The sequence below is a fragment of the Stenotrophomonas sp. AR029 genome (genome assembly GCF_047520695.2).
Lineage (GTDB): Bacteria > Pseudomonadota > Gammaproteobacteria > Xanthomonadales > Xanthomonadaceae > Stenotrophomonas > Stenotrophomonas sepilia.
This window is the reverse complement of sequence record NZ_JAXBQQ020000002.1, coordinates 980342-1038012: the sequence shown is the minus strand read 5'-3', so window position 1 is coordinate 1038012 and position 57671 is coordinate 980342. Positions and strand designations below refer to the sequence as shown.

General features: G+C 66.5%; 47 protein-coding genes (1 of these 47 cut by a window edge). 26 read left to right on the top strand and 21 right to left on the bottom strand.

What is annotated here, in order from left to right:
* The 3 genes from ACM0PB_RS11370 to ACM0PB_RS11360 form a co-directional block, all read left to right on the top strand.
* Positions 1-888: the 3' portion of a DNA-directed RNA polymerase subunit alpha gene (locus tag ACM0PB_RS11370; protein ID WP_005408216.1), read on the top strand. It extends 111 nt beyond the left edge of the window; 888 of the gene's 999 nt are visible here — the last part of the coding sequence; its start codon lies off the left edge, out of view; it ends in the stop codon at positions 886-888.
* Between the two features lie 190 nt (positions 889-1078).
* Positions 1079-1462: a 50S ribosomal protein L17 gene (gene rplQ, locus ACM0PB_RS11365; protein ID WP_005408217.1), complete on the top strand. Its 384-nt coding sequence runs from the start codon at positions 1079-1081 to the stop codon at positions 1460-1462.
* 161 nt (positions 1463-1623) lie between these two features.
* The gene (locus tag ACM0PB_RS11360) at positions 1624-2130 is read left to right on the top strand and encodes a disulfide bond formation protein B (RefSeq protein ID WP_065186362.1); all 507 of its coding nucleotides are present in this window, start codon (positions 1624-1626) and stop codon (positions 2128-2130) included.
* A gap of 96 nt (positions 2131-2226) precedes the next feature.
* On the opposite strand, the gene ACM0PB_RS11355 is transcribed toward ACM0PB_RS11360, so the two are convergent.
* Positions 2227-4353 (bottom strand): TonB-dependent receptor, encoded by a 2127-nt coding sequence (locus ACM0PB_RS11355; RefSeq protein WP_414604521.1) that lies wholly within the window; start codon positions 4351-4353, stop codon positions 2227-2229.
* A gap of 221 nt (positions 4354-4574) precedes the next feature.
* Between ACM0PB_RS11355 and ACM0PB_RS11350 the strand changes: the two genes are divergently transcribed.
* Positions 4575-5966, top strand: a complete 1392-nt coding sequence (locus ACM0PB_RS11350) for a class II 3-deoxy-7-phosphoheptulonate synthase (protein ID WP_414604522.1) — start codon at positions 4575-4577, stop codon at positions 5964-5966.
* Positions 5967-6641: 675 nt separating this feature from the next.
* The gene (locus ACM0PB_RS11345) at positions 6642-7829 is read left to right on the top strand and encodes a mechanosensitive ion channel family protein (RefSeq protein ID WP_329953150.1); all 1188 of its coding nucleotides are present in this window, start codon (positions 6642-6644) and stop codon (positions 7827-7829) included.
* A 27-nt stretch (positions 7830-7856) separates the two neighbouring features.
* Here ACM0PB_RS11345 and ACM0PB_RS11340 read toward each other — a convergent pair whose 3' ends face one another.
* The 3 genes from ACM0PB_RS11340 to typA are packed head-to-tail and all read right to left on the bottom strand — an operon-like array spanning position 7857 to position 11847.
* Complete coding sequence (locus ACM0PB_RS11340; protein WP_069138926.1) at positions 7857-9479, bottom strand: amidase; 1623 nt, start codon at positions 9477-9479, stop codon at positions 7857-7859.
* A gap of 41 nt (positions 9480-9520) precedes the next feature.
* Entirely contained in the window at positions 9521-9988 is a 468-nt protein-coding gene (locus ACM0PB_RS11335) for a DUF2127 domain-containing protein (protein ID WP_049414692.1), read from the bottom strand.
* 11 nt (positions 9989-9999) lie between these two features.
* Positions 10000-11847, bottom strand: a complete 1848-nt coding sequence (typA, locus tag ACM0PB_RS11330) for a translational GTPase TypA (RefSeq protein WP_005415427.1) — start codon at positions 11845-11847, stop codon at positions 10000-10002.
* A gap of 272 nt (positions 11848-12119) precedes the next feature.
* On the opposite strand from typA, the gene ACM0PB_RS11325 reads away from it, so the two are divergent.
* The 6 genes from ACM0PB_RS11325 (at position 12120) to ACM0PB_RS11300 (ending at position 18751) form a co-directional block, all read left to right on the top strand.
* Complete coding sequence (locus ACM0PB_RS11325; protein ID WP_005408225.1) at positions 12120-12611, top strand: peptidylprolyl isomerase; 492 nt, start codon at positions 12120-12122, stop codon at positions 12609-12611.
* A gap of 117 nt (positions 12612-12728) precedes the next feature.
* Positions 12729-13715 carry a malate dehydrogenase gene (locus ACM0PB_RS11320; protein WP_065178953.1) on the top strand — a complete coding sequence of 329 codons (987 nt, stop codon included), beginning with the start codon at positions 12729-12731 and terminating at the stop codon, positions 13713-13715.
* An 85-nt stretch (positions 13716-13800) separates the two neighbouring features.
* On the top strand, positions 13801-14415 hold the full coding sequence (locus ACM0PB_RS11315; protein ID WP_065178952.1) for an RluA family pseudouridine synthase: 615 nt from the start codon (positions 13801-13803) through the stop codon (positions 14413-14415).
* A 635-nt stretch (positions 14416-15050) separates the two neighbouring features.
* Positions 15051-16931 carry a propionate--CoA ligase gene (prpE, locus tag ACM0PB_RS11310; RefSeq protein ID WP_005415430.1) on the top strand — a complete coding sequence of 627 codons (1881 nt, stop codon included), beginning with the start codon at positions 15051-15053 and terminating at the stop codon, positions 16929-16931.
* A 214-nt stretch (positions 16932-17145) separates the two neighbouring features.
* Positions 17146-17649 (top strand): hypothetical protein, encoded by a 504-nt coding sequence (locus ACM0PB_RS11305; protein WP_005415431.1) that lies wholly within the window; start codon positions 17146-17148, stop codon positions 17647-17649.
* A gap of 46 nt (positions 17650-17695) precedes the next feature.
* On the top strand, positions 17696-18751 hold the full coding sequence (locus ACM0PB_RS11300; RefSeq protein WP_065178951.1) for a suppressor of fused domain protein: 1056 nt from the start codon (positions 17696-17698) through the stop codon (positions 18749-18751).
* A gap of 93 nt (positions 18752-18844) precedes the next feature.
* Here the strand turns inward: ACM0PB_RS11300 and ACM0PB_RS11295 are convergent, their stop codons facing one another.
* The 5 genes from ACM0PB_RS11295 to ACM0PB_RS11275 all read right to left on the bottom strand — a co-directional run bounded on the left by ACM0PB_RS11295 (position 18845) and on the right by ACM0PB_RS11275 (position 24274).
* The gene (locus ACM0PB_RS11295) at positions 18845-19456 is read right to left on the bottom strand and encodes a glutathione S-transferase N-terminal domain-containing protein (protein WP_053501065.1); all 612 of its coding nucleotides are present in this window, start codon (positions 19454-19456) and stop codon (positions 18845-18847) included.
* A gap of 84 nt (positions 19457-19540) precedes the next feature.
* Positions 19541-19999, bottom strand: a complete 459-nt coding sequence (locus ACM0PB_RS11290) for a cell wall hydrolase (RefSeq protein WP_004154513.1) — start codon at positions 19997-19999, stop codon at positions 19541-19543.
* 297 nt (positions 20000-20296) lie between these two features.
* On the bottom strand, positions 20297-22327 hold the full coding sequence (locus ACM0PB_RS11285; protein ID WP_005415434.1) for an NADPH-dependent 2,4-dienoyl-CoA reductase: 2031 nt from the start codon (positions 22325-22327) through the stop codon (positions 20297-20299).
* Between the two features lie 134 nt (positions 22328-22461).
* On the bottom strand, positions 22462-23094 hold the full coding sequence (gene yczE / locus ACM0PB_RS11280) for a membrane protein YczE (protein WP_414604523.1): 633 nt from the start codon (positions 23092-23094) through the stop codon (positions 22462-22464).
* A gap of 160 nt (positions 23095-23254) precedes the next feature.
* Positions 23255-24274: a zinc-binding alcohol dehydrogenase family protein gene (locus tag ACM0PB_RS11275; RefSeq protein ID WP_005415436.1), complete on the bottom strand. Its 1020-nt coding sequence runs from the start codon at positions 24272-24274 to the stop codon at positions 23255-23257.
* A 357-nt stretch (positions 24275-24631) separates the two neighbouring features.
* On the opposite strand from ACM0PB_RS11275, the gene ACM0PB_RS11270 reads away from it, so the two are divergent.
* From ACM0PB_RS11270 to ACM0PB_RS11255, 4 genes are all read left to right on the top strand, one after another.
* Positions 24632-25723 (top strand): OmpA family protein, encoded by a 1092-nt coding sequence (locus ACM0PB_RS11270; RefSeq protein ID WP_005415437.1) that lies wholly within the window; start codon positions 24632-24634, stop codon positions 25721-25723.
* Positions 25724-25941: 218 nt separating this feature from the next.
* Complete coding sequence (locus ACM0PB_RS11265; protein ID WP_005408235.1) at positions 25942-26448, top strand: hypothetical protein; 507 nt, start codon at positions 25942-25944, stop codon at positions 26446-26448.
* Positions 26449-26468: 20 nt separating this feature from the next.
* On the top strand, positions 26469-27275 hold the full coding sequence (locus tag ACM0PB_RS11260) for a pseudouridine synthase (protein ID WP_414604524.1): 807 nt from the start codon (positions 26469-26471) through the stop codon (positions 27273-27275).
* A gap of 84 nt (positions 27276-27359) precedes the next feature.
* Positions 27360-27695: a hypothetical protein gene (locus tag ACM0PB_RS11255; RefSeq protein WP_005415439.1), complete on the top strand. Its 336-nt coding sequence runs from the start codon at positions 27360-27362 to the stop codon at positions 27693-27695.
* Positions 27696-27784: 89 nt separating this feature from the next.
* Here ACM0PB_RS11255 and kbl read toward each other — a convergent pair whose 3' ends face one another.
* Positions 27785-28993 (bottom strand): glycine C-acetyltransferase, encoded by a 1209-nt coding sequence (kbl, locus tag ACM0PB_RS11250; protein WP_005415440.1) that lies wholly within the window; start codon positions 28991-28993, stop codon positions 27785-27787.
* Between the two features lie 205 nt (positions 28994-29198).
* On the opposite strand from kbl, the gene ACM0PB_RS11245 reads away from it, so the two are divergent.
* Positions 29199-29894: a TorF family putative porin gene (locus tag ACM0PB_RS11245; RefSeq protein ID WP_414604525.1), complete on the top strand. Its 696-nt coding sequence runs from the start codon at positions 29199-29201 to the stop codon at positions 29892-29894.
* Between the two features lie 180 nt (positions 29895-30074).
* On the opposite strand, the gene tdh is transcribed toward ACM0PB_RS11245, so the two are convergent.
* The gene (gene tdh / locus ACM0PB_RS11240; protein ID WP_005415442.1) at positions 30075-31097 is read right to left on the bottom strand and encodes an L-threonine 3-dehydrogenase; all 1023 of its coding nucleotides are present in this window, start codon (positions 31095-31097) and stop codon (positions 30075-30077) included.
* Positions 31098-31496: 399 nt separating this feature from the next.
* On the opposite strand from tdh, the gene ACM0PB_RS11235 reads away from it, so the two are divergent.
* The 7 genes from ACM0PB_RS11235 (at position 31497) to ACM0PB_RS11205 (ending at position 40099) form a co-directional block, all read left to right on the top strand.
* Positions 31497-33659 (top strand): S46 family peptidase, encoded by a 2163-nt coding sequence (locus ACM0PB_RS11235; protein WP_134972564.1) that lies wholly within the window; start codon positions 31497-31499, stop codon positions 33657-33659.
* Positions 33660-33860: 201 nt separating this feature from the next.
* On the top strand, positions 33861-34505 hold the full coding sequence (locus ACM0PB_RS11230; RefSeq protein ID WP_005415444.1) for a histidine phosphatase family protein: 645 nt from the start codon (positions 33861-33863) through the stop codon (positions 34503-34505).
* A gap of 41 nt (positions 34506-34546) precedes the next feature.
* Positions 34547-35818: a bifunctional tetrahydrofolate synthase/dihydrofolate synthase gene (gene folC, locus ACM0PB_RS11225; RefSeq protein WP_065197176.1), complete on the top strand. Its 1272-nt coding sequence runs from the start codon at positions 34547-34549 to the stop codon at positions 35816-35818.
* 80 nt (positions 35819-35898) lie between these two features.
* Positions 35899-36942, top strand: coding sequence for an SPOR domain-containing protein (locus ACM0PB_RS11220; RefSeq protein WP_065197177.1), 1044 nt, complete (start codon positions 35899-35901; stop codon positions 36940-36942).
* A 46-nt stretch (positions 36943-36988) separates the two neighbouring features.
* A complete protein-coding gene (locus ACM0PB_RS11215) occupies positions 36989-37768 on the top strand; it encodes a CvpA family protein (protein WP_065185784.1) in 780 nt (259 codons plus the stop codon).
* A gap of 30 nt (positions 37769-37798) precedes the next feature.
* Positions 37799-39265 (top strand): amidophosphoribosyltransferase, encoded by a 1467-nt coding sequence (gene purF, locus ACM0PB_RS11210; protein ID WP_065185785.1) that lies wholly within the window; start codon positions 37799-37801, stop codon positions 39263-39265.
* Positions 39266-39274: 9 nt separating this feature from the next.
* Complete coding sequence (locus tag ACM0PB_RS11205) at positions 39275-40099, top strand: ferritin-like domain-containing protein (protein ID WP_065179519.1); 825 nt, start codon at positions 39275-39277, stop codon at positions 40097-40099.
* A 64-nt stretch (positions 40100-40163) separates the two neighbouring features.
* Here ACM0PB_RS11205 and ACM0PB_RS11200 read toward each other — a convergent pair whose 3' ends face one another.
* Positions 40164-41621 carry a T6SS phospholipase effector Tle1-like catalytic domain-containing protein gene (locus ACM0PB_RS11200; RefSeq protein ID WP_414604526.1) on the bottom strand — a complete coding sequence of 486 codons (1458 nt, stop codon included), beginning with the start codon at positions 41619-41621 and terminating at the stop codon, positions 40164-40166.
* Between the two features lie 225 nt (positions 41622-41846).
* Here ACM0PB_RS11200 and ACM0PB_RS11195 point away from each other — a divergent pair, with 225 nt between their 5' ends.
* Positions 41847-43100, top strand: a complete 1254-nt coding sequence (locus ACM0PB_RS11195; RefSeq protein WP_005415453.1) for a M12 family metallo-peptidase — start codon at positions 41847-41849, stop codon at positions 43098-43100.
* Positions 43101-43188: 88 nt separating this feature from the next.
* Here the strand turns inward: ACM0PB_RS11195 and lpxH are convergent, their stop codons facing one another.
* The 9 genes from lpxH to ACM0PB_RS11150 form a co-directional block, all read right to left on the bottom strand.
* A complete protein-coding gene (lpxH, locus tag ACM0PB_RS11190) occupies positions 43189-43935 on the bottom strand; it encodes a UDP-2,3-diacylglucosamine diphosphatase (protein ID WP_005415454.1) in 747 nt (248 codons plus the stop codon).
* A gap of 93 nt (positions 43936-44028) precedes the next feature.
* Positions 44029-44568: a phosphatase PAP2 family protein gene (locus ACM0PB_RS11185; protein WP_065185789.1), complete on the bottom strand. Its 540-nt coding sequence runs from the start codon at positions 44566-44568 to the stop codon at positions 44029-44031.
* Positions 44549-45694: a glycosyltransferase family 4 protein gene (locus ACM0PB_RS11180; RefSeq protein ID WP_065185790.1), complete on the bottom strand. Its 1146-nt coding sequence runs from the start codon at positions 45692-45694 to the stop codon at positions 44549-44551. Before ACM0PB_RS11180 ends, ACM0PB_RS11185 begins: the two co-directional genes overlap by 20 nt.
* 170 nt (positions 45695-45864) lie before the next feature.
* On the bottom strand, positions 45865-48789 hold the full coding sequence (locus ACM0PB_RS11175; RefSeq protein WP_005415457.1) for a TonB-dependent receptor domain-containing protein: 2925 nt from the start codon (positions 48787-48789) through the stop codon (positions 45865-45867).
* Between the two features lie 317 nt (positions 48790-49106).
* Positions 49107-50633 carry an exopolyphosphatase gene (gene ppx / locus ACM0PB_RS11170; protein ID WP_005415458.1) on the bottom strand — a complete coding sequence of 509 codons (1527 nt, stop codon included), beginning with the start codon at positions 50631-50633 and terminating at the stop codon, positions 49107-49109.
* 169 nt (positions 50634-50802) lie between these two features.
* Entirely contained in the window at positions 50803-52890 is a 2088-nt protein-coding gene (gene ppk1 / locus ACM0PB_RS11165) for a polyphosphate kinase 1 (RefSeq protein WP_065197178.1), read from the bottom strand.
* A gap of 4 nt (positions 52891-52894) precedes the next feature.
* Positions 52895-54226: a phosphate regulon sensor histidine kinase PhoR gene (gene phoR / locus ACM0PB_RS11160; RefSeq protein WP_061479944.1), complete on the bottom strand. Its 1332-nt coding sequence runs from the start codon at positions 54224-54226 to the stop codon at positions 52895-52897.
* Positions 54227-54332: 106 nt separating this feature from the next.
* Positions 54333-55022: a phosphate regulon transcriptional regulator PhoB gene (gene phoB / locus ACM0PB_RS11155; protein WP_005408258.1), complete on the bottom strand. Its 690-nt coding sequence runs from the start codon at positions 55020-55022 to the stop codon at positions 54333-54335.
* 116 nt (positions 55023-55138) lie between these two features.
* On the bottom strand, positions 55139-56785 hold the full coding sequence (locus ACM0PB_RS11150; protein WP_065197179.1) for a M48 family metalloprotease: 1647 nt from the start codon (positions 56783-56785) through the stop codon (positions 55139-55141).
* Between the two features lie 142 nt (positions 56786-56927).
* Between ACM0PB_RS11150 and grxC the strand changes: the two genes are divergently transcribed.
* Positions 56928-57218: a glutaredoxin 3 gene (gene grxC, locus ACM0PB_RS11145; protein ID WP_004154541.1), complete on the top strand. Its 291-nt coding sequence runs from the start codon at positions 56928-56930 to the stop codon at positions 57216-57218.
* Positions 57215-57607 (top strand): carboxymuconolactone decarboxylase family protein, encoded by a 393-nt coding sequence (locus ACM0PB_RS11140; protein ID WP_004154542.1) that lies wholly within the window; start codon positions 57215-57217, stop codon positions 57605-57607. The genes grxC and ACM0PB_RS11140 overlap by 4 nt, the downstream gene beginning before the upstream one ends.
* Positions 57608-57671: the final 64 nt, after the last annotated feature.

The window sequence follows — 57671 nt, the reverse complement described above, 5'->3', positions numbered from 1 at the left end:
ACGCTGGGCAACGCCCTGCGTCGCGTGCTGCTGTCGTCCATCCCGGGCTTCGCCATCACGGAAGTCGAAATCGACGGCGTGTTGCATGAGTACACCACGGTCGAAGGTCTGCAGGAGGACGTCCTCGAAGTCCTGCTCAACCTGAAGGATGTGGCCATCCGTATGCACTCCGGCGACAGCGCCACCCTGTCCCTGTCCAAGCAGGGCCCGGGCGTTGTCACCGCTGCCGACATCAAGGTCGACCACAATGTGGAGATCCTGAACGGCGACCATGTGATCTGCCACCTGACCAAGGACACGGCAATCAACATGCGTCTGAAGATCGAACGTGGTTTCGGCTACCAGCCGGCTGCCGCGCGTCGTCGTCCGGACGAAGAAACCCGTGCCATCGGCCGTCTGGTCCTGGATGCCTCGTTCTCGCCGGTTCGCCGTGTCGCCTATGCCGTGGAAGCGGCGCGTGTCGAACAGCGCACCGACCTGGACAAGCTGGTCATCGATATCGAGACCAACGGCACCATCGATGCCGAGGAAGCCGTGCGCACCGCCGCCGACATCCTCAGCGACCAGCTGTCGGTGTTCGGTGACTTCACCCACCGCGACCGCGGTGCGGCCAAGCCGGCCAACAACGGCGTGGATCCGGTGCTGCTGCGCCCGATCGACGATCTGGAGCTGACCGTGCGTTCGGCCAACTGCCTGAAGGCTGAAAGCATCTACTACATCGGCGATCTGATCCAGAAGACCGAAGTGGAGCTGCTGAAGACCCCGAACCTGGGCAAGAAGTCGCTCACCGAGATCAAGGAAGTGCTGGCTCAGCGCGGCCTGTCGCTCGGCATGAAGCTGGAGAACTGGCCGCCGGCCGGCGTCGCCAGCCACGGCATGCTGGGCTGATATCGGTAATACCTGAAGGCTCCACCGTTCGCGGTGGGGCCTTCAACGCACCACACCATGCCACGGCGAACCGCAGGTTCGCGGGCAGGTCGTCCAGGACGGGCGGCCAGGACCATCCGCAGTCCGCGCAGCAACGCCAGGATGGCGACAACGATCCACACAGCCTCATCATTAACCAAGGAATATCACCATGCGTCACCAGAAGTCTGGCCGTAAGTTCAGCCGTACCAGCGCCCACCGCGAAGCGATGTTCAAGAACATGGCCGCCTCGCTGTTCAAGCACGAGCTGATCAAGACCACCCTGCCGAAGGCCAAGGAACTGCGCCGCGTTGCCGAGCCGCTGATCACCCTGGCCAAGGTCGACTCCGTCGCCAACCGCCGTCTGGCTTTCGCCCGCCTGCGCGACAACGAAGCCGTGGGCAACCTGTTCACCATCCTGGGCCCGCGCTACGCGAACCGTCCGGGCGGCTACCTGCGCCTGCTGAAGTGCGGCTTCCGCGCTGGCGACAACGCGCCGATGGCCTACGTCGAGCTGGTTGACCGTCCGGTCGTGGCCGAGGAAGTGGCCGAGTAATCGGACCGCTCCAATGCGACACAGCGAAAGCCCGGCCTCTGCCGGGCTTTTGCGTTTCTGCGGGATTTGACCCGCACCGTTCCGACAGGCGTCACCTGTGGCGGTTCGAATGGCATGCACTCTCGGTTACGCTTGGCGCCTGATCCATTCGAGCGTTGACGATGAATCCACTGCGCTGGCCCTTCCGCGCCCAGTTCTTCCTGGGCTTCCTGATCTGCGCCGGCCTGCTGGGCTACGCGATCTTCCTGCAGCTGAAGATGGGCCTGGAGCCGTGCCCGCTGTGCATCTTCCAGCGGCTGGCGTTCGCCGCGCTGGGCCTGCTGTTCCTGATCGGTGCACTGCACGGGCCCTCCAACCGTTCTGGCCGGGCAACCTACGGCGTGCTCGCCTTCATTGCCGCCGCGGTCGGCGTAGGCATCGCTGCGCGCCACGTCTACGTGCAGATGCTGCCACCGGAGATGGGGGCGACCTGCGGCCCGCCGCTGAGCTTCCTGCGCGAGACCATGGGGCCGCTGGAAGTGTTCCGCACGGTGCTGACCGGTACCGGCAACTGCGGCAATATCGACTGGACGTTCCTGGGCCTGACAATGCCGATGTGGTCGGGCGTGTGGTTCGTGCTGCTGGCGCTGTGGGCGCTGGTGGTGTCGCTGCGCAAGGTCAAGCGCTGAACGCAGGGTAGTGCCGGCCGCTGGCCGGCAACCGCATGAACGATGGCAGCGTTCCCGTAGATGCCGGCCAGCGGCCGGCACTACCACGGTCCGTTCTCAGAAATCCTGCTGCAGGCTCAGGTAGGCGCCACGGCGCGGCCCCCACTGCGGCGCGAACACGCCAACACCGCCGCCATCGCGCAGCTGGTAGCTGCGATCCAATGCGTTGATCACGGCCAGCTGCACATGCAGCGGATGGCCACTGTCGGCATTGAAGTCATGCCCGGCGCTGAGGTTCACCTGCAGGTAGGATGGCAGCTCGCCGCCGTTGGGCACGCCCTCGATGTCCGAACGCAGGCCGCTACCGAACACGTAGTTGGCGCCGACCCGGTTGTGGCCGGCGAAGGCGTAGCTGAAGCCGCCCGATGAGGTCAGCTTCTGGTCGTGGTCGAGGTGGATCCAGTGGTTGGCCACATAGGCCAGCGCTTCTGGATCGAGGTTGTACTGGCTGGTGATGACCTGGGTGCCGATGGCCTTGTTGTACGCCGCGTTGACGTAAGCGCTGAACGGACCGTTGCTGTAGTCGGCACTGAACTCCAGGCCACGGATATGGCCGCGGCGGTAGTTGAACGTCGAATAGATGTAGGCGGCACCAAACTGGCCTTCGTCCTGCAGGCGCGCAACACGGCGGTCGTACGCGTCCAAGCCCAGGGTCAGGTGTTCGCCCAGCTGATGCGATACGCCGATGTCGTAGTAGTCACTGCGCTCGGCCAGTGGCGTGTTGTTGCCGCCGCTCGGCTGCTGGTTGGTGGTGCCGTCGTACAGCGCGATATCGCTGCTGGCGATCAGCTCACTGGCCGGCGGCGTGAAGTAACGCGAATAGCCGGCATGCACGGTGGTGCTGTCGCTGGCATTCCAGGCCACGCCCAGGCGGGGGCTGAGCTGGCCCTCGGTGTGGCCAAAGGCCTTGTAGCGATCGCCGCGCAGGCCGTAGTTGACGGTCCAGTCGTCGCCGATCTTCCATTCATCCTGCACGTACAACGCCAGCGTGCTGGCATGGAAGGCACTGCGGTCAGGTATCAGCAGCGGCGTGGTGCTGGACTGCTGGCCGGCGTCATCGACCGGGAACACCCAGCTGCTGTTGCTGGCCCGCGCGTTCTCGTAGTTGCCGTACAGGCCATAGCGCAGCGTGTGGTCGTTGCCCAGCGGGGTGGAGAAATCGGCCTGCAGCGTGTTGGCGCGGTTGCTGCGCTGCACCTGCGAGGCGACGCCACTGAATACCAGGTCGCCGATGACATCCGGGTTGAACGCCACATCGCTGTAGCGCTGCCCGGCGGACAGCTGGTAGGCGGTGCTGCCCAGCGCGCCCTGCAGCACCAGCATGCCGAAGCGGGTGGTTTCGCGCTGGGTTTCATCCAGCTGGCTGGAGTCGAAGGTGGTGGTGTCCAGGTAACCGAACTGCGGGGTCTGCCCGGGGTTGACCGGGATCTGGAAGCGGTTGTTGGCGAAGCCGGCGAACACGCTCAGGCGGGTGTTCTCGTTGACCAGGTAGGTGAGGTCAGCGAACGCTTTGCCCTGGTGGGTGTCGTCGTGCAGCGGCTTGCGCGAGCGGGTCGGGTTTTCCAGGCCAACCTCGTTCTGGTCGTAGTTGCCAGTCAGGAACCAGCTCCATCGCCCCTGGTTGCCCCACCACGAGGCGTTCGGATTGATCTTGCCGAACGAGCCTGCGGTCAGACCGGCGCTGCCGCCATTGCCGAGCTCGGCACCATTGCGGGTGGTGATGTCGACCACTGCAGCGGTGCGCTCGCCGAACTGCGCCGGCAGCGCGCCATCCATCAGGCGGATGCTCTTGACGGTGCGGGCATCCAGTGTCTGGCCGAAGCCGGAGATCGATTCGGGCAGCAGTACGCCATTGATGCGGTACTGCAGATTGGCGTGGTCGCCGCGCACGTGCACGCCGCCATAGGAATCCTGGACCACGCCCGGGGCCTGCAGCAGTACCTGGCTGAGCGGCGCGGAGGCACCCAGCGGCTGCTTCTGGATGTCCTCGGCGGTGATCTGGTACTGGCTGCTGCCGATGTCCGGCGACAGCGCGTTGCGGGCCTGGTCGAGCTGGGCGTGGACAGTGACTGCGTCCAGATCCTTGACGGAGGAAGAGGTGTCGTCGGTCGTTGCGGCGAAGGCGGGCAGGCTGGCCAAGGCCAGGGCGAAGGTAATACCGGTAGCGAGGGGCGAGGGCTTCATGGTGAGAGAGGGGGCGGCTGGGCGTGGAAGGGGCCGGTCCATGACGTGCAAGTGTTACTCCGTAACAAATCATGCGCCTGTCCCGTGCGGCTGGCCATGCCGGATCTGGCTGCTGGCGTTGGCCTTTCCCTGCCGTTCAGGTGGCCGGGGCGGTGGGGGTGGGCCTTTGCGTCAGCGGCTGGCTCTGCGACCATGGCCGCCCCCCACCCCGGAAGTCTGCAATGAGCCTGTCCGCCGTTCCGCCCGCCTCCGATTCCGACGCGACCACCGCTGGCGCTGCCTGGTCGCCGGAGAGCTGGCGTGGCAAGACCGCGCTGCAGATGCCGACCTACCCGGACCCGGTGGCGTTGGACGCCGCTCTGCACGAGCTGAAGCGGCTGCCGCCGCTGGTCACCTCGTGGGAGATCCTGGCGTTGAAGCAGCAGCTGGCCGAGGCCCAGGAAGGCAAGCGCTTCCTGCTGCAGGGCGGCGACTGTGCCGAGAATTTCAGCGACTGCGAATCGGGCACCATTTCCAACCGATTGAAGGTGTTGCTGCAGATGAGCCTGGTGCTGGTGCACGGCCTGCGCCAGCCGGTGATCCGCGTGGGCCGCTTCGCCGGCCAGTACGCCAAGCCGCGCTCGGCCGACACCGAGACCCGCGACGGCGTGACCCTGCCCAGCTACCGCGGCGATGTGATCAACGCGCCGGCCTTCACCGAGGCAGCACGCCTGCCGGACCCGAAGCGGATGCTGCAGGCCCACGCGCATTCGGCGATGACGATGAACTTCGTGCGTGCGCTGATCGACGGCGGTTTCGCCGACCTGCACCACCCCGAATACTGGAACCTGGAGTGGGTAAGCCACTCGCCGCTGGCGGCCGAGTACCAGAAGATGGTGGCCTCGATCGGCGATGCGGTGCACTTCATGGAGACCCTGGCCGGGGCCCGCGTGCACAACCTCAACCGCATCGACTTCTACACTTCGCACGAAGCCCTGCTGCTGCACTACGAGCAGGCGTTGACCCGCCAGGTGCCGCGCCAGCAGGGCTGGTTGAACCTGAGCACGCATTACCCGTGGATCGGCATGCGCACGGCCGCGCTCGATGGCGCGCACGTGGAGTACCTGCGTGGCGTGCGCAATCCGATTGCGATCAAGGTGGGCCCGTCGGTGACGCCGGACCAGCTGCTGCGCCTGATCGATGTGCTCAACCCACATGACGAGCCGGGCCGCCTGAGCTTCATCCATCGGATGGGCGCGACGCAGATCGCCGAGAAACTGCCGCCGCTGCTGGACGCGGTCAAGCGTGATGGTCGCCGCGTGCTGTGGGTGTGCGATGCGATGCATGGCAATACCGAAAGCACCGCCAACGGTTTCAAGACACGCCGCTTCGACAACGTGCGTGGCGAGGTGGAGATGTCGTTCGATCTGCATGCGGCCGCCGGTACGCGCCTGGGCGGTGTGCACCTGGAACTGACCGGCGAGGACGTGACCGAGTGCATCGGCGGCGCGCGCGAACTGACCGAGCGCGACCTGGAGCGTGCGTATCGTTCGACGGTGGACCCGCGGTTGAACTACGAGCAGTCGCTGGAGATCGCGATGGCGATCGTGCGCAAGCAGGAGCAAGTGCGGTAAGGATTTTTCGGCAGGGCTTTGCAGCCCTGCACCTGCTACGAGCCAGAGCAACGTCAACGTCAACGTCAAAAGCGGGCTATCCGTGGGTTGGCGGGACGGTGTCGGAGTGCGGGGACACCGCAAGTACGTCCTTGTAGGCTTGGCAGCCGCATCCATGCGGCTGACACCCCGCACCCCGACACCGCCCCACCTTCGACAGGTTCACTCGGCTGCTGGTAGGTGTCGACCTTGGTCGACACGGTAGATCCACGCCATGCGTGGATGCTTTTGGAATCCAATTCGAAATATTCGATTCCGATGGAGATTCATCCACGCATGGCGTGGATCTACTGCAGATCGCGGAGATCTGTCGTAGGCGGGGTGGGTCCGGTTGCGGGGGCGTGAGCCGCATGGATGCGGCGACCGAGCTTACATGGGTGAGGGCGCTTTGCTTGCGAAGCACTGCTTCGCAAGCGCCCGAACGCACAGCCGCCAGCGGCTGGGCCGGGCCCCGGAGGTGTACTTGCAGCGCCCCCCGCAACCGGACCCACCCCGCCATCCCACAGCAAACCCGCTTCTGCTTCGGCTGTTGCTGTTGAGGTTGCCGGCCAGCGGCCGGCACTACCGCAGGTGCAGGCTGCAAGCCCTGCCGACCAACACCCTTCTTACGAACGGCTGACGTGACGCTCATGTGCCATGCGCGAGGCTGTCCACTTGGCGGTTCGACTGGAGGTGACAAGGGTGCACTGGCAGAGCGCACAGGCCTACGCATGGCCGTTGGGATTGGCCGTGGTGGTGGGCGGTATCGGCGCGTGGCTGATCCTGTGGATCTATCATCGGCTGAAAGGGCGTGATCGGCGGCGCGCGCGCATCGGGCGTGTGCTCGGGCTGCCAATGGCCACCGCATGGCCGCTGCTGCTGTTGATTCCTGCGTTGCAGGCCACGCCGCTGCAGGATCCCCTTCTGGGCAGCCTGCAACGGGTGCTGCATATCGCACTGACCGCCTGCTTCATCTGGTTGCTGGTACGCGCAGTGGCAGCGGGTGAGCGGGCCATCCTGCGCAGCCATCCCATCGATGTCTCCGATAATCTGGAAGCGCGCCGCATCCAGACCCAGACGCGGGTACTCAGCCGCGTGCTGATGGGCGGCATCATCGTGCTGGGCACTTCGCTGGTGCTGCTGACCTTCCCCATGGTGCAGAAGATCGGCACCGCGCTGCTGGCCTCGGCGGGCCTCATCGGCCTGGTGGCCGGTATCGCCGCAAAGCCAGTGTTCGGCAACCTGATCGCTGGCCTGCAGATTGCAGTGACCCAGCCGATCCGGCTGGACGATGTGGTGATCGTCGAGGGCGAGTGGGGACGCATCGAGGAGATCGGCAGCAGCTACGTGGTGGTACGCATCTGGGACGAGCGGAGGATGGTGGTGCCGTTGACCTGGTTCATCGAGAACCCCTTCCAGAACTGGACGCGGCGTAGCGCTGACCTGCTCGGCACAGCCTTCCTGTGGCTGGATTATCGTGCCCCGATTGCGGCGATCCGTGCTGAACTGGAGCGCATCTGCCGGGGCGAAGCGTTGTGGGATGGCCGGGTCTGCGTGACCCAGGTGACCGAAACCAGCGAGCGCGCGATCCAGGTGCGCCTGCTGGTGAGTGCGCGCAGCTCCGGCGACGCGTTCGACCTGCGTTGCCTGGTACGCGAGCGCATGCTCGATTTCCTCGCGCGTGAGCATCCGCACTCGCTGCCGCAGCTGCGTGCGCGGCTGCAGCATGCTGACGAGCTGGACATGCCGCGTGGTCCACGCGCACGTACTGCAGATGTGCGTTCGCCGGGGGCTGAAGACGGTGAGGCGGCAATCGTGCCGATGGAGCCGGAACCCGAACGGTAGCGCCGGCCAGCGGCCGGCACTACCGGATCAAGGCTCGCCGGCGTCGATCAGCGTGTCGGTGCCGAAGTGCGGTGGCCGCCGCGCGCGGGTGCGCTGTTCGTAGGCGTACGCCATTTCGATCAGCTTCGGTTCGCTCCAGGCGGTGCCCATGAACAGCAGGCCGACCGGCAGGCCATCGATCTGGCCCATCGGCACGCTGAGGCTGGGATAGCCGGCGACGGCGGCGGCACTGTAGCTCTCGCCGGGGAAGTCGTCGCCTTCGCTGCGGATCGGCCACGCAACGCCGGTGGTCGGCGCGACCAGGGCGTCGAGCTGGTGGGCGGCGAGGGCCGCATCGATGCCTTCCGGGCCCGCCAACCGGCGCGCATCGCTGCGTGCGCGGATGTAGGCGGGGTCAGCCAGGCCGGCGGTGGCGTCGGCCTCTACCAGCAGTTCCTGGCCGAACAGGCCAAGCTCCTGCTTGCTGTGCGCCTGGTTGAAGGCGATCAATTCGGCCAGGCTGTGCAGGGGAGCGCGGTGGGTGCTGAAGTAACGCTCCAGCCCGGCCTTGAACTCGTACAACAGTACCTTGCGTTCGGCGTCGGCCCAGGCGCCCTGGTTGGGCAGCTCCACCGGCACCACGACGGCACCGGCCCGACGCAGCTCGGTGGCGGCGTGTTCGATCAGTGGCGGCATGCCGCGGTACTTCAGCAGCGGCGTCTGCAGCAGGCCGATGCGCTTGCCACGCAGTCCCTGCGGATCCAGCCGCGCGGTGTAGTCGTACACCGCACGGCCGGGCATGGTTGCGGTGGCCGGGTCGGCATCATCGCGGCCGGCAATTGCGGTCAGTACGGCCGCAGCGTCGGCGACGCTGCGTGTCATCGGTCCCGCAGTGTCCTGGCTGAAGGAAATCGGGATGATGCCATCGCGGCTGACCAGGCCGACGGTCGGCTTGAGGCCGACGATGCCATTGATCGCCGCAGGGCAGACGATGCTGCCGTCGGTTTCGGTGCCGATCGCCACGCTGGCCAGGTTGGCGGCCACCGCTACCGCGCTGCCGCTGCTGGAGCCGCAAGGCGAGTGGCTGAGGCGATAGGGATTGCGGGTCTGGCCACCGCGCGCGCTCCAGCCGGACACCGAATCGTTGCCGCGGAAATTGGCCCATTCGCTGAGATTGGTCTTGCCCAGCACCACGGCCCCGGCCTCGCGCAGGCGCCGCACCAGATACGCATCGTCAGGGCGGAACCCCTGCAGGGCCAGCGAGCCGGCACTGGTGGCCATCGGTGCGGCGTTGATGTTGTCCTTCAGCAGTACCGGGATGCCATGGAGCGGTCCGCGCAGGTGCCCATCGCGGCGCTCGCGGTCACGTTCGGCGGCTTCCTTCAGGGCATCGGGGTTGAGCTCGATCACCGCGCGCAGGCGGGGGCCGGCCCGATCCAGGGCGGCGATCCGCTGCAGGTAGGCCTGGACCAGGGTGGCGCTGTCCAGCTCGCCGGCGGTCATCTGCGCCTGCAGGTCGGTGACATCGGTTTCGGCGTACGGGAAGGGCACGTTGCGGCTCGCGGGTTCGGCCGCATGCGCGCTGGGCGTGGCCGGGCTGCAGCCAGCCGAAAGCAGCACAGGCAGCGTGGCAAGCAGGCAGGTCAGCAGAGGCGGCAAGGACGGGCGCATGGGGCGGCTTGGTCGGCTCCAATCCCCAGTGTAGCCGCTGCTCAGCGGTGGCGCTTGCGCAGATCGCGGGCGAGGACGTAGACCACGATCAGGTTGATCGCCAGGATCGTCCACGACGGCCAGCCGGGGTGGCGGATGATCGCAAAGATGTCGAAGGGCAGGTACAGCGAGGCAGTCAGGCAGCCCAGCCAGGAGGCCCAGGCCTTGGCCCGCCACAGGCCCCAGGCTTCGACCAGGTGCAGCAGGCCGTAGCCGATCATCCCCGCCGCGGCCAGGTGGACCGCGTCGGGGCTGATCATATGCAGCAGCGAGGGCAGGGTGCCATGGTCCGGATCCAGGCTGAAACGCCGGATCAGGACCATGATGCCGTGCCGAAGCGGCTGCGGTCCGAGCACTTCCAGCCCGGTGGCGGCCAACAGCGCCAGTAACGCCTTGCTCGCTTCGAGCAGGGCGATGACGTGCAGGCCCGGATGCCGGTGTGGATCCGGGTTGTAGCCGCTCTGGTTCACGGGGTGCAGGCTCAGCCGCCGCGCGAAGCCTTCTTGCGATCGCTTTCGGTCAGGAACTTCTTGCGCAGGCGGATCTCCTTCGGGGTGATCTCGACCAGCTCATCGTCTTCGATGAAGTCCAGGGCCTGTTCCAGCGAGTACTTGATCGCCGGGGTCAGCTGGATCGCATCGTCCTTGCCCGAAGCGCGCATGTTGGTCAGCGGCTTGGTCTTGATCGCGTTGACGGTCAGGTCGTTGTCCTTGGAGTGGATGCCGACCAGCTGACCTTCATACACGTTGTCGCCTTCGGCAGCGAAGAGCTTGCCGCGTTCCTGCAGCGGACCCAGCGAGTAGGCCGGGGTGACGCCCGGCGCATTGGCGATCATCACGCCGTTGATGCGCTTGGCGATGGCGCCCTGTTCCTTCGGGCCGTAGTGGTCGAACACGTGGAACAGCAGGCCCGAACCCTGGGTCAGGGTCTTGAACTCGTTCTGGAAGCCGATCAGGCCACGGGCCGGGATCTGGTACTCCAGGCGCACGCGGCCCTTGCCGTCCGATTCCATGTTCTTCAACTGGCCCTTGCGGGTGCCCAGCTTTTCCATCACGCCGCCCTGGTGGATTTCTTCGATGTCCACCACCAGCTGCTCGATCGGCTCCATCAGCTGGCCGTCGATTTCCTTGATGATCACTTCCGGGCGCGACACAGCCAGCTCGTAGCCTTCACGGCGCATGTTCTCGATCAGCACCGACAGGTGCAGTTCGCCACGGCCGGAGACCAGGAACTTGTCGGCGTCTTCCAGCTGCTCGACCTTCAGGGCCACGTTGTGGACCTTTTCACGGTCCAGGCGGTCCTTGATCTGGCGGCTGGTCAGGAACTTGCCACCGGACAGGTCCTTGTTGCCGGCGAACGGCGAATTGTTCACCTGGAAGGTCATCGAGATGGTCGGCTCGTCGACGGTCAGCGCAGGCAGAGCTTCCGGGAAGTCCGGTGCGCAGATGGTGTCGGAGATGGTCAGCTCCTGGATGCCGGAGATGGCCACGATGTCGCCGGCCTCGGCCGAATCCTGCTCGATGCGCTCCAGGCCCATGAAGCCCAGCACCTGCAGCACCTTGCCGTTGCGCTTCTTGCCTTCACGGTCAATGACCGCGACCTGCATGTTCTTCTTCAGGGTGCCGCGCTGGATGCGGCCGATGCCGATCACGCCCACGAAGTTGTTGTAGTCCAGCTGGCTGATGCGCATCTGGAACGGGCCTTCCGGGTCCACTTCCGGCTTCGGCGCGTGCTGCATGATCGCTTCGTACAGCGGGGTCATGTCGCCGTCGCGCACGGTGTCTTCCAGGCCCGCGTAGCCGTTCAGGCCCGAGGCGTAGACGATCGGGAAATCCAGCTGCTCGTTGGTGGCACCGAGCTTGTCGAACAGGTCGAAGACCTGGTCGATCACCCACTCCGGACGGGCGCCCGGACGGTCGACCTTGTTGACCACGACGATCGGCTTGAAGCCCATCGCGAAGGCCTTCTGGGTCACGAAGCGGGTCTGCGGCATCGGGCCGTCCATCGCATCAACCAGGATCAGCACGGTGTCGACCATCGACAGCACGCGCTCGACCTCACCGCCGAAGTCGGCGTGGCCGGGGGTATCGACGATGTTGATCCGGTTCTTGATGCCGGTCTTCTTGTCTTCCCAGGTGATGGCGGTGTTCTTGGCCAGGATGGTGATGCCGCGTTCCTTTTCCTGGTCGTTGCTGTCCATCACGCGCTCGGCGAGGACGGTGCGCTCGGACAGGGTGCCGGACTGCTTCAGCAGCTGGTCGACCAGGGTGGTCTTGCCATGGTCGACGTGGGCGACGATGGCGATGTTGCGAAGATTTTCGATGGACATACGAAAGGGGGCCAGTCGGCGCCGGATTTGGAAAAAGAAGTCCAACATTATACGTCGAACTTGACGATTCGCGAAAAGGTGGATTTCACACCGGCCCAGCGGCCCATTCAGCTGGCTGTCCGCCGCTTCGACCGAGGTCGCCAGGACGGGGCCCCCGGCTCACCTTCCGCTGGCTGAAGGCGGGGGCTCCACCGATGGTCGAAGGCACCGCCGCCACGAGGCAGGTGTAAACTAGGTGGCTAGACGCATTCCCCTTTGCACCAAGGATCTTCATGTCCCTCATCGCCACTTTCGACACCACCCAGGGCCCGATCAAGGTCGAGCTGTTCGCCGACAAGGCGCCGCTGACCGTGGCCAACTTCGTGAACCTGGTCAAGCACGGCTTCTATGACGGCCTGATCTTCCACCGCGTGATCGCCGACTTCATGATCCAGGGCGGCTGCCCGCAGGGTCGTGGCACCGGCGGCCCGGGCTACAAGTTCGAAGACGAGAAGAATGGCGTGAAGCACGAGGTCGGCTCGCTGTCGATGGCCAACGCCGGCCCGAACACCAACGGCAGCCAGTTCTTCATCACCCACATCAAGACCGATTGGCTGGACGGCCGCCACACCGTCTTCGGCAAGGTCCTGGAAGGCCAGGCCATCGTCGATTCGGTCAAGCAGGGCGACGTGATCCATTCGATCACCCTTGAAGGCGACGTCGACGCTGTGCTGGCCGCCCAGGCCGACCGCGTCGCGGAGTGGAACAAGCACCTCGCCGCCTGACCCCCTTCGAAACGGCCACCCACGGGTGGCCGTTTCCCTGTTCCCCGCCGCCTGCCCGGCCTGCGTGGCCATGCCCGCGGCGTCCCATCAAACGCTTGCAAGCAAGAGGAAACCCCCATGAAAGCACCCGTTCGTGTTGCCGTGACCGGCGCCGCCGGCCAGATCGGTTATGCCCTGCTGTTCCGCATCGCCTCCGGCGAAATGCTGGGCAAGGACCAGCCGGTCATCCTGCAGCTGCTGGAACTGCCGGTCGACAAGGCCCAGGCCGCCCTGAAGGGCGTGATGATGGAGCTGGAAGACTGCGCGTTCCCGCTGCTGGCCGGCATGGTTGGCACCGATGACGCCGAAGTCGCGTTCAAGGACGCCGACATCGCTCTGCTGGTCGGCGCACGTCCGCGTGGCCCGGGCATGGAGCGCAAGGACCTGCTGCTGGAAAACGCCAAGATCTTCACCGCCCAGGGCGCGGCGCTGAACAAGGTCGCCAGCCGCGACGTGAAGGTGCTGGTGGTCGGCAACCCGGCCAACACCAACGCCTACATCGCGATGAAGTCGGCCCCGGACCTGAAGCCGGAAAACTTCACCGCCATGCTGCGCCTGGACCACAACCGCGCGCTGAGCCAGCTGTCGGCCAAGCTCGGCAAGCCGGTCGGTGGCATGGAGAAGCTGGTCGTGTGGGGCAACCACAGCCCGACCATGTACCCGGACTACCGTTTCGCCACCGTCGACGGCGCCTCGATCGCCGATGCGATCAACGACCAGGAGTGGAACGCCAACACGTTCATCCCGACCGTCGGCAAGCGCGGCGCGGCGATCATCGAAGCCCGTGGCTCGTCCTCGGCCGCTTCGGCCGCCAATGCCGCCATCGACCACGTGCGTGACTGGGTGCTGGGCAGCAACGGCAAGTGGGTCACGATGGGCGTGCCGTCCGACGGTTCCTACGGCATTCCGGAAGGCGTGATCTTCGGTTTCGCGGTGACCACCGAGAACGGCAAGTACACCCTGGTCAAGGATCTGCCGATCGACGACTTCAGCCAGAAGTACATCGACAAGACCCTGGCCGAGCTGGAAGAAGAGCGCGCCGGCGTCGCCCACCTGCTGGGCTGATGCAGGCGGTACCGGCTCCGGTCGGTACGCAGAAAGCGGGGAAGCTTCGGCTTCCCCGTTTCTGTTTGGACGGATACAGAGCCGGATGATCCATCTGCACTACATCGACGACGCGCTGCTGGTGGCTGAAAAGCCCCCCGGCCTGCTGTCCGTGCCCGGCCGCAGCGCCGAGAACCAGGACTGCGTCGTCGCGCGCCTGCAGGCGCTGTACCCGGATGCGTTGACCGTGCACCGCCTGGACCAGGTGACTTCCGGGCTGCTGCTGCATGCGCGTGGCAAGGACATGCAGGCGGCGTTGTCGATGCAGTTCGAGCAGCGCCGGGTTGGCAAGCGCTATGAAGCGGTCGTCGAGGGGCTGCTTGAAGGCGATGCCGGCGACGTGGATCTGCCGCTGATCGTGGACTGGCCGAACCGGCCGAAGCAGATGATCGACCATGAGCGCGGCAAGCCGGCGCTGACGCGTTGGCGCGTGCTGGTGCGCGATGTTGAAGCGCGGCGCACGCGCGTGGCGTTGGAACCGATCACCGGCCGCAGCCATCAGTTGCGGTTGCACATGGCCAGTATTGGCCATCCGATTGTTGGCGACGTGCTGTATGACGCGGCACCGGCGCACCGCGTGCATCTGCATGCACGCAGCCTGCGGTTCACGCATCCGCTGACGGGCGAGGCGCTCGCGTTCGAGTCCGCGACTCCGTTCTAGGGATTCGGCAGGGCTTGCAGCCCTGCACCCGCAGAATCAACGTCAATGTCAAAAGCCGGCTATACGTGGGTTGGCGGGACGGTGTCGGAGTGCGGGGCCGCCGCAAGTACGTCCGTGTAGGCTTGGCAGCCGCATCCATGCGGCTGACACCCCGCACTCCGACACCGCCCCACCTTCGACAGGTTCACTCGGCTGTTGGTAACGGTGGCCGTTGTTCCGCGCAGCTGTTGGTAGGTGTCGACCTTGGTCGACACGCTTTTTCTGTCAGATATCGAATGAATCATTCACGCATGGCGTGGATCTATCGTGTCGACCAAGGTCGACACCTACCAGAACAATATGCCGTTCCGACAGATCGCGGAATCTGTCGAAGGCGGGGTGGGTCCGGTGGCGGGAGTGTCCGCGGCATGGATGCCGCGGCCAAGCCCCCATGGACGGGTTTACGGCGTCTCCCGCCACCGGACCCACCCCGCCATCCCCAAGTAAGCCAGCTTCTGCTGTTGCTTCGGCTTCGGCTTCTGCAGGTGCAGGGCGCAGCCCTGCATGAAAAACCCACCCCCTACCAAGGTAGGGCGGCCCGCGCGCCAGCGCCGGACTATCCTCGAACCCATGACTTTGTCTGGGAGGGCTGCGTCATGAACTACGAGGAAACCTACCGTCGCTCGATCGACGAGCCGGAGGCCTTCTGGGGCGAGGAAGCCAAGCGCATCCATTGGCACAAACCGCCGCAGCAGGTGCTCGACTACAGCAACCCGCCGTTCCGGCGCTGGTTCGTCGGCGGCGAAACCAATCTCTGCTACAACGCCGTCGACCGCCACCTGGCAACGCGCGCCGACCAGCTCGCGCTGGTTGCGATTTCCACCGAAACCAACAGCACCCGCGAGATCACCTATCGCCAGCTGTATCGCGAAGTGAACGACTTCGCCGCCGTGCTCAAGCATCTCGGCGTCGGCCACGGTGACCGCGTGGTGATCTACATGCCGAACATGGCCGAAGCCGTGTTCGCGATGCTGGCCTGCGCGCGCATCGGTGCGGTGCACTCGGTGGTGTTCGGTGGCTTCGCCGCGCACAACCTGGCGCTGCGCATCGACGATGCGAAGCCGAAGTTGCTGATCGCAGCGGACGCCGGCATGCGCGGTGGCAAGCTGATTCCGTACAAGCCGATGGTCGACGCGGCCTGCGCCGAAGCGGCGTCGCCGCCACCGCACGTGCTGATCGTGTCGCGCGGGCTGGATGCCGCCGAACCCCGCGTGCCGGGTCGCGACGTGGACTACGCCGCGCTGCGTGCACAGGTTGGTGAGGTCGATGTGCCGGTACAGTGGCTGGAAGCGAGCGAGCCGAGCTACCTGCTGTACACCTCCGGTACTACCGGCAAGCCGAAGGGCGTGCAGCGCGATGTCGGTGGTTACGCGGTGGCGATGGCGCAGTCGATGGAGACCGTGTTCGACTGCAAGCCGGGCCAGGTGATGTTCTCCACTTCCGACGTCGGCTGGGCGGTAGGCCACTCGTACAACGTGTACGGCCCGCTGATCGGTGGCTGCACCTCGTTGCTGTACGAGGGGCTGCCGACGAATCCGGACCCGGGTATCTGGTGGGCGCTGTGCGAACAGTACAACGTGCGCACCATGTTCTCCTCACCCACCGCCATCCGCGTGCTGAAGAAGCATGACGCGGACTTCATCCATCGCCACGACCTGCGCGCCCTGAAGTATCTGTTCCTGGCCGGAGAGCCGCTGGACGAGCCCACCGCGCACTGGATCAGCGAAGCGCTGGGGAAGCCGATCATCGACAACTACTGGCAGACCGAAACCGGCTGGCCGGCACTGACCCTGCTGCCGGGCCTGGAGATGAAGCCGGTGCGCTTCGGTTCACCGGGCTTCCCCAATCTCGGCTACCGGATGAAGGTGATCGACGAGAACACCGGCGAGGAAGTGGCACCGGGGCAGAAGGGCGTGCTGGTGGTGTCGCCGCCCTTGCCGCCGGGTTGCATGAGCACGGTGTGGAACGACGACAGCCGTTTCCTGCAGAGCTACTTCAGCCACTTCAAGGAACTGCTGTACAGCTCGCTGGACTGGGCGATCCGCGATGACGATGGCTATACCTTCATCCTCGGCCGTACCGACGATGTGATCAACGTGGCCGGGCATCGTCTGGGCACGCGCGAGATCGAGGAGGCCATCTCCAGCCATCCGCGCGTGGCCGAGGCTGCCGTGATCGGGGTCAAGGACGAGCTGAAGGGGCAGGTGCCGCTGGTGTTCGTCACCCTCAAGCAGGGGCTTGAAGGCGAGGATCCGGCGCCGGTGGTGGCCGAGATGATGGCGACGGTGACGACTTCGCTTGGTGCGGTCGCGCGCCCGGCGCATGTGCACGTGGTCAACGCGCTGCCCAAGACCCGTTCGGGCAAGCTGCTGCGGCGCTCATTGCAGGCGTTGGCCGAGCAGCGTGACCCGGGCGACCTGTCGACGCTGGACGACCCCAGCGCGCTGGAGGAGATCCGCCGCGCGCTGGGCCGTTGATCCGGTGGTGCCGGCCGCTGGCCGGCCCCCCATCAATCCCGAGGTTGCCGGCCAGCGGCCGGCACTACCCGCTGCACTTGCGCTAAGCTCGCCCTGTCATCGACCTGCAACACGCGGTGCGCGCCGGGGAATGCGCGCGCCGCCCAGGGGTGGCACACAGGGGGGCGTGCCCGTGAGGGTGCGCCGGCATGGCGCATCAAGGGAGGGGGATGCAATGGCATTGCTGCACGCCAAGACGGCTGCTGGCCGTCAGGAAATCGAAGACCGTGGCCGGCGCCTGCCGGCGGCACTGCGTTCAATCCTGCTGATGGTCGATGGCCATCGCGATGACACCGAACTGCGCGGCTTGTTCGATGGCCTGCGCGCACCTCCGGATGCACTGGAGCAGCTGGCCGCACAGGGACTGATCGAGGTGATCGGCGGGAGCGTAGAGGCCGCTCCGGCGCGTGGCATCAGCACCGGCCGCGAACAGGACCCGGCGCTGTACCAGCAGTTGTACGACGCGATGAGCGAGGCGGTGCGGCGCCATCTGGGGCTGAAGGGCTACTTCATGCAGTTGAAGATCGAACGCTGCACCGATGCGCTGGCGTTGGAACGCCTTTGCCCGGAACTGCTGGCGGCGGTGGGCAAGGCGCGCAGCCCGGCGCTGGCCCAGCGCTGGTGGCAGGAAACCCAGTCCGCCGTAGTAAACGCTGGCAAAGAGGTCGTGCAGGCCTGAGCCACCGCGTAAAGTGATCGGTTCACTTCCCCACAAGGAGTTCCGCGTGCAGGACGACCACGATGACACCGACACCCCCGGCTGGGACGCGATCAATGCGGCGCTTTCGCCGCTGTATGCCGGGCAGGAGCCGCGACACTACGGCACCGCGCTTCCCTACACGCTCGGCGGCCAGGATCCGCTGGATGGCATCAGCGTGTACTGGGCGGATGCGCCGGTTCCGCATTGGCACTACATCACCTACGGTTTCTCCGAGCTGTATGCCAAGGAGAGCAGTGATGCTGCCGCCAGCGGCTATGGTTTCGAGCTGACGTTCCGTCTCGCTGCCGAAGCCGCTGAGAACGCCGACAGCACGCCGCCGGTGTGGCCGATGAACCTGCTGCAGAACCTGGCGCGCTATGTGTTCGGCAGCGGCAACGTGTTCGAGGATGGCCACCATCTGAATGCCAACGGCCCGATCGCACTGGAGACCGACACGCGGTTGTGCCACCTGGCCTTCATTGCCGACCCGCAGTTGCCGGCACGCGACACCGCCAATGGCCACCTGCAGTTCCTGCAGCTGGTCGGATTGACCGATGAGGAAATGGAGGCAGTCAAGCGCTGGTCTACGCGCGGCGTGCTGCAGGCGCTGCAGCCGGCAATGCCGCTGTGGGTCAGCGACCTGCACCGCGGCAACCTGCTGGAGGACCCTGCGCTGGCGGCAGAGGTGCGGGCCGGCAGCGAGCGCGAAGGCTCCAGCACCGGCATGTTGTTCATCGAGACACTGGACTGGCGCCAGGAGGCGGGCATGATCACGCTGGTGCTTGGCGCCGGCCAGGTGGCGAGCGTGTGCGAACTGCTGCCGCTGCGCCTGCGCCACGGCAGATCGCTGGAACTGGTCAGCCGCGAGCGGCAGTGGGAGTTCATCGCCGACGGGGGCGGTGAAGTGGCGGACGTATCCGCCGACAGCGCGCGCTGGTCACTGGACGAGGCGGGCCTGCAGGCCCTGGCAGGGGTGCACGCCGAGCGCGGGGTCTACCCGCTGGCAGGAAGGTTGCGTATCGAGGTGGTGCCGACCTACCTGCGCGATGCCAAGGGGGAAGTGATCCGCCAGATCGGCTGATCGCGCCAATGAAATCGAGGGGGGCGGAGCCGCCTGGTAGCCGATGGGGTCAGATCCGTTCGCCACGCGAACGGATCTGACCCCTGACCAAGGTCAGGCCAGGCCTTCGGCCTTCAGCGCGGCCTGCACGCCGGCATCGGCGTCCATGCGTGCCTTGTAGGCGGCCAGGTTGTCCAGGCCGGACAGATCAACCTTGGTACCGGCGGCCCAGCGCAGGGTGATGTAGAAGTACGGGTCGGCGAAGCTGCGGAAGCCGGCCAGCCAGGGCTTGTCGGCCAGCTGCTTGTCAGCGGTCTCGAACAGGCCACGCAGGCGCTTGTGCGCGGCGGCGCGGATCGCGTCGTACTGGCTCTCGTCGGCGATGAACTTGCCCGGCGCGAACAGCGGCGAGAAGGCCGGGTGCACGTCGGAATTGACGAAGGCCAGCCAGCGGGTGGCTTCGGCGCGCTGGCGCGGGCTGCCATCACCGGCGAGGCCGGCCTGCGGGAAGCTGTCGGCGATGTAGCCCATGATCGCGGCGTTCTGCAGCAGCACGAAGTCGCCGTCGACCAGTGCGGGAACGGCACCGGCCGGATTGATCTTCAGGAATTCCGGACCCTTCAGGGTGTCCTTGTTCAGCAGTTCAACCTCGAACGGCTGGCCGGTCCACTGCAGGGCGATGTGGTCGGCGGTGGAACAGGCACCGGGCTTGCTGTACAGCTTCATGGGAACTCCAGGTGATGCGGGCGGGAAACGCCCACTATCCCAGAGCCCGGCGGCGGCCGGCAACGCTGCCGCCAGCACGGATCGTTACGATTGCCGTGGCTTGAGGTTCTGCACCTTGTAGAAGGTGTGATCGCCGATGGTCGCCACCTGGTAGGCGTTGCGCCAGTTCGGGCTGGCGATGGACAGCGCGGCGAAGTGGCTGGCACCGGGCACGATCTCGCGGCGTTCGCCGGCCGGCAGCGCCCAGTTGCGCTCGGCGTCGAAGGCCACGTTCATCGCTTCGCTCCACGCCGCGTCATTGCCCAGCTGGGTGCCGGGGGAGACGATGGTCGGTGCGAACTGCTTGCGCGCGGTGACCACCTGGCACATCGAGTCGCCCCACAGGCCACTGTCGAGACGGCGCAGGGCGACCTCGGCAACAGCCTGCTGGCCGCGCAGGGTCTGGTCGCGGGCTTCCAGGTAGACGGTGGTGCTCAAACACAGTGAATCAGCGGCCGGCTGAGGCAACAACTGCGACAGCCAGAGAATCCAGGCCAGTTTCATATAACTCCTTGCTCCGTATGGGCCGCACCCTCCGGTTCCGGCCGCGGGGCGACAGGAGGTGGGGGACGACTTGGCGTCATGGGGAGGCGGCCATCGGGGCCGCCCCGTGGGCAGCCCCAAAAGAAACGATCAGTACCGATCGTGGGGACTGCGCCGGCTCACCGGAAACTGGCTGGTGAGCGGAAAGATGGCGCAAGGTAGGGGGGCATAGCCGAACGCATCGTGAACCGCTCGGCTTGACATTCAGGTTCAACCGGGGTGACGGAAATCACATTCCGTCCCCCATTCAGGCGCTCATCAGAGCGCGGCGGCGACCCGGCTGCCCTGGTCGATGGCGCGTTTCGCATCGAGTTCGGCGGCCACGTCGGCACCGCCGATCAGCTGCGCGTTGATGCCGGCCGCCTGCAGTTCGGCCTGCAGCGTGCGGTTCGGTTCCTGCCCGGCGCAGATCACCACATGGTCGACCGGCAGCAGCTGTTCGCTGCCGTCCACGCGGATGCGCAGGCCCTCGTCGTCCACCCCTAGGTACTCGACGCCACCGAGCATGCGCACGCCCTTGGCCTTCAGCGTGGCGCGATGGATCCAGCCGGTGGTCTTGCCCAGCCGCGCGCCCGGCTTGCCCGGGCTGCGCTGCAGCAGCCACAAGCGTCGCGGTGACGGCTCGACCTCGGGCCGACCCAGCGAGCCGCGTGCCTCGAAGCTGGGGTCCACGCCCCATTCGGCCATCCAGCGCTGCGGATCCAGCGAGGGGGATTCACCGGCGTGGCTGAGGAATTCGCCGACATCGAAGCCGATGCCGCCGGCGCCGATGATCGCCGCATTGGCGCCCACTTCGACCCGTCCCAGCAGCACGTCCAGGTAGCTCACCACCTTGGCGTGATCGGCACCGGGGAAATCGACCTTGCGCGGGGTGATGCCGGTGGCCAGCACCACCTCGTCGAAGCCAGCCAGTTGGGAAGCGTCGACGCGGGTGCCCAGGCGCAGCTGTACGCCGGTCTCCTGCAGCGCGTGGCGGAAGTAGCGCAGGGTCTCGTGGAACTCTTCCTTGCCGGGGATGCGCTTGGCCACGTTGAACTGGCCGCCGATCTCATCATTGGCATCGAACAGGGTGACCTGGTGGCCACGCTGGGCAGCGACAGTGGCGCAGGCCAGGCCGGCGGGGCCGGCGCCGACCACCGCAACCGTCTTCGGCGTAGCAGTGGGACGATAGACCAGCTCGGTCTCGTGGGCGGCGCGCGGATTGACCAGGCAGCTGGCCAGCTTGTTCTCGAACACGTGGTCCAGGCAGGCCTGGTTGCAGGCGATGCAGGTGTTGATCGCCTCCGCGCGGCCGGCACGGGCCTTGTTCGGCCACTGCGGGTCGGCCAGCAGCGGGCGTGCCAGCGACACCATGTCGGCGCCGCCACCGGCCAGGATGCGTTCGGCAACGTCGGGCATGTTGATGCGGTTGGTCGCCACCAGCGGTACCTTCACATGCGGCTTGAGCTTGGCGGTGACGCCGGCAAAGGCCGCGCGCGGCACCGAGGTGGCGATGGTCGGAATGCGCGCTTCGTGCCAGCCGATGCCGGAATTGATGATCGTTGCGCCAGCCGCCTCGATCGCCTGCGCCTGTTGAACGATCTCGTCCCAGTCGCTGCCGTCGTCGACCAGATCCACCAGTGACAGGCGGTAGATGATGATGAAGTCCGGGCCACAGGCCTCGCGGATGCGGCGCACGATCTCGACCGCGAAGCGCATGCGCTGGCGCGCGTCGCCGCCCCAGGCATCGGCGCGCTTGTTGGTGCGCGGGGCGATGAACTCGTTGATGAGGTAGCCCTCCGAGCCCATCACTTCCACGCCGTCGTAGCCGGCCTCGCGGGCCAGCTTCGCGCTGCGAGCGTAGTCGGCGATATGGCGCTCTACGCCGCTGGCCGACAATGCGCGCGGGGTGAACGGGTTGATCGGTGCCTTCAGCTTCGACGGTGCCACCGACAACGGGTGGTAGGCATAGCGGCCGGCATGCAGCAACTGCAGGCAGATCTTCGCGCCGTGCTGGTGCGCGGCGGCGGTGAGCTGGCGGTGCGGCCGCACTTCCCAGGGCCAGGACAGCTTGCCACCGAATGGCTTCAGCCAACCGACCACATTGGGCGCGAAGCCGCCGGTGACGATCAGGCCGACGCCGCCCTCGGCGCGCTCGGCGAAGTAGGCCGCCAGCCGTGGGAAGTCGCGGGCGCGATCTTCCAGGCCGGTGTGCATCGAACCCATCAGGACGCGGTTGCGCAGCTGGGTGAAGCCCAGATCCAGCGGGGCGAACAGGTGGGGATAGGCGCTTTCGTTGGCTGGCGACATGGTCGATACGCTTGCGTACGGAAGCGCGAAGCGTGCCGCGAAACGGCGGCCGGGGCAAGGGCCGCTTCTTTGGAAGGGCTGGCCGCTGTCTGACGGTTTGGTAGTGCCGGCCGCTGGCCGGCATTCCGGTCAACTCAGGGCGATTGCGGTTGCCGGCCAGCGGCCGGCACTACCGGAGCAGGCCGACCGATCCCGAACCAGCCCAGCGTCACTCCGCACAGCGGCCCGATCAGCAGGGCGAAGGCGAGGGTGCCGAGGCCGACATTGCCGCCCAGGCACCAGCCCAGCAGTAGTACGCTGCCTTCGATCAGGCTGCGCACCTTCCAGATCGGCCAGCCGGTACGGGCATGCAGACCGGTCATCAGGCCATCGCGTGGCCCCGGGCCAAGGCGGGCACCGATGTACAGGCCGGTGGCCAGCGCCACCAGCAGCATGCCGGCACAGAACATCGCCACCTGCCAGCCAAGGCCGACGGCCGGCGGCAGCAGCCACAGCCCGAACTGTGCGGAGGGGCCGATCAGCATCACGTTGAGCACGGTGCCGAGGCCCGGCTTCTGCCGCAGGGGCCACCACAGCAGCAGCACCAATGCACCGATGGCATTGGTTGCCAGGCCGAATGACAGCGGCGTCTGCGCGGCGATGCCCTGCGACAGAACATCCCAGGGTGCCACGCCGATGGCGGCGCGGACCATCAGCGAGGCGCCGAAGCCGTACAGGAACAGGCCGGTGATCAATTGCAGCAGGCGCAAGGGCAGGGCGGCGGGCATGGCGGTCCGGGGGGGGGGCGGGGATCTGTTTCCACCGTATCGCCGTTTCTGCGTCATTCATAGATACAGATGCCGGCCAATCCGCCGCTACAGGTAGCGTCGATCCCGCGTAGAGGCTGTGGTGTAGAGCCGAGCCCCTGATCGGCTCCGCACTGCGGCGTCAGTCGTCCCAGCCGACCAGCGCCAGCTTGCCCACCGTGCGCCCGCTGGCCAGGCGCTGATGCGCGATGTCCAGGTTGGCCGCATTGATCGTGCCCAGCGTCTCATTGAGCGTACCGCGCAGCTGGCCGGCATCGATCATGCTGGCCGCACGGCTGAGGATGCGGTGCTGTTCGATGCAGTCGGCGGTGGCGAAGCGCGAACGCGCGAACATGAATTCCCAGTGGATGCCGATGCATTTGGCCTTGTAGGGATCGCCGATGCGCAGTGCACCCCGCGGCTCGACGATCAGGCCGACGTGGCCCTGCGGTGCCAGCAGCTGGCCCAGTTCATCCCAGTAGTGGTCGGTGTCGGCCAGATTGAGCGCGACCTGCACCGCATCGATGCCCAGCGCCTGCAACTGGGGCTGCAGTGGCTGCCGATGGTCGATCATATGCGCGGCCCCCATCTGTCGGCACCAGTCGATCGAGGCCTCGCGCGAGGCGGTGGCGATCACCTCGAAACCGGCATGGCGTGCCAGCTGGATCGCCATCGAGCCGACGCCGCCGGCGCCGCCGATCACCAGCAGGTGCTGGCCCACGTGGCGGCGGCCATCGAGCTGCAGCGGCATGCGCTGGAACAGCAGTTCCCAGGCTGTGAGAGTGGTCAGCGGCAGCGCGGCCGCTTCAGCGAAATCGAGCGTGGTCGGCTTGCGCGCGACCAGGCGCTCATCAACCCACTGGTACTGGGCGTTGCAGCCCGGTCGGGTCACGTCACCGGCGAAGTAGACCTCGTCACCGGAGGCGAACAGGCTGGCCTCGTCACCGATGGCTTCGACCACGCCGGCTGCGTCCCAGCCGAGCACCCGGGGAACCTCAAGGGTGGCTGGATCGGTGGCGGCCCGCTGCTTGCCATCGACGGGGTTGACCGAAACCGCTTCGATCCGCACCAGCAGATCGCGGCCGCGAGGAGGCAGCGGCGGTGGCAGGAGGACATCACGCAGGGCGGGCGCGTATTCACGACTCAGGGCGACGGCTTTCATCACGGCTCCGGCTGGGTTCGTGATCCCATCATAAGGTTCCTCACGTTTCCTCAGACGCGCTGAACCGTGTGATGCAGCACGTTGCGCAATATGTTGCTTCTCGCACCTAAACCCCGTCAAACCCTTGCAGCGTGTGGGTCTTGCGGATTTTCATCATCCTGTATAGGGTTTCAACGTCGGACCGGTGGACGGTCGGGCGCAACACTTCACATGTTACGGGACTGTTAACATGGCCTTCACCCGCCTGAGCATAATGTTCGCGGCGGTGGCGTGCTGAATCGGCTGTCGAACATCGACGCACTAGTGCTGGCCCATGCCTCTACCGGTTTCATACCCCCGAAATAGGAGCTGTATTCAATGAACAAGAAGATCCTTACTGCCGCGCTGCTGGGCGGCCTGGCTTTCGCCCAGGCAGCTTCTGCGCAGGAGTTCGATGACCGCTGGTACCTGACCGGTTCGGCCGGCTTCAACTTCCAGGACAGCGACCGTCTGACCAATGACGCTCCGTTCGTGACCCTGGGCCTGGGTAAGTTCATCAGCCCGAACTGGTCGCTGGACGGTGAGCTGAACTACCAGAACCCGAACTTCGACAGCAACCAGGACCTGAACTGGTCGCAGTACGGCATCTCGCTGGACCTGCGTCGCCACTTCATCAAGGAAGGCCGCGGCTGGAACCCGTACATCGTCGGTGGCCTGGGCTACCAGAAGTCGGAAGAAGAGTACGCTGCGCTCGACAACAACGGCCCGCGCCAGCGTAAGGACGGCAATGTTGCTGCCAAGCTGGGCGTCGGCCTGCAGACCACCTTCGACAAGCGCGTTGCTGTCCGCGCCGAAGTGGCCTACCGCGCTGACTTCGACGACCAGAGCATCGCCGCACGTGACGAAAGCTGGTTCGGCGACGTGCTGGCTTCGGTCGGCGTCGTGATCCCGCTGGGCCCGGCTCCGGTCGCGGCTGCTCCGGCTCCGGCTCCGGTTGCCCCGAGCTGCGCCGACCTGGACGACGACGGTGACGGCGTCAACAACTGCGACGACAAGTGCCCGAACTCGCAGCCGGGTCAGACCATCGGTCCGGACGGTTGCCCGGTTCCGGTCTCCATCGACCTGAAGGGCGTCAACTTCGACTTCGACAAGTCGAACCTGCGTCCGGACGCCGTGGCGATCCTGAGCGAAGCCACCGAGATCCTGAAGCGTTACCCGGATCTGCGCGTTGAAGTTGCCGGTCACACCGACTCGAAGGGTACCGACGCTTACAACCAGAAGCTGTCGGAGCGTCGTGCTACCGCCGTGTACAACTACCTGACCAAGAACGGCGTTGACGCCGGTCGCCTGGTCGGCCCGATCGGCTACGGCGAGAGCCGTCCGATTGCTCCGAACACCAACCCGGATGGTTCGGACAACCCGGAAGGTCGCGCCAAGAACCGTCGTACCGAGCTGAACGTCCAGAACTAAGTTCTGACGCTCTGCCCGTAGGACACAGCAGGACCCGGCTTCGGCCGGGTCTTGTTGTTTCTGCGGGCAGGACGCTCGCCTGTGACGGGGCAAGGCAACCGTTCGTCGGTCTTTTGTCCGTAAAACCAATAAGTTGTCGTATTCATTGAAAGTGGCGCTTGAAAGCTGACGCGGCATTGCTAAACTCGCCGCGTCACTTCCTTCCGTGGATGCCCCTCATGCTGCGCTCTGCATCGGCCGCCGTCCTGGCGCTGGCCCTGGTTCCCGCCGCCCACGCTGCGGTCGATTGCTCGGTCAACACCAGCGCCTCGCCGCTGCCGTTGCCGGCCACGACCATCGCGCCAGTGGCCGACGAGCTGTACATCCGTGGCAACCAGCTGGGCATGCCGGCCGGTGTGCTGAGCAGCAACTACGATCCGTCGCAGTCGCTGGACCAGGTGCTGCAGCGCCTGCGCATCGACGGCTGCCAGAACATCGCCAAGGCCATTCCGAGCGCACCGGCGGTGAAGCCGAACGATCCGGCGGCCTACAAGCCGCAGACCGAATTCGACAACACGCCCTGGCGCTTCGACATGAGCCAGAACGGCAAGCGCATGACCGCCGAAGAGTTCGACGCCTGGATGAAGGCGCGCGGCGTTCGCGTGGTCAAGGCGCGTCCGGCTCCGGCCGCCACTCCGGCCCCGGCCGAAGCACCGGCTGAGACCAAGCCGGTCGACAAGAAGTAAGCGCCGCGGGGAGCAGAGGCTTGCGCACGCGCCGCCCACCTGCCGCCCCCGCCTCCCGCTCCCGCGCACCGCGTGGGCGTGCGACTCCGGATGTCTCCAGTGGCGTGCGCCATGGCCTGGCGCGCGTGCTGTCCAAGGCGGGTGTGTGCTCGCGCAGCGAGGCCGCGCGCTGGATTGCCGAGGGCCGCGTACGCGTGTCCGGCCGCATCGTTCGTGATCCCGAGTTCCCGATTGCCAGTCCGCCCCCGCCGATCGAGGTCGACGGCCAGCCGATGGGGGCGCCGCAGCGCCTGTACCTAATGCTCAACAAGCCGCGCGGGGTGGTCACCACGGCGCAGGACGAGCGTGGTCGCGACACCGTGTATCGCTGCTTCGATGGTGCCGGCCTGCCGTGGATCGCGCCGGTCGGGCGCCTGGACAAGGCCAGCGAAGGCTTGCTGTTGTTCAGCAATGATCCGCAGTGGGCGGCGCACCTGACCGATCCGGAGACCGGCCCGCAGAAGACCTATCACGTGCAGGTGGATCGTCTGCCCGATGAGGACACCCTGGCCGCGCTGCGCGCCGGTGTCGAAGACGCGGGCGAGCTCCTCGCCGCCCGTGCCGTGCGCGTACTGCGCAGTGGCGACAAGACCGCATGGCTGGAGGTGGTCCTCGACGAGGGCCGCAACCGCCATATCCGCCGCCTGTTGGCGGCCTTCGACCTGCAGGTGCTGCGCCTGGTCCGGGTCGCGATCGGTGGGCTGGTGCTCGGCGATCTCGGCAAGGGCCAGTGGCGGGTTCTGCAGGTCAGCGACCAGCAGCGGCTGGGGGCCGCTGCATCGGGCTGATCATCGCCCGTGGCCGGCATTTGCCGGCCGCCGTTCCAGGCGTAGGGGGCGCCTGGCTGTCGACATTCCCGAACGGAGCCTGCCATGTACCACCCGACCCTCAATCAAACCCTGCGCTGTGCAGGCCTGCTGCTGCCGATGGTGCTGCTGGCCGCCTGCGGCGGCCACAAGAAGGTGGCCAAGGCGGAAACGCCTGCCGAGACCCCGGTGGTGGAAGTGAAGACCCCGGAGCTGGATGGTCGCGGCAGTTACCGCTTCCTGATGAGCAACGGCGACAAGAAGATGACCGCCGATGAGTTCGATGCCTGGATGAAGGCCAACGGCATCCGCGTTGCCAAGGGCAATGGCCAGGACGCTGCCGCCAAGCCGGTAGTGGTGGCCAGCAAGGAAGAGCCGAAGGGCAAGAAGAAAAAGAAGTGACGCCAGTGGGTGCCGACCTCGGTCGGCACGCTTTGACCGTGCGGGGTCAGAGCCCTTTCCTGCGGAAAGGGATCCGACCCCGGCCGTGATCAGCCCTTGACCACGCCCAGTTCGACACCGATGCGGGTGAACGCATCAATCGCCCGGTCCAGGTGCTCGCGGCTGTGCGCGGCGCTGATCTGGGTACGGATGCGGGCCTGGCCCTTGGGCACCACCGGGAAGAAGAAGCCGATCGCGTAGATGCCTTCTTCCAGCAGGCGCTCGGCGAACTTCTGCGCCAACGGTGCGTCATACAGCATCACCGGGCTGATCGGATGCACGCCCGGCTTCACGTCGAAACCGGCGGCGGTCATCTTCTCGCGGAAGTAGGCGGTGTTCTCGGCCAGGGTGCTGCGCAGGTCGTCAGCGGCAGCCAGCATTTCGAACGCCTTGATGCCGGCGGCCACCACGTGCGGCGGCAGCGAGTTGGAGAACAGGTACGGGCGCGAGCGCTGGCGCAGCAGTTCGATCACCTCGGCGCTGGCGCAGGTGAAGCCGCCCAGTGCGCCGCCCATGGCCTTGCCCAGAGTGCCGGTGATGATGTCGATCTTCTCCAGCACCCCCTTCACTTCGGCCGAGCCGCGGCCGGTGGCGCCAAGGAAGCCGGTGGCGTGGCATTCGTCGATGTGCACCAGGGCGTTGTACTTCTTTGCCAGCGCGGTGATCTCGTCCAGCGGCGCGATGAAGCCATCCATCGAGAAAACGCCGTCGGTGGTGATCAGCTTGGTCTTGCAGCCGGCGGCATCGGCGGCCTGCAGCTGGGCTTCCAGATCGGCCATGTCACAGTTGGCGTAGCGGAAGCGCTTGGCCTTGCACAGGCGCACGCCGTCGATGATCGAAGCATGGTTCAGTGCATCGGAAATGATCGCGTCGTTCTCGCCAAGCAGCGGCTCGAACAGGCCGCCGTTGGCGTCGAAGCAGGCCGCGTACAGGATGGTGTCCTGCTTGCCGAAGAAGTCGGCGATCTGCTTTTCCAGCTGCTTGTGCAGGTCCTGCGTGCCGCAGATGAAGCGCACCGAGGCCATGCCGAAGCCGTGGGTATCGAGTGCGTCCTTGGCGGCCTGGATCAGGTCCGGATGGTCGGCCAGTCCCAGGTAGTTGTTGGCACAGAAATTCAGCACCTTGCGGCCGTCGTCGAGGGTGATCTCGGCCGACTGCGGGCTGGTGATGATCCGCTCGGACTTGAACAGGCCCTGGGCGCGGATGGCGTCCAGTTCCTCGGCGTAGTGGCGGGTCAGGGCGGAGGAGGCGTCGGTCATGGCGTGGGCACGGCTCTGAACGGGAAACCGCTGATTCTAACGGGCATCGCCGCTTGCCGACCGGCCCGGGCGGGGCATCGCCACGGCCGGCACATGTTGCATCGCAATAGCAAAGTGGTTAAAAATTCGTGAACCGGAGCTGTCCCGTTCCGGCCGATACGCCCGCCCTCGGCCTTCCACGCCACCGCCCCCACCGGAGACGCTCATGAAGCACGCCCGTGCCTGCCTCGCCATTGCCGCTGCCTTGACCCTGGCTGCCCCGTTCGCCGCCAGTGCCCAGGAAAACGAATCGCCGTACAGCTGGAACGTCACCGCCGTGTCGGACTACCTGTTCCGTGGTGTCTCGCAGACCGACGAAAAGCCGACCCTGCAGGCCGGTTTCACCTACACCTCGCCGGTAGGCCTGTATGCCGGTGTCTGGGGGTCGGGCGTGGACTTTGGTCCGGGCGACCCGAACACCGAGGTCGACTACCAGATCGGTTACGGCGTGGACGTCACCCCGCGCGTCAACTTCGATGTGCTGCTGAACCGCTATACCTACATCGGTGCCAGCAACCAGAACTACAACGAGCTGGTGACCACCACCACGCTGGATGAGACCTACAAGCTGACCGTGGCCTACACCAATGACCAGTGGAACAGCGGCACCGACGGTTGGTACTACGGTGTCGGCGGCCAGTGGGGCCTGCCGCGTGACTTCACCCTCAACGCCAATGTCGGCCGCAGCAGCTTCGAGAAGGGCCTGGCCAAGGACTACACCGACTGGAACGTCGGCGTCAGCCGCCAGTTCGGCCTGTTCAACGTCGGCCTGGGCTACTACGGTACCGACGGCAACGGCCGCGACAACTCCGGCAAGCTGGCCCACAGCCGGGTGATGCTGAGCGTGGCCGTCGGCAACTAACCCTTGCTTCGGTAGGTGCCAGGCTTGCCTGGCATGCTTTACGAAAAAGGCGCCCATCGGGCGCCTTTTTCAATTCCGCAGTGTTCTTGATCCCATCTGGGGAAGAGCCCCCTTGTTGTTCAAGGGGGCGCGCCAAAGGCGCGGGGATAAGGAAACATGCGGGGGAATTGACCCTTCGGGTCAATTCCAGCTGAGCACGACCTTGCCGGCCTTGCCTTCTTCCATCAGGTCGAAACCCTTCTGGAAGTCGTCGATCGGCAGCTGGTGGGTCATCACCTTGCCGAGCGGGAAGCCGGACAGCACCAGCTGGGTCATCTTGTACCAGGTCTCGTACATCTTGCGGCCGTAGATGCCCTGCACGGTCAGGCCCTTGAAGATGATCTTGTCCCAGTCGCAGCCGGCACCCTTGGGCATGATGCCCAGCATGGCGATCTTGCCACCGTGGTACATGCAGTCGAGCATGTCGTTGAACGCACGAGGGTTGCCGCTCATTTCCAGGCCCACATCGAAGCCCTCCATGTGCAGTTCCTTCATCACGTCCTTCAGCGACTGGTTGGCGACGTTGACCACCCGGGTGGCGCCCATGTCGGCGGCCAGCTTCAGGCGGAAGTCGTTGACGTCGGTCACCACCACGTTGCGCGCACCGATGTGCTTGCAGATGCCGGCAGCGATGATGCCGATCGGGCCCGCGCCGGTGATCAGCACGTCCTCACCGATCACGTCGAATTCCAGTGCGCAGTGCGCTGCGTTGCCGTACGGGTCGAAGAACGCGGCCAGCTCCGACGGGATCTGGTCCGGGATCGGCCACAGGTTGCTGGCCGGCATCACCATGTATTCGGCAAAGGCACCATTGACGTTGACGCCGATGCCGACGGTGTTCGGGCACAGGTGCGGGCGGCCGCCGCGGCAGTTGCGGCAGTGGCCGCAGACGATGTGGCCTTCGGCCGAGACGCGCTGGCCGATCTCGTAGCCGGTCACGCCCGGGCCGATTTCGGCAATGCGGCCGACAAATTCATGGCCGATGGTCAGGCCCGGCTTGATCGTGCGCTGGCTCCACTCGTCCCACAGGTAGATGTGCAGGTCGGTACCGCAGATCGCGGTCTTCTCGAGCTTGATCAACACCTGGTTGGGGCCCGGAGTCGGCACCGGAACCTCTTCCATCCAGATGCCCTTGGCTGCTTCGCGCTTGACCAGGGCCTTCATCGTTTGCTGCGCCATCGGGGTGGAACTCATCAGGGGGAAAGCGCGGATTATAGGGTGCCGCGCGGATTTCCCATGTTGCGCTGCGGGTGCTTTGGCGGAACGAAAGGCGTGCGCCGACGGGCGTTTCGAACGTGCTGCAAACAGCAGCGCCTCCTTGATTCCGGGGGAGGGGGCGTGGTCACCCTGGCCGGGACACGCAAAAGCCCATCCATGGTGCTCGATGGCGCCATCCATGGCGCCAACGGTCCCGGCCAGGGTGACCACGCCCCCTCTGGACGATTCCATGTGCGCGGCCGACGTGCGCATGGCAGAGCAAGAAGTAGGCCCATGACTTCCGGGGTTCGGGCCGGGGCAGGGCAGCGGGCTACAATCGAGGGTTCCACTACCAGGGGCCGCTCCATGCGCTCGAACCTGCTTGCATTCTCCATCGTCGCCAGCCTTGGGCTGGTCCAGGTCGCCCACGCCGCAGAAGGCATGTGGGTGCCGCAGCAGCTGCCGGAAATCGCCGGGCCGCTGCAGAAGGCCGGCCTGAAGCTGTCCCCGGAGCAGCTGGCCAACCTGACCGGTGACCCGATGGGTGCGGTGGTTGCGCTGGGGGGCTGCACCGCCAGCTTCGTCTCGCCGCAGGGCCTGGTGGTCACCAACCACCACTGCGCGTATGGCGCCATCCAGCTCAATTCGACCGCGCAGAAGAACCTGATCAAGGACGGCTTCAACGCACCGACCCTGAAGGATGAACTGAGCGCCGGCCCGAACGCCCGCGTGTTCGTGCTCGACCAGATCACCGACGTCACCGCCCAGGCCAAGGCCGCCATCGCCGCCGCAGGCAACGACCCGCTGGCCCGCAGTCGCGCGCTGGACGCCTTCGACAAGGCCCAGGTTGCCGCCTGTGAAGCCGATGCCGGCTTCCGCTGCCGCCTGTACAGCTTCTCCGGCGGCAACACCTATCGCCTGTTCCGCAACATGGAAATCAAGGACGTGCGCCTGGTCTACGCGCCCCCGGGCAGCGTCGGCAAGTTCGGCGGCGACGTCGACAACTGGATGTGGCCGCGCCACACCGGCGATTTCTCGTTCTACCGCGCCTACGTCGGCAAGGACGGCAAGCCGGCCGCCTTCGCCGCCGATAACGTGCCGTACCAGCCCAAGCACTTCCTGAAGTTCGCCGACCAGCCGCTGGGCGCCGACGACTTCGTGATGGTGGCCGGCTACCCGGGCCGCACCAACCGCTACGCGCTGGCCGGTGAGTTCAACGAAACCGCCAGCTTCACCTACCCGACCATCGCCAAGCACTACAACGCCGTGCTGAAGATGATCGCCGACGCCGGCAAGGCCGACGCCGACGTCAAGGTGAAGTACGCCGCCACCGCCGCCAGCATGAACAACGTGGCCAAGAACTACCTGGGCCAGCTGGAAGGCTTCAAGCGCATCGACGCCGCCGGCCAGAAGCAGGCTGAAGAAGCTGCCGTGCTGGCCTGGCTGAAGAAGCAGGGTGCCGCCGGCAAGCCGGCCCTGGCGGCGCACGCGCAGCTGGTCAAGCACCTGGATACCAGCAAGGCGACCCGCGAGCGCGACCTGTTCGTCGGGCAGTTCAACAACACCTCGGCCGTTGGTGCGGCAATCACCCTGTACCGCCTGTCGATCGAGCGCAGCAAGCCGGATGCCGAGCGCGAAGCCGGTTACCAGGAACGCGACCTGACCACCATCGAAGGTGGCCTCAAGCAGATGGACCGCCGCTATGTGGCGAAGATGGACCAGCAGCTGCAGGCCTACTGGCTGGAGCAGTACGTGGCCCTGCCGGCCGCGCAGCGCGACAATGAAGTGCTGAACAAGTGGCTGGCCGGTAGCGATGCCAACGCAGTCAAGGCGCTGGTGGGCAAGCTGTCGGGCACCGAGCTCGGCAGCCTTGACGCACGCCTGAAATGGTTCAAGGCCGACCGTGCCGCATTTGAAGCCAGCAGCGATCCGGCCATCCAGTACGCCGTGGCTGTCATGCCGGCACTGCTGAAGCAGGAAGAGCAGAAGAAGATCCGCGAAGGTGAATCGCTGACCGCGCGTCCGCTGTACCTGCAGGCCGTGGCCGACTACAAGAAGAGCCAGGGCGAGTTCGTCTACCCGGACGCCAACCTGTCGCTGCGCATCACCTTCGGCAACGTCATGGGCTACGGCAAGGACGGCGTGAAGTACACCCCGTTCACCACCCTGGAAGGCGTGGCGGCGAAGGAAACCGGTGAAGATCCGTTCGATTCGCCGAAGGCGCTGCTCGACGCGGTCAAGGCCAAGCGTTATGGCGGCCTGGAAGACAAGCGCATCGGCTCGGTGCCGGTGAACTTCCTGTCCAACCTGGACATCACCGGCGGCAACTCGGGTTCGCCGGTGCTGGACGCCAACGGCAGGCTGGTCGGCCTGGCATTCGACGGCAACTGGGAATCGGTCAGCTCCAACTGGGTGTTCGACCCGGTGATGACCCGCATGATCGCCGTCGACAGCCGCTACATGCAGTGGATCATGCAGGAAGTGGCGCCGGCGCCGCAGCTGCTGAAGGAACTGAATCTGGCGAAATAAACCGGTTGCGGTAGTGCCGGCCGCTGGCCGGCAAACCCGACCCGATGGCCGGGAATTTCGAAACCCCGCGACCCACGTCGCGGGGTTTTTTCATGCCCGCCCCGACCCGGCGCGCCGAACAGGTATCATCCGTGTTCCGCGCACTTCACAGGATGTGAACGAAACGCGGGAACCTCCTCCCCCCCAGGACCCCTTGCACGCATGCGCATCCTGCTTGCCCGCCACGGTGAAACGCCGTGGAACGCCGAAGGCCGCTATCAGGGCCAGATCGACATCCCGCTGTCGCCGATCGGCGAAGCCCAGGCCCAGGCACTGGGTGCCCGCCTGGCCTCGGTCGACATCACCCGTGCCGTCGCCTCGCCGCTGTCGCGCGCGCAGCGCACCGCGCAGCTGGCGCTTGGCGCCGCCCGTGCCGACATGCTGCTGACCGAGCCGGAACTGCAGGAAATCGCCCACGGCGAATGGGAAGGGCTGCTGGCCAGCGAGATCCACGAGAAGGATCCGTCGCGCCTGCAGGCCTGGCGCGAGGAGCCGGATACCGTGCTGATGCCCGGCGGCGAATCGCTGCGCCTGGTGCTGGAGCGCAGCTGGCGCGGCCTGGCCCGCGCCACCGACGGCCTCGGCGAGCACGACACCCTGCTGGTGGTTGCCCATGACGCGGTGAACCGCGTGATCCTGTGCAAGGTGCTGGGCCTGCCGATCTCCCGCCTGTGGACCTTCCGCCAGGCACCGACCACGCTCAACCTGCTCGAAGGCGCCGACCTTGACAGCCTGGAAGTGGTGCGCCTGAACGACTGCGCCCACCACACGCCGTTCTTCGGCGAAGCCAAGCACCGCGCACTCTGATCGATCCCCTCGCACCAACTGCTTCTGCTGGAACCGCTGCCGTGACGAACACCCCGACCACCCTGGCCGACTGGCTGGACTACATTGAACGCCAGCATCCGGCGAGCATCGACATGGGCCTGGAGCGCGTGCGCGCCGTGGCCACGGCGATGGGCCTGGGGGCGCCGGCCAAGCGCACCATCGTGGTCGGTGGCACCAACGGCAAGGGCTCCACCGTGGCCTTCATCGAAGCCATTGCACGTGCCGCCGGCTGGAAGGTCGGCGCGTACACCTCGCCGCACCTGCTGCGCTACAACGAGCGCGTGCGCATCGACGGCCAGGACGTGGACGATGCCGCGCTGGTCGCTGCGTTCAGTGCGGTCGAGGCCGCGCGTGGCGAGACCACGCTGACCTATTTCGAGTACGGCACGCTGGCTGCGCTGCAGCTGTTCGCCGACGCCGGGCTGGACCTGGCGGTGCTGGAAGTGGGCCTGGGCGGCCGCCTGGATGCGGTCAACATCGTCGATGCCGACGTGGCGGTGATCACCACCGTGGACATCGACCACGCCGAATGGCTGGGCGAGGACCGCGAGGCGATCGGCACCGAGAAGGCCGGCATCATCCGCGGCTGGAAGCCGGTGATCCTGGGCGAGACCGACCCGCCCTCGAGCGTGCTCGCGCGTGCCTACCTGGTCGGTGCCAACGCGATCCGCGGCGGCAGTGATTACTTCTACGAGCCGATCGACGCCCAGCGCTGGCGCTGGCGCGATGTCGGCCTGCGCATGGAGCTGCCGACCCCGGCGCTGGCCGGCCCGATCCAGCTGGCCAATGCCGGTGCGGCCATCGCCGCGCTGCGCGCGCTGGACAAGCCGGTGCCGCGCGCGGCGTGGGCCGCCGGTATCGCGGCGGCGCGCATTCCGGGCCGCCTGCAGGCGTTCGAGCGTTGCGGTGTGCAGATCCGCGTCGACGTCGGGCACAACCCGCAGGCGGCGGGCCAGCTGGCGCGCGCGCTGAAGGCCGAGGCGTCGGCCGGGCGCACCTTGGCGGTGTATGCCGCATTGCAGGACAAGGACGCGGCGGGCGTGGTGCAGGCATTGCAGGGCGTGGTTGGCGAGTGGACCCTTGCCGGCCTGGACGGCCCGCGCGGCCAGAGTGCCGCCCAGTTGCAGGCGCGCCTGGCCGAGACCGCTGCTGGCAGCGCGCAGCTGGCCGCTTCGGTCGAACAGGCGCTGGCGCAGGTACTGGCCCGGGCCGAGCGCGGTGACCGCGTACTGGTGTTTGGCTCCTTCCATACCGCTGCCGCCGCGTTGCAGTGGTTGCAGGGCAGCGCCTGAGCCACGTTCAGCCAATCCCGACGCCGTCCGGTCCGGCACCCGTATAATCGACCGCAACCTCCGGACAGTTGCCGCCTCACGTGGATACGCCTCTGAAACAGCGTCTGATTGGTGCCATCGTGCTGGTTGCACTGGCCGTGATTTTCCTGCCGATGCTGGTCAAGGGGCCTGCACCGGACAGCGGCGTGGCCTCGGTGCCGATCGCCGCGCCGGATGCACCGGCCGATGGCCAGTTCGAAACCCGTGAACTGCCGCTGGTGGCCCCGGCCGGTGGGGCTACCGGCCTGCAGACCGGGCAGGCCAAGCCGCTGCAGGAGGCCGCCACGCCGGCCACGCCGCCGACCGTGGACACGTCCCCGGCGGTTGCCGCCGGCAACTACGCCGTCACTTTCGGCGCATACGGCAGCAAGGCCGACGCCGATGCCGTGATCGCCTACCTGCAGCGCTCGCAGCTGCCGGGCTTCGCAGAAGCGACTACCATCAACGGCCGTCAGGCATGGCGTGTGCGCGTGGGGCCGTATGCCGACCGTGCACAGGCCGAGGCGGCCCGGCTGCAGGCGGTGAAGGTCCGCGCCGATGTGAAGGCCGAAGTGATCACTCTGGATGCCGCAACGGGCAGCAGCGCCCCGGTGGCAGCTACCCCGGCACCGGCTACGCCAAGCGCCAGTACCCCGTCCGCAGCCACCTTGCCGTCCGCCAGCAGCAACCCCGTGCGCAGCGAAAGCCTGCCGCCGAGTACGCCGACTGCGACGGCCACTCCGGCGGCCAAGCCCGAGCCGCCGAAGCCGGCGCCGAAGCCCGAAACCCCGAAGCCCGAGCCGAAGCCGGAGGCCACCGCCAGCAAGCCGGCGACGGCACCGGCCACGCCGGCTGCACCGGCGGCCAGCGGCGTCGGCTTCGCCGTGCAGCTGGGCGCGTTCGGCCAGGCCAGCGATGCCAATGCGCTGCGTGACAAGGTCCGTGCTGCCGGCTTCAGCGCCTTCGTCGAGCAGGTGCGTACCGAAAAGGGCACCCTGCATCGCGTCCGTGTCGGACCGGTGGCCAACCGGGCTGACGCCGAACAGCTGAAGGCGCAGGTCGCCGCCAAGGTTGGCGTCGCCGGCATGGTCCGACCGCACCCATGACCGACGTGCAGGCCCGTTGCCAGCGCCGCCGAAGGAGCGGGGCGCCATGATCGACGTGGTGCTGCTGATCGTGATCGCTGCCTCGACCCTGCTCGGGATGCTGCGTGGCTTCGTGGGAATCGTCATCGGCACGTTGTCGTGGCTGCTGGCCGCGTGGGCGGCCTTCGCCTTCGGCAACGATGCCGCGCGCTGGTGGGCGGCACCCGCGGCACCTGGCGGCGAACATTTCGTCGGCGGCTACCTGGGCGTGGGTATTGGCGTGATGATCGTGGTCGCGGTGATCGGCATGGTCATCAAGGCGATGATCCACCGCAGCATGCTGACCAGCCTGGACCGGTTGCTGGGCGGTGTACTGGGGGCCGTGCGTGGTGGCCTGATCGCGGCGATCCTGGTGCTGCTGGCCGGCTTCACCCCGCTGACCGCCGAGCCCTCCTGGAAGCGCTCGGCGGTTCGCCCGGTGCTGAATCCGGCCGTGGCCTGGATGAACGGGAAGCTGCCGCGCTGGCAGGTACCCGGCGCCGATATGCTGCCCAAGGCCTTGCCGACCGACATGCTGTCCCCATCTGCATTGATGGAATTGGGGAAGAACGCAGGCGCCGGGTTGGGAAAGCCGGGCGCGGCAGGCGATAATGGCATCCTCAACCAGGTAGTGGCAGGCAGCGGATGGCTGCGGCCTGCGAAAGCGGAACAGGGCGATGCATACGATCCGGCCGAAGTGCGCCCGGACGCCCCAGCACTGCCGGACAGTATCGAGCCGGACGATCCGGCCAATGTCGACCGCAGGCGCGGCGACCACCGCGGCCAGGTACGGCCACCTTCCTTGTAACTGGGCACAGCCCAGCGGAGACCTCGCACCATGTGTGGCATCGTCGGAATCGTCGGCAACCAGAACGTCGCCGGGCAGTTGTATGACGGCTTGACCGTTCTCCAGCACCGCGGCCAGGACGCGGCAGGTATCGCCACCGCCAATGGCAGCCGCCTGCGGGTGCAGAAGGCCACCGGCCTGGTCCGCGATGTGTTCGACGCTCGCACCATGTCCACGCTGGAAGGCAGCGTCGGCATCGCGCACGTGCGCTATCCGACGGCAGGTTCGGAAGGCATGGACGAGGCACAGCCGTTCTACGTGAATTCACCGTACGGCATCGCGCTGGCCCACAACGGCAACCTGATCAACACCGAGGCGCTGCGCCAGCAGGTGTTCGAACAGGACCGGCGCAACGTCAACACCGATTCGGACAGCGAAGTGCTGTTGAACGTGTTTGCCTACGAACTGGAGCAGCAGCGCCAGCTCAGCCCGGAAGCCGCGATCCGCGCGGTGGCCGGCGTGCATCGCCGCTGCAAGGGCGGCTATGCAGTGGTCAGCGTGGTGCTGGGCCTGGGCCTGGTGGCCTTCCGCGACCCGCATGGCATCCGCCCGCTGGTGCTGGGCAAGCGCAGCCACGCAGAAGGCGAGGAGTACATCGTGGCGTCCGAGTCGGCCGCGCTGGACGTGCTGGGTTTCCAGCGCGTGCGTGACGTGCAGCCGGGCGAAGCGCTGGTGATCACCGCGCGCGGCGAGCTGTTCTCGGAAATCTGCGCCGAGCCGGCCGAGCACACCCCGTGCATCTTCGAATACGTGTACTTCGCGCGACCGGATTCGATGATCGACAACGTCTCGGTGCACAAGGCACGCATGCGCATGGGCATCAAGCTGGGCGAGAAGATCCTGCGCCTGCGCCCGGACCACGACATCGACACCATCATCCCGATCCCGGATACCTCGCGCGATGCCGCGCTGGAGATCTCCAATGTGCTCGGGGTGAAGTACCGCGAAGGCTTCATCAAGAACCGCTACATCGGCCGCACCTTCATCATGCCGGGGCAGGGTGAACGCGTGAAGTCGGTGCGCCGCAAGCTCAACCCGATCCACCTGGAGTTCCGCAACCGCGTGGTGCTGCTGGTGGACGATTCGATCGTGCGTGGCACCACCAGCCAGCAGATCGTGCAGATGGCCCGTGATGCCGGCGCGCGCAAGGTCTACCTGGCCAGCGCCGCGCCGCCGGTGCGTTACCCGAATATCTACGGCATCGACATGCCGGCGGCCGAAGAGCTGGTCGCGCACAACCGCACGGTGGAAGAGATCGAGGCCCACCTGGGCTGCGACTGGCTGATCTACCAGGACCTGGAAGACATGGAAGCGGCGGTGAGCGAAGGCAACCCGGCGCTGCGCAGCTTCGATTCGTCCTGCTTCAACGGCCACTACCCGACCGGTATCGAGCCGGGCTACTTCGAGCGCATCCAGCAGTTGCGTTCGGACGATGCCAAGCACAAGCGCCGCGCCTGAGGATCAGGCGTGGTGGATGTGCCCGACGTTGGTGGCGACCTGCTGCGCGCTGCGCAGCAGTGCCTGGCTGAAGCCGATCCGCTGCGCAAGGTCGCATTGACCCAGGCGTATGCGGCCGCGTTCCGTGCCGGCCGCCTGAAGGTGGCCGCGGATGCGCCGCCGCCGGATCCGATCTGCATGCCGGGTCGTCCGGGACGACTGGTGCTGGTGCATCCGCGCGAGGTGCCACGGCGTGGACTGGGTGGCGTGGAAGGGCGGGCTGCCTTCATCCACGCGATTGCCCATATCGAGCTCAACGCGATCGACCTGGCCTGGGACGCGGTGTACCGGTTCCGGGGCCTGCCGTCGGCGTTCCATGCTGATTGGGTCAGCTGTGCCGATGACGAATCGCGGCATTTCATGCTGCTGCGCGAGCGCCTGCAGGTGCATGGCCACGACTATGCGGATTTCCCCGCACACAACGGTCTGTGGGAAATGTGCGAAAAGACCGCGCATGACGGCCTGGCGCGCATGGCGCTGGTGCCGCGCGTGCTGGAAGCGCGTGGCCTGGACGTCACCCCGGGCATGATCGAGAAGCTGCGCAATGTCGGCGATGGCGAAACCGCCGATGTGCTGGAGGTGATCCTGCGTGAGGAAGTGGCGCATGTTGCCGCCGGTTCGCGCTGGTATCGCTGGTACTGCGACCGCGCCGGTGCCGAGCCGCGCACGCGTTTCAAGGAGCTGCTGGTGGAGTACGCCGGCGGCTACCTGCACGGGCCGTTCAACATGGAAGCGCGCCTGCTGGCCGGATTCGATGCGGACGAACTCGCCAACCTGGTCGAGCAGGCCGGTTGAAGAAAAGGGGACGGAGGGATCAAGTCGTTTGTGCCAAAACGACTTGATCCCTCCGTCCCCTTTTTCATGCGTTCGGCAGTACCACGCGCTTGCCATCCACCGTTGGCCGGTTGATGTAGAACAGGCCGGGGCCCGGCCGGTACGGCAGCTCGCTGACGCCGGCATCGGCGGCGTAGGTCAGTGCGGTGTCGCCCAGCGCGTCGAAGTTCCAGTGCGCCGACTGCATCAGGTAACGCCGCCGCAACAGCGCCTCCTGGGTTTGCGTCAGTGGCTGTCCGGCCACCAGTCGTCGTGCGATGGGTTGCAGGGCGGACGGCAGCTCCCAGCCGGGGACTGCGTTGGCATTGGCCGTCCATCGCACGCCGGCATCGATGGCATGCTGCTGCATCACCTGAAGCGCGATCAGCTGGTAGCGCCAGTCGATGCGCCGGCGCAACACCACGGCCGCCGTCACGTACAGCACCGGTGACAGCACTACGCTGCGGCTGCCGGCGCGACGCTGTTGCTGCCACTGGTGCCAGACATCCACCCAGACTTCCTTTTCGTCCAGGCCCAACTGCTGCCGCCAGCGCTCGGCGTCGGCCTGCGCCTCGGCGTAGGCCGTGGTCGCCTGCAGGATCGCCAGCGGTGGCGTCTGGTACTCGGCCACGCTCGGGCGGCGCAGCAGCTGCCGGCGCGGGCGACTGAGCAGCTTGGGCCCTTCTTCGAGCTGGTTGTAGCCGCCGCCGATGTTGGCGTGTACGCCGGGCAGGGCGATCTCGGTGAACGCTGGCGCCACGCTGGTCAATGGATAGTGCTGGCGATGCTCGTCACGCGCGCTCAGTTGCAGCACCTGCCTGGCAACGCCTGCATGCAGCGCGAGATGAGGTTGTTCGTCGGCACGGCCACCGCTGACCGCAACCACCGTGTCGAACAGGCCGATGAAGCGCAGCGGCGGATCGGCCGGGGCGAAGTCCGTTGTGCAGGACAGGCCAGCGGCCTGCAACAGCTGCCGCCAGCGGGTGCGATCCCAGGCCTGCAACTGGTTGGCCACATCGCGCGCGGCGGCCGCACCCCGTGAAAAGCCGAACAGATCCAGCTGCACGCCACGCAGTGGTCGCTGCCAGCGCGTAGCGAGTGCCCCCAGTGCTGCCGGCAGAAGCACCTGCAGCGCGCGTCGCACTTTGGCGCGCACACCGCTGGCGCCAATGCCGAACGCCAGTCCGATCAGGTCGTCGTCGGCGTCATCGCGGGTACCGACACCTTCCACGTAGATCGACAGGGACGGGGGCGCCGATGTCCCGCTGCGGCTGTCCGGGTACAGCTGCTGCAGGCGGGCGATGTTGGTCAGGCCATTGTCGTAGCTGCTGGTCAACCGGCTCTGGTAGGTCGAATCGTCATCCGCACGCAGCTGCGCCGGGCGCGGCTGCGGCGGCTGGGGCCTGCCACGGGCCAGGTTGTGTGCGTTGTTGCGGGTGCCATCGAAGAACAGCCCGATCCGCAGCAAGCCGACATCTTCGTCCGTGTCCAGCGATGGTGCCATGTGCATTCCCCGTCGTGGCTGCGTCACGGTAGCGCGAAAGCGGTGTGTTAGCGACGTGTAGTAACGCTTTTGACCTTACTTAACCCAGATGCGGTCGATCACAAATCCTGATTTTCACTTCTCTCGCCTATTGAATTCACACGACCCGCGCAGGCCATATGACCAGACCCGGCACACCGGGTCGTGCTGCATCAACGCTGTTCACATCATTCAAGGAGCGACGCAATGTTGTCCAGATCGATTGGCAAAGCGGCAGGTGGCCTGGTGTTGGGTTTGTCGGTGGCAGCGGCCGCGCATGCGGCACCGTTGTTCGAGCCGGTGACGGTCATCAGCCGCGCATCGGCAAACAGCGAGCCCGCACTGGGCAAGCTGCTGGCCACCCCGTCCACGGCGACGGTACAGGAAGTGCGTGTCGATGCAGCCGCCACTGCACAACCGCAGCTGGAATTCGAACTGCTCGGCCAGCGGGTGCAGGCGGTGCGCAGCAGGGTCGAAGCACTGCCCGATGGCGGCAGCATCTGGTACGGCCAGTTCCGTTCGCCCTCGGACAAGCTGACCGCGGCCACCTCCAACGGCCAGGACGACCCCGGCAATTCGCTGATCCTGGTGCGCTCGGGCGACACCATCACTGGCTCGATCCGCAAGGAGGGAAAGCTGTATCGCCTGCGCCCGTTGGGCAACCGCCACGTGCTGGTGGAAGTGGATGAATCGCGGATGCCGGCCGACCATCCGGCCGACTACAACCAGCTGCCGAAGATCCCGATGGGCAACAACGATCGCATCGGCATCGCGCAGGCTTCGTCCGGTACGCCGGCGACCATCCGTGTGCTGGTGGTGGCGACCAATGCCGCCGTCGCCGCCTATGGTGGCAACATGCAGTCGCTGGTGCAGCTGGCGGTGGCCGAGTCCAACCAGGGCTACGGCAACAGCAATGTCGGCCTGACGCTGCAACTGGCCGGTTACGAGACCACCAACTACAGCGAGTCCGGCAACTTCACCACCGACCTGTCGCGTTTCCGTGGCACCAGCGACGGCTACATGGACAGCATCCACACCAGCCGCAACACCACCGCGGCCGATGTCGGCGTGCTGCTGATCAACAACAGTGCCTACTGCGGCCTGGCCTCGGGAATCGGCTCTACCGCGTCGACGGCGTTCGCGGCGGTGTACTGGGATTGCGCGACCGGCTACTACTCATTCGCGCATGAGATCGGCCACCTGCAGAGCGCGCGGCATGACATCGCCACCGACCCGAGCACATCGCCCTACACCTATGGCCACGGCTACCGCTATGAGCCGTCCAGCGGCACCGGCTGGCGCACTATCATGGCCTATAACTGCACCCGCAGCTGCCCGCGCCTGAACTACTGGTCCAACCCGAACATCAGCTACAACGGCATCCCGATGGGCAATGCCAGTACCGCTGACAACCAGCGCGTGCTGGTCAACACCAAGGCCACCATCGCGGCCTTCCGCTGAGGCCAAGCGCCGACCAAGCGGCGGCGTCTACCCGGGCGCGTTCACCGGCTCGGGTAGATGCCAACCCTGGTTGGCATCCTGCAATCCATCAATCGCGGGCGAGCGTATCCAGCGACCAGCCGCTGGCATCCACGCGCAGCACCGAGCCCTGTTCGTACCAGTCACCCAGCACGATACGGATGCAATCGCGTCCACCGGCCTGCAGTGCGTGGATGGCCGGACGGTGCGTGTGACCGTGGATCATGGTGTCCACGCCGTGGCGTACGAAGGTAGCATCGACTTCGGACGGGGCCACGTCGGTGACGGTCTCGAACTGCGCGCGATCGCCCTGCTTCATTTCCGACTGGCGGGCCTGGCTCGCCTCGCGCGCCTTCTGCGCGAAGGCGATGCGTGCAGCCAGCGGCTGCGACAGGAACTGCGCCTGGAACACCGGGTCGCGGGTCTGCGCACGGAACTGCTGGTAGGGGATGTCATCGGTGCACAGCAGGTCACCATGCTGCAGCAGCACCGGGCGGCCGTACAGCTCGATCACGCACGGGTCGGGCAGGATGCGCAGGCCGGCACGGCGCGCATAGTCCTCGCCAAGCAGGAAGTCGCGGTTGCCGCGGATGAAGTACACGGGCACGCCGCTGTCGGACAGCACCTTCAACGCATCGGCCACCGCATCGGCGGCCGGAGAGGGCGTGTCGTCGCCGATCCAGGCCTCGAACAGGTCGCCGAGGATGTACAGCGCATCGGCGCCGGGCGCCTGCTCGCGCAGGAAGCGCAGGAACAGGTCGGTGATCTCCGGACGGCTGGGGTCCAGGTGCAGGTCGGATATGAACAACGTGGTCATGCCTGCATTCTAGGCCATCAATGATGATGGTAGCGCCGCCGGTATTGTGGGGGTCAGATCTCTTTTCCGAAGGAAAAGGATCTGACCCCGGGGCTACACCGGCAGCGGCAGCCAGGTCAGGCTGGCCGAAGCCAGCAGGACGGCGATGCCCGTGGCGGCGAGCACGTCGGAAGGATAGTGCAGGCCCAGCACCACCCGCGACAGTGCGACGCCGAGGGTGAACGGCACCAGCAAGGGTGCCAGCCAGGGGTAGTAGGCCAGTGCGACGATGGTGAACGACACTGCGTGCAGGGTGTGCCCGGAGGGGAAGCTGAATTCGTCCAGTGGTGCCACCCAGGCGCGGATGCGAAGATCGGCCGCGTAAGGCCGCGGGCGCCGCGTCCAGCGCTTGAGGCCCTTGTACAGCAGCAATGCGGCCAGGCCGGTGGCGGCCATGTGCACCGAGGCGCGCAGGCCATCGAAGCCATCCAGCACCACCAGCGCAGCCATCAGCACATACCAGAACACGCCATCGCCGAGACGGCTGATGGCCGAGAACAGGCGGCGCACGCGGCGGCGCCGGCAGTAGTGGTTCGCCCGCCGGCACAAGCGTGCCTCGCGCCCTGCCAGCAGTTCAAGCGGCGTGGTGCGCATGGCCGCTCCTCCGCGACTGCGCAAGCTCGGCCAGCAACGCATCGAACTCGGCCACCACCTGTTGTGGATGCAATCGCTTCATCGCGCGTGCGGCATTGCCGCCCAGTTCGTGGCGTTTCGCGTCATCGGCGGCCAGTTGCACGGCGGCCTCGATGAACTGCTCGTCGCTGTCCACCGCTGCGCCGTTCTCGCCGTTGCGCAGGTACTCACGCGCGGCGCCGTAGTCGAAGGCCACGGTGGCCACGCCGCTGGCCATGCTTTCCAGAGTCACGTTGCCGAACGTCTCACTGCGGCTGGGGAACAGGAACAGATCGCCGCTGGCGAAGTGGCGGGCCAGCGCATCGCCGCGCTGGATGCCACAGAAGATGAAATCGGGATTTTCATGTGCCAGCTTCTCGCGGGCCGGGCCGTCACCCACCCATACAAAGCGTGCCTTGGGCCGGATCTGCTGCAGGCGGCGGAATGCCTTCACCGCCAGGTCGAGGTTCTTTTCAGCAGCAATGCGGCCGACATAGATCGCCACCAGGCCGTTGCCATCCACGCCCCATTCCTCGCGCAGTGCAGGATCGCGCCGGCCTGGATCGAACTGCTGGCTGTCCACCGCACGGGCCAGCAGGCGCACGCGTTCGAAGCCCTGTTCGCCGAGGAACTGCTGCAATTCGCGGGTCGGCACCAAGGTAGCGTCCGCCTGGTTGTGGAAGCGGCGCATCCAGCGCATGGCCGCGGCCTGCAGCCATGCCACGCCATAGTCGGGCAGGTACTCGTCGAAGCGGGTGTGGAAGCCGCTGGCGACCGGAATGCCGAGGCGACGTGCGGTACGCAGTGCCGACCAGCCGAGTGGACCTTCTGTGGCGATGTAGACCGCATCCGGACGCTGATTCTGCCAATGGCGGCCCAGCCGGATCGGGGCTGGCAGTCCGAAGCGCAGGCCGGGGTAGCGGGGCAGGGCAGCGCCGGGAACCAGCAAGGTGCCGGGTGCCGAATCCAGCGCTTCGGTGGACTGGCGGGGGCGGACGAGGTCGATCTCGTGTCCGGCTGCACGCAGACCCTGCTCCAGGCCCTGTACGGTGAGGGCGACGCCGTTGACTTCCGGCGGATAGGTCTCGGTGACGATGGCATAGCGCATGGCGGGCCTCCCGGTTTCCGGCATGCTCGGCCCTGGCGATGTAGCCGACATGACCACTTTGCGACCGTCAGATGACGGGGGCGCCGGCCACCGCAGGGGCGCTGCGGCCAACAAAAAACCACGGCCCCGAAGGGCCGCGGTCCTGGTGCTTCATGTCACAGCGCGATGGATCAGAAGCGCTGCTGGTACTTCATGTAGACGAAGCGGCCGATGTCGTAGCCGCCGTAGTACGAGAAGGCCGAGTTCGGCTTGCTGTACATGATCGGGCCGGTCTTTTCAAACACGTTGTTGGCACCGACCGACACGGTGGCATCCCACGGCAGCGAGTAGCGCACCTGCACGTCGTGGAAGGTGACCGCACCACGCTCGTTGTAGTTGCGGGCGCCCTTGTACCACGGTGCATACACACCCGGATCCGAGCATTCGTCCGGGTACAGCGCGATGTTCGAGCAGGTTTCCTTCACGCCCGAGTAGTAACGCGCGGTCCAGCTCGCGCCGAAGTTGCCCCGCTCGTAGCCCAGCACCAGGTTGGAACGGACGCGGAAGGCGCTGCCGATGCCGTTGGTGACGATCGGGACGATCGAGTTGTCGTTGGAGGTGCGGTAGGTTGCACTGGATACGTAGGTGGTGGCCGAGTTCACGTTGAACTTGCCGAACCGGGTGTCCAGACGGTAGCTCACATCCAGGTCGTAGCCTTCGGTTTCCATGAAGCCCGCGTTGCGGTTGCCGAACTTCAGGTTGGTCACGATGCCGGTCACCGGGTCACGCTGGAAGCGCGAGCAGCGCGCTTCGATGCCCGACTCATAGCAGTCCTGCAGGATCTGGGTCGGCGTGTCGGCGATGATCGTGTTGTCGATGCGGATCTTCCACCAGTCCAGCGAGGCGTTGAAGCCCTGGATGAAGCTCGGGCTCCAGACCAGGCCCAGCGTCTTGCTGGTCGAGGTTTCCGGCGTCAGCAGCGGGTTGGACCCGGAGGTGAACGGCACCGGCGTCGCGTCCGTCGACGTGTTCACCGGGGTGCCGCCCTGGCGGAGCTGGCGGAAGGTATTCGCATTGGCGATGTCGCGTGCGCAACGTGCACGGACTTCGGCGCTGGAGGCCGAGGAACCGAAACGGGTGTCGCACGGATCGCTGAACTGCGCGAAGGTCTCCGAACCACCACCGAACAGGTCGCTGATGGTCGGTGCGCGGAAGCCTTCGGCCCAGGTGCCACGCACCATCAGCGAGTCGATCGGCTTCCACTTGAAACCGAACTTGCTGTTGAGCGTGTTGCCGAAGGTGTTGTAGTCCGAGAAGCGGGTTGCGCCATTGAAGGTCAGTTCCTTCGCGCCCGGCAGGTCGGCCAGCACCGGAACGTTCACTTCCAGGTAGGCCTCGTTGACGGTGTAGTCACCGCCGGTCGGGCCTGCGGCCAGGTTGGTGGTAGCGCCGGTCTGGGCCAGGGCATCCGGGGTGTACTTGCCTTCTTCCTTGCGGCTTTCCACGCCGAAGGCGAAGCCGAGATCGCCAGCCGGCAGGGTGACGATGCTGCCAGCGATGTTGGCAAAGAAGTTCTTGGAGGTGGTGCGGCCCTTGGTGATCTCTTCCGGGAACAGCCACGCCTGCAGTTCTTCGTTGCCGTACAGGCCATCGGCAGCCGTCGTGCCGTACGGAACCAACGGGTTCCACGGCTTGCACACGTCGTAGGAGATCGGTGCAGCTGCGGTACCGCACTGCACCTTGCCAGTGGCGGCGTTGTAGAACGACGGGCCGACGCCGCCGGCGACGCGACCCTTGTGCAGGTTGCCGGTGGCCACCGATTCCAGTTCATTGCGGTTGTACTGGTAGCCCACTTCCCAGTCGAAGTAGCGGCTGCCGATCTCGAACGAACCGTCGAACGACGCCACCGCGCGGTAGGTCTTCAGCTCGCTGGTGGTCACGCGCGGCACTTCCCAGGTACGGCGGTTCCAGGCCACGGCGGTCGGGTTGGCGTAACCGTGCTGGCGGCCGAACGGGTTGAAGTAGCTGTTGATCGACATCGAGCCGACACCGGCGGTGCTCGACTGCAGCGGATAGCCCGCGATCTGGCGGGTGGACTCACGCTTGTTGTAGCCCAGCTCGGTGCGGAAGTTGACGTTGTCGGTGATCTTGAAGCGGCCGTCGAAATAGACCGAGTCGCGCTTGACCGGATACATCACATGCATCTGGTCGTTGGCGTTGCTCACGTCACCGGTGAAAGGCGTGGTATCGGTGAGGTGGTAATTGGCCGGGTTGGTGGGATCCGCGCCGCGGTTGAGGGAATAGCCGCAACCCGCAGTGGCGGTACAGCCCGGGCCGCGCAGACCCGTGAACTGGCCGTACTGGCTGATGGTGGTCCAGTTGCTGCTGTCGTACGGATGGCGATCGGTCATGCCGTACTTGCTGAAGCCGCGATCGCGCGCCCACACGCCCTTCTCTTCGGCATGCTCGGCCGAGAGGGTCAACGACACGCGCTCATTGCTCCAGCCGGCGACAACGTCGAAGCGGTCGCGTGCACCGTCGCCCTGGCTGTACTGGCCGTGGTAGACGTTGGCAGTCACACCGGTGACATTGGAACGGGTGATGATGTTCACCACACCGGCCATGGCGTCGGAGCCATAGATCGCAGAGGCGCCGTCCTTCAGCACCTCGATGCGTTCCACGGCGGACACCGGCAGCGTGGAGATGTCCTGGTAGCCGGACGTGCTGATGCCCAGGCGCTTGCCGTTGACCAGCACCAGGGTGCGCTGGGTGCCCAGGTTGCGCATGTCGATGTAGGTGCCGCCCGCGTTTTCGCCTGCGGTCAGCGCATTGGCGCGGCTGATGGTCGGGCTGCCCATGGCGGTGACGTTCTGCAGAATGTCGGCAACCGAGCTGAACCCCTGCTTTTCGATGTCGTTGCGGCTGATCGCGAACACCGGCTGGGCGGTCTCCACGTCCACCTGGCGGATGCGCGAGCCGGTGATCTCGATGCGGTCGAGGTTGGTCGGGTTGGCGTTGCTGCCTTCCTGGGCAAACGCGGGCAGCGCTGCCAGCGCTGCAGTGGTAGCCAGGGCGTAGCGGATGGCCTGCCCCAGTGCGGTGGTGCGTGAAGTCATGGCGAGCTCTCTCTCTCAGGTCGTGCACAGGACGCCAAAGGGGGCGTCGAAGGAGCCAGCAGGGTCGATGACCGAGCCGGTGACCCGATAGTAGTCTCGTTAGTTAATGCTCTGTAAAGGGTTCGTATCCATTTATGTCACGCGGCCGCGCCAGCCTTCACAAAACGTGAACAAAAGCAGGTGCTTACGTGATGGCAGCGATTGCCCACAGCACGCCATTGTGTTGCGGAGCAGCACAAAAAATCGCCAGACTGCGCAAAGTGGGAGTGGGAAATGCGTCACCCCGGTTGTCCTGTGGACAACAGCGGACAGCGTATTCAGGCCACGAACGGACGGAACTGGATGCCCAGCCCGGCGATGCCATCGGTCTCGCCGATCAGGTCCGCGCGCAGCAGCGGGCGGGCATCGATGAAGGCCTGCGGCACGATCAGCGACAGCCGGTTGTCGTCGGCGGTCAGTTCCAGTGCCGGCAGCGGATCGTCTTCGTGGGCGCGGTTGAGCAGCACCGCCAGCCGCAGCAGGGCCGCCAGCCGGCGTGCGGTCAGCAGCAGTCGCTCGGGCAGGGCGTCGAAGGCGGTCTTGGTCACGCTGCGGCGGTGGCTGCGCACGAGAGCCGCCAGCATCTGCTGCTCCTGGCGCGAGAAGCCGGCGATATCCGAGTGTTCCAGCACATAGCTGCCATGCACGTGGTAGCCGCTGTGCGCGATCATCAGGCCCAGCTCGTGCAGGCGCGCGGCCCAGCCGAGCATGCGCGCATCGTCGGCATCGAGCCTCCAGCGCTCCTGCACCTGTTCCAGCAGGGATAGCGCGGTGTCCTGCACGCGCTCGGCCTGGACGGTATCGATACCGTAGCGCTGGCTGAGCGCAGCCACCGATTCGTCACGCAGGTCGTTTTCGCCGGCGCGGCCGACGATGTCATACAGGATGCCTTCGCGCATCGCCGCCTTGCTGACCAGCAGCTTCTGCAGGCCCAGCGCCTGGAATGCCGCTTCCAGCACCAGGATGCCGCCGGCAATGATCGGGCGGCGGTCGCTGGACAGGCCCGGCAGCTGGATGTCGTCGATCTTCTTGGCCTTCAGCAGTTCATCGCGCAGCTGCGGCAGGGCCTCGGCGGTGATGGCGCCCTTGCTCAGCTTCATCGTCGCGCAGATCTCGCTGATCGCCTTGTGCGTGCCCGAAGAGCCCAACGCTTCCTGCCAGCCCAGCGCGCGGTACTTGCTGGCGAAAGGCTGGAACTCGCGGCCAATCTCGGCCAGCGCGTCCTTCCAGCGCTTCTTGCTCAGCTTGCCGCCGGGGAAAAAGCGCCGGGTGCTGGCGATGCAGCCGGCCTGCAGGCTTTCGCGCTCCAGGGTCTGCATGCCCATGCCGATGATGAACTCGGTGGAGCCACCGCCGATGTCGATCACCAGCCGGCGCTGCCCGGGCTTGGGCGGTTGCGCGTGGGCCACGCCCAGGTAGATCAGGCGCGCTTCTTCGCGCCCGCTGACCACTTCGATGGCATGCCCCAGTGCGGTCTCGGCCGGTACCAGGAACGACTGCGGCGAGCGCAGCTGGCGCACGGTGTTGGTGGCCAGCGCGCGCACCCGGTGCGGCGGCACATTGCGGATGCGCTGGCCGAAGCGGGCCAGGCATTCCAGTGCACGTTGGCGTGCAGCGGAAGAGAGACCACCTTTGCCATCCAGGCCATCGGCCATGCGCACCGTCTCGCGCAGGCGGTCGATCACCCGCAGCTGGCCGAGCGTATAGCGCGCGATGACCATGTGGAAACTGTTGGAGCCAAGGTCGATGGCGGCCAGCAGGTCGCCATCCTGCAATGCGGGCGGAGTCGTGGTGGTATGCGGCATGGACGAATGTTAGCCGAAGGGGCGGTGTGCTCGTCACCGCGCGGCCTTCACATTTTGGAAGAGGGCGTGCCGCAGGACTGCAAGGGGTCAGATCCCTTTCCCGCAGGAAAGGGATCTGACCCCGTGGCGATCGAACCCCGACCAGCGGTCGGGATCTACCGGGGCAGGGTCAGAGCCCCTGCATCAACGCCATCTGCGCCGAATGCGGGGCTTCGTCGTGGGCTGGGGCACGCTTGTGGTAGATGCCGTGCGCGTCCAGTTCCCAGGCGTTGAGGTTGTCGTCAAGGTAGTTCTGCAGGACTTCGCGGTAGACCCGCTTGGCCAGTTCCGGATCGAGGATCGGGAAGCAGGTCTCGACCCGGCGCAGCAGGTTGCGTTCCAGCCAGTCGGCGCTGGCGCAGTACATTTCCGGTGCGCCGTCGTTACCGAACCAGTAGACGCGGCTGTGTTCCAGGAAGCGGCCGACGATCGAGCGCACGCGGATGTTGTCCGAGATGCCCGGTACGCCCGGTCGCAGCGTGCAGGCGCCGCGGATGATCAGGTCGATCTGCACGCCGGCCTGCGACGCGGCGTACAGCGCGCGCACCACCTGCGGTTCGTTCAGTGCGTTCATCTTGGCGATGATCCGCGCCGGGCGGCCAGCGGCGGCGATGCGCGTCTCGCGCTCGATGCGGCCGAGGATGCCGGTATGCAGGGTGAAGGGCGACTGCAGCAGGCGCTTGAGCTTCATCTTCGACGCCAGCCCGGACAGCTGCTGGAACAGCAGGTGCACGTCATTGCCGATGTCCGCATCGGCGGTGATCAGGCTGATGTCGGTATACGCGCGGGCGGTGCCGCTGTGGTAGTTGCCGGTACCCAGGTGCACGTAGCGGCGCAGCTTGCGGCCCTCGCGGCGCACGATCAGCAGCATCTTGGCGTGGGTCTTGTAGCCGACCACGCCGTACACCACCTGCACGCCGGCTTCCTGCAGGCGATCGGCCAGGCCGAGGTTGGCTTCTTCGTCGAAGCGGGCGCGCAGTTCGACCACCACGGTCACGTCCTTGCCGTTGCGTGCGGCCTGGATCAGCGCGTCGACGATCAGCGAATCCTTGCCGGTGCGGTACAGGGTCTGCTTGATCGCCAGTACGTTCGGATCTATCGCCGCCTGCCGGATCAGGTCCAGCACCGCGGTGAAGGCATCGAACGGGTGGTGCAGCAGCAGGTCCTGGCGCGCCGTGGTCTCGAAGATGCCGTCGCTGTCGCGCAGCGTGCGCGGTGTCATCGGCGGGTACTTCAGGTCCGGCTGCGCGATCAGGTCGTACAGCTGGATGATGCGATTGAGGTTGACCGGGCCGTCGATGCGGTACACCGCGTTCTCGGTCAGGCCGAAGTTCTGCAGCAGGGTGCGCACGATGTCGCGTGGCATGTCCTGAGCGATCTCCAGGCGCACCGCCGGCCGGTAGCCGCGGTCGACCAGTTCATCGCGCAGCGCCAGCGCCAGGTTCTCCACTTCCTCCTCGTCCACCACCAGCTCGGAATTGCGGGTGACGCGGAACTGGTAGGCGCCCTGGACTTCCATGCCCGGGAACAGCTCATCGACGAAGGTCGACAGCACCGACGAGAGGAACACGAAGTTCTGGGGCCCGCCGAGCTTTTCCGGCAGCTGGATGATGCGCGGCAGCGAGCGCGGCGCACGCACGATGGCCAGGTGGCCGGCGCGGCCGAACGCATCGGTGCCCTTGAGCACCACCACGATGTTCAGCGACTTGTTGAGGATCTTCGGGAACGGGTGCACCGGGTCCAGGCCCAGTGGCGACAGCACCGGCATGATCTCGTTGCGGAAGTAGGCGCGCAGCCAGCGCTTCTGGCGGTCGGTCCAGGAGTGGCGGCCGAGCACGCCGATGCCGGCCTCCATCAGCGCCGGCCGCAGCGTCTCGTTCCAGCAACGGTACTGCTGGTCCACCAGTTCGGCGGCGCGGTCATGGATGGCGCTCAGGATGGCCTGCGGGCTCATCCCGTCCGGTGCGGGTGGCAGGCCGTACTCCTGCGCGTGGCGCACGGCGGCGGCACGGATCTCGAAGAACTCGTCGAGGTTGGTGCAGGAGATGCACATGAAGCGCAGGCGCTCCAGCAGCGGCACCTGCGGGTCCATCGCCTGGGCCAGCACGCGGAAGTTGAAATCCAGCTGTGACAGTTCGCGATTGATGTACAGCGCCGGGTCGCGCAACGGATCGTTGTCCGGGCTCACGGGGAGGGGAAGGGATCCGAGGCTGCTCATGGCGTCATTCTTCGATGGAGGTCAGGGGGGCGGACTCGCGCGGGCGCACGTGGTCGGCATCGAAATGGCAGGAGAACACCGAGCCCTTGCCGACTTCGCTTTCAATCTCCAGCCGCGCGTGGTGCAGGCCGAGGATGTGCTTGACGATGGACAGGCCCAGGCCGGTGCCACCGCTTTCGCGGGAGCGGCTGCTGGAGACGCGGTAGAAGCGTTCGGTCAGGCGCGGCAGGTGGGTGGCCGGGATGCCGTAGCCGGAGTCACGCACCGCCAGCACCGCACCGTCGCCCTCGCGGCGGAACTCCACCGCGATGCGGCCACCGGCCGGCGTATAGCGCACCGCATTGGTGACCAGGTTGGAGAACGCGCTGTGCAGCTCCTTGGTCGAGCCCTGAAGGTCAACGCCTGCCAGGTCGTCGATGCTGATCTGGTGGCGGCCCTGGCTGTGCGCTTCGGCTTCGCGGCGCAGGGTGGCCAGCATCGGCTGCATGGCCACGGTCTCGTCCTCGCTGTGTTCCTGCGATTCGAGGCGCGACAGGGTCAGCAGGTCTTCCACCAGCTGGGCCATGCGCTGGCTCTGCTTGCGCATTTCTTCCAGCATCGGTCCGGTTCCCGGGAAATCCTCCGGGTCCATCATGTCCAGGTAACCGTGCACCACGGTGAGCGGCGTGCGCAGCTCATGTGAAACGTTGGCCACGAAGTCACGGCGCACCTGTTCCAGGCGCAGCAGCTTGCTGACATCGCGCGCGATCAGCAGCCAGTAATCGGAGGAATAGGGAATCAGCCGCAGGTTGAGGCGGATCGCCGGATCGACCGGCGAAGGTACGTCCAGGATGGGCTCGGCATTGCGGCCACCAGCCAGCCAGTGCGCCAGCGGCATTGGCTGCAGGCGCTCGACCAGGGCCTCGCCAAGGTCGCCGGGATGGTGCAGGCCGAGCAGAGCGGTAGCCGCTTCGTTGAACCACTGCACGCGCTGGCTGTTGCGATCCAGCACGACGACGGCATCAGGCAGCGCGGCGGCAGCAGCGCGGTAGCTGCGCAGCATGTCCAGCAGGCGGCGCTTGCGCACGCGCATTTCCACCTGGTTGCGGTACAGCAGGCGGTCCAGTTCGTTCCAGACGCCGGTGCCTTCTTCGGCGGTGTCCCAGCGCTGGCGAGCGGTCAGCCGGCGCAGAACGCTGCGCAGGCGCCAGTAATGCCAGGCCAGGGTCGCCAGCGCGCCCAGTGCGATGCACAACCACAGATGGCCCGTGAACCACCCCACCAGTCCGGCGAACAGCAGCACCGCGGCAACGGTGGCCAGGGTCTTCAACCAGGCAGAGCGGATGTGGCGGGGCATTGCGATCTCGTCGTTGAGGTGCGGCGGTTCACTGGGGTGAACCGAGGGTTATAGCAGAGTTGCCGGCACCGGCACCTGTAAGTGCGCGGTGCCGGCACGACGAGACTCAGGTGGCAGTGGAGAAGCGGTATCCGGCGCCGCGCACGGTCTGCACCATGTTCTCGGCGTTGAACGGCTCCAGCGTCTTGCGCAGGCGGCGGATATGCACGTCGATGGTGCGCTCCTCCACGTAGACGCTGCCGCCCCACACATGGTCCAGCAGCTGCGCGCGGGTGTAGACGCGCTCCGGGTGGGTCATGAAGAAATGCAGCAGGCGGTATTCGGTCGGGCCGATCGGCACCGGCTGGTCGTTGGCGAACACGCGATGGGCGGCGCCGTCGATACGGATCGGGCCGACGGCTACGCTGCCGTCCTCGTCATCTTCGCGGGCGCGGCGCATGACCGCGCGGATGCGGGCCAGCAGTTCGCGTGCCGAGAACGGCTTGACCACATAGTCATCGACACCGGCCTCGAGGCCACCGACGCGATCGTTCTCTTCGCCGCGGGCGGTCAGCATGATGATCGGCACTTCGCGGGTCAGCGTTTCCTTGCGCCAGCGACGGGCCAGGTCCAGGCCGCTGGTGCCGGGCAGCATCCAGTCCAGCAGGATCAGGTCGGGAACGCGATCGGCGATCGCGGTCTGGGCCTCCCGGGCATCGCCGGCGTGGACCGGTTCGTAATCGCCCTTGCGAAGGGCGAAGGCGACCATTTCACGGATCGCGGGCTCGTCATCGACGATCAGGATGCGTTTCTGCACGAGGACACCGTAGGGCTCGGTTACTGGACTGGTGCCAGTAGACTACGGTTTGATGACATGTTTGTGACTACCCGGCCGGAACCGGCCCGGATTGCCATCGGCCGGTCATGCGGTGCTCAGCGGCGGTCCAGATCCGGGTCCTGCACGCCCTGCCGGCGCAGCTCCAGCACCGTCGGGGTGATCGATTCGATGCGTGCGTCAACCCGCGCGCGGCCGATGTAATCCAGCGCCGGGTTGCGCTTGAGCGCCTGCAGCTGCATCAGTGCCTGTTCTGGCCGCCCGCTGAGGAAGGCGGCCTCGGCATAGGCCTCGCTGGCGCGCACGCTGTCGCCAGCCAACTCGCTGGCGCGGGCGAAACGCTGCTGGAAGACCGGATCGTTACCACTTTGCGACAGCAGGGGGCGCAGCATCGCCTGCGCACGCTGGCCGGCTTCGCGGCTGCCTTGTTCGTTCAGGATCTCGGCATAGGTCAGTGCCACCGGGCGGCTGTTGGGGTGTTCGCGCAACAATTGCTCGAAGCGGCTGTTGGCCTGGGCCGCCTGGCCTGCGCGCGACTCCGCCTCGCCCAGGCCCAGCGCCAGCCACAGGTTGCCGGGGTGGGTCTGCAGCAGGCCGGCCAGGGTCTGCCGGGCCTGGCCGGCACCGGCACGGCCACCGCGCATCACCGCCAGTGCCTGGCCGTAGCGCTGCGCATCGTTGAGGCCGTCCTTCTGCCGCTTGGCCAGGTCGGCGTACTCGCGCTCCAGCTCGGGGGTGGAGTCCGCGCTGAGCACGCGCAGGCGCTCACGCGCCCACTCGAAGTCACCGCTGGCGCCACGGTTGAGCTGGCCGATCGGCAGACGCAGCACACTGCCGGGCAGCAGCGGGTTGTTGCCGCGCAGCAGCGGCTCGCCCAGGCTGGGATCGGCCGGGTCCACCCGCTCCTTGCGCTCGCCGGTGGGGGTGCTGGTGGTGAGAAGCACCGTATCCTTCTTCATCTGCTGGGCGCGGGACTTGGCCTCGCTGATGCGGGTGATGTTGACCGGGTGGGTGCGCAGGAACTCGGGCACGCTGTAGCCGCCTTCGTTGCCGCGCATGGCTGCCGACATCCGCTCGAAGAAGCCGGCCATGGCATCCACGTCGTAGCCGCTGCGCGACAGGGTGCGGATGCCGAGGCGGTCGGCCTCGGACTCGTTGGAGCGGGTGTAGTTGATCTGCCGCTGCTGCATCAGGCCCATGCCCGAGCTGATCGCCGCCATCGTCGCGTTGCCGGACGACGTGCTGTTGCTGGCCTGGGCGGCCACTACCGCCGCCAGCATGCCCAGCAGGATCGGGATCTGGTCGCGCTGGGCGCGCTCGACACCGCGCAGCACGTGCTGCTGGGTGACGTGGGCGATTTCGTGGGACAGCACCGCAGCAACCTCGTCCTCGCGCTCGGCGGTCAGCACCAGTCCGGCATTGACCCCGATGTAGCCGCCCAGCGTGGCGAACGCGTTGATCTGGCGGTCGTTCATCACGAAGAAGGTGTACGGCTGCCGCGGCTGATCACTGTTGGAGCCGAGCCGGGTACCCATGGTCTGCAGCCAGTCGTTGACCAGCGGATCTTCCAGCAGGTAGCCGTAGTTGCGCAGCTCGCGCAGCATCATCGCGCCGTACTCGGCCTGGCGGGCCGGGGTCAGCAGCTCGCCGGCCGAAGAGCCGATGTCGGGCAGCTTCTCCTGGGCCTGGGCCAGCGGCATGGCCAGGGCCAGGGTGACGGCGGTAGTCAGCAGCAGGGCTCGCAAGCAGAAGGTCCTCGGGCGGGGCGCACCAAGCGTGGCAGGGCGGGGGGCAACCATTCGTTAATCCACAGTGTTGCGGCCGTGGCGTGGAAATTCCAGCGCACCGGTACCATATGTAGACCGTCGATCCATCGTGGAGTTTCCCGTGACAGCCCAGACCGCCGGCGGTGCCCCCGCCATCACCATCTATTCCACTGCCGTCTGCCCGTACTGCGTGGCCGCCAAGAACTTCCTGAAGAGCAAGGGCCAGCAGTGGACCGAGGTCCGCATCGACCTGGATCCGGCCGAGCGCGAGAAGATGATGGCGCTGACCCGTCGCACCAGCGTGCCGCAGATCTTCGTCGGCGACGTCCATGTCGGCGGCTACGACGACATGATGGCCCTGCACCGTGAAGGCAAGCTCGAGCCGCTGCTGGCCGGGCAGGGCCAGGCATGAGCGCGGCCGACGACGGCAGCAAGGACCGCATCGCCGAGTTCACCGAGTTCCGCAAGCGCATGAACGAGCGCATCCTGGGCGAACCGAACCAGGTGGTGCGCCGCTTCTTCGCGCTGGATACGCAGACCTACCAGGCCGGCGCGCTGGACGTGAAGACCAAGGAGCTGCTGGGCCTGGTGGCCTCGATGGTGCTGCGCTGCGACGACTGCATCAGCTACCACGTGGCCCAGTGCAAGGACGCCGGGGTGACCCGCGAGGAGTTCTTCGAGACCTTCTCGGTCGGCCTGGTGGTGGGCGGCTCCATCGTGATCCCGCACCTGCGCCGCGCGGTCGACTTCCTCGACCAGCTGGAAGGCGGCGCCGCCGCGCCAGCCGCGCACGAGCACTGAGGGTCGTGCCGGCCAGCGGCCGGCATCCCCTGAACCCGACATGGCCGGGGTTGCCGGCCAGCGG

What these genes read in the sequence shown, in the direction of transcription:
- ACM0PB_RS11305 (WP_005415431.1), top strand. Translation starts at nt 17,146, where the DNA reads ATGGCATTGCTGCACGCCAAGACGGCTGCTGGCCGTCAGGAAATCGAA.
- prpE (WP_005415430.1), top strand. Translation starts at nt 15,051, where the DNA reads ATGAACTACGAGGAAACCTACCGTCGCTCGATCGACGAGCCGGAGGCC.
- ACM0PB_RS11235 (WP_134972564.1), top strand. Translation starts at nt 31,497, where the DNA reads ATGCGCTCGAACCTGCTTGCATTCTCCATCGTCGCCAGCCTTGGGCTG.
- ACM0PB_RS11360 (WP_065186362.1), top strand. Translation starts at nt 1,624, where the DNA reads ATGAATCCACTGCGCTGGCCCTTCCGCGCCCAGTTCTTCCTGGGCTTC.
- ACM0PB_RS11285 (WP_005415434.1), bottom strand. Translation starts at nt 22,327, where the DNA reads ATGTCGCCAGCCAACGAAAGCGCCTATCCCCACCTGTTCGCCCCGCTG.
- phoR (WP_061479944.1), bottom strand. Translation starts at nt 54,226, where the DNA reads ATGCCCCGCCACATCCGCTCTGCCTGGTTGAAGACCCTGGCCACCGTT.
- rplQ (WP_005408217.1), top strand. Translation starts at nt 1,079, where the DNA reads ATGCGTCACCAGAAGTCTGGCCGTAAGTTCAGCCGTACCAGCGCCCAC.
- ACM0PB_RS11345 (WP_329953150.1), top strand. Translation starts at nt 6,642, where the DNA reads ATGCGCGAGGCTGTCCACTTGGCGGTTCGACTGGAGGTGACAAGGGTG.
- ACM0PB_RS11320 (WP_065178953.1), top strand. Translation starts at nt 12,729, where the DNA reads ATGAAAGCACCCGTTCGTGTTGCCGTGACCGGCGCCGCCGGCCAGATC.
- yczE (WP_414604523.1), bottom strand. Translation starts at nt 23,094, where the DNA reads ATGCCCGCCGCCCTGCCCTTGCGCCTGCTGCAATTGATCACCGGCCTG.
- ACM0PB_RS11340 (WP_069138926.1), bottom strand. Translation starts at nt 9,479, where the DNA reads ATGCGCCCGTCCTTGCCGCCTCTGCTGACCTGCCTGCTTGCCACGCTG.
- ACM0PB_RS11270 (WP_005415437.1), top strand. Translation starts at nt 24,632, where the DNA reads ATGAACAAGAAGATCCTTACTGCCGCGCTGCTGGGCGGCCTGGCTTTC.
- ACM0PB_RS11140 (WP_004154542.1), top strand. Translation starts at nt 57,215, where the DNA reads ATGAGCGCGGCCGACGACGGCAGCAAGGACCGCATCGCCGAGTTCACC.
- ACM0PB_RS11230 (WP_005415444.1), top strand. Translation starts at nt 33,861, where the DNA reads ATGCGCATCCTGCTTGCCCGCCACGGTGAAACGCCGTGGAACGCCGAA.
- ACM0PB_RS11200 (WP_414604526.1), bottom strand. Translation starts at nt 41,621, where the DNA reads ATGGCACCATCGCTGGACACGGACGAAGATGTCGGCTTGCTGCGGATC.
- ppx (WP_005415458.1), bottom strand. Translation starts at nt 50,633, where the DNA reads ATGCCGCATACCACCACGACTCCGCCCGCATTGCAGGATGGCGACCTG.
- ACM0PB_RS11355 (WP_414604521.1), bottom strand. Translation starts at nt 4,353, where the DNA reads ATGAAGCCCTCGCCCCTCGCTACCGGTATTACCTTCGCCCTGGCCTTG.
- ACM0PB_RS11185 (WP_065185789.1), bottom strand. Translation starts at nt 44,568, where the DNA reads ATGCGCACCACGCCGCTTGAACTGCTGGCAGGGCGCGAGGCACGCTTG.
- ACM0PB_RS11195 (WP_005415453.1), top strand. Translation starts at nt 41,847, where the DNA reads ATGTTGTCCAGATCGATTGGCAAAGCGGCAGGTGGCCTGGTGTTGGGT.
- kbl (WP_005415440.1), bottom strand. Translation starts at nt 28,993, where the DNA reads ATGACCGACGCCTCCTCCGCCCTGACCCGCCACTACGCCGAGGAACTG.
- ACM0PB_RS11290 (WP_004154513.1), bottom strand. Translation starts at nt 19,999, where the DNA reads ATGAAACTGGCCTGGATTCTCTGGCTGTCGCAGTTGTTGCCTCAGCCG.
- ACM0PB_RS11265 (WP_005408235.1), top strand. Translation starts at nt 25,942, where the DNA reads ATGCTGCGCTCTGCATCGGCCGCCGTCCTGGCGCTGGCCCTGGTTCCC.
- ACM0PB_RS11255 (WP_005415439.1), top strand. Translation starts at nt 27,360, where the DNA reads ATGTACCACCCGACCCTCAATCAAACCCTGCGCTGTGCAGGCCTGCTG.
- ACM0PB_RS11325 (WP_005408225.1), top strand. Translation starts at nt 12,120, where the DNA reads ATGTCCCTCATCGCCACTTTCGACACCACCCAGGGCCCGATCAAGGTC.
- lpxH (WP_005415454.1), bottom strand. Translation starts at nt 43,935, where the DNA reads ATGACCACGTTGTTCATATCCGACCTGCACCTGGACCCCAGCCGTCCG.
- ppk1 (WP_065197178.1), bottom strand. Translation starts at nt 52,890, where the DNA reads ATGAGCAGCCTCGGATCCCTTCCCCTCCCCGTGAGCCCGGACAACGAT.
- ACM0PB_RS11215 (WP_065185784.1), top strand. Translation starts at nt 36,989, where the DNA reads ATGATCGACGTGGTGCTGCTGATCGTGATCGCTGCCTCGACCCTGCTC.
- ACM0PB_RS11180 (WP_065185790.1), bottom strand. Translation starts at nt 45,694, where the DNA reads ATGCGCTATGCCATCGTCACCGAGACCTATCCGCCGGAAGTCAACGGC.
- ACM0PB_RS11315 (WP_065178952.1), top strand. Translation starts at nt 13,801, where the DNA reads ATGATCCATCTGCACTACATCGACGACGCGCTGCTGGTGGCTGAAAAG.
- ACM0PB_RS11275 (WP_005415436.1), bottom strand. Translation starts at nt 24,274, where the DNA reads ATGAAAGCCGTCGCCCTGAGTCGTGAATACGCGCCCGCCCTGCGTGAT.
- typA (WP_005415427.1), bottom strand. Translation starts at nt 11,847, where the DNA reads ATGTCCATCGAAAATCTTCGCAACATCGCCATCGTCGCCCACGTCGAC.
- ACM0PB_RS11175 (WP_005415457.1), bottom strand. Translation starts at nt 48,789, where the DNA reads ATGACTTCACGCACCACCGCACTGGGGCAGGCCATCCGCTACGCCCTG.
- ACM0PB_RS11295 (WP_053501065.1), bottom strand. Translation starts at nt 19,456, where the DNA reads ATGAAGCTGTACAGCAAGCCCGGTGCCTGTTCCACCGCCGACCACATC.
- ACM0PB_RS11245 (WP_414604525.1), top strand. Translation starts at nt 29,199, where the DNA reads ATGAAGCACGCCCGTGCCTGCCTCGCCATTGCCGCTGCCTTGACCCTG.
- tdh (WP_005415442.1), bottom strand. Translation starts at nt 31,097, where the DNA reads ATGAAGGCCCTGGTCAAGCGCGAAGCAGCCAAGGGCATCTGGATGGAA.
- ACM0PB_RS11350 (WP_414604522.1), top strand. Translation starts at nt 4,575, where the DNA reads ATGAGCCTGTCCGCCGTTCCGCCCGCCTCCGATTCCGACGCGACCACC.
- purF (WP_065185785.1), top strand. Translation starts at nt 37,799, where the DNA reads ATGTGTGGCATCGTCGGAATCGTCGGCAACCAGAACGTCGCCGGGCAG.